Source organism: Bacillota bacterium (assembly GCA_012839765.1).
Classification (GTDB): domain Bacteria; phylum Bacillota; class Limnochordia; order DUMW01; family DUMW01; genus DUMW01.
On sequence record DUMW01000101.1, the window covers coordinates 1 to 52196 of the forward strand.

General features: G+C 55.3%; 44 protein-coding genes and 1 pseudogene. 43 read left to right on the plus strand and 2 right to left on the minus strand.

Going from position 1 to position 52196, the window contains the following annotated elements; all coding sequences use genetic code 11:
• Positions 1-404: 404 nt before the first annotated feature.
• From GXX57_10065 to GXX57_10080, 4 genes are all read left to right on the plus strand, one after another.
• The gene (locus GXX57_10065) at positions 405-1319 is read left to right on the plus strand and encodes a hypothetical protein (protein ID HHV44991.1); all 915 of its coding nucleotides are present in this window, start codon (positions 405-407) and stop codon (positions 1317-1319) included.
• A 26-nt stretch (positions 1320-1345) separates the two neighbouring features.
• Positions 1346-1990: a hypothetical protein gene (locus GXX57_10070; protein ID HHV44992.1), complete on the plus strand. Its 645-nt coding sequence runs from the start codon at positions 1346-1348 to the stop codon at positions 1988-1990.
• 567 nt (positions 1991-2557) lie between these two features.
• Positions 2558-3574, plus strand: a complete 1017-nt coding sequence (locus GXX57_10075) for a hypothetical protein (protein ID HHV44993.1) — start codon at positions 2558-2560, stop codon at positions 3572-3574.
• Positions 3575-3707: 133 nt separating this feature from the next.
• A complete protein-coding gene (locus tag GXX57_10080; protein HHV44994.1) occupies positions 3708-4988 on the plus strand; it encodes an FAD-dependent oxidoreductase in 1281 nt (426 codons plus the stop codon).
• A 189-nt stretch (positions 4989-5177) separates the two neighbouring features.
• Here GXX57_10080 and GXX57_10085 read toward each other — a convergent pair whose 3' ends face one another.
• Positions 5178-6311 carry a LacI family transcriptional regulator gene (locus tag GXX57_10085; GenBank protein HHV44995.1) on the minus strand — a complete coding sequence of 378 codons (1134 nt, stop codon included), beginning with the start codon at positions 6309-6311 and terminating at the stop codon, positions 5178-5180.
• 289 nt (positions 6312-6600) lie between these two features.
• Between GXX57_10085 and GXX57_10090 the strand changes: the two genes are divergently transcribed.
• The 28 genes from GXX57_10090 (at position 6601) to GXX57_10225 (ending at position 35495) form a co-directional block, all read left to right on the plus strand.
• On the plus strand, positions 6601-7308 hold the full coding sequence (locus tag GXX57_10090; protein HHV44996.1) for a hypothetical protein: 708 nt from the start codon (positions 6601-6603) through the stop codon (positions 7306-7308).
• 275 nt (positions 7309-7583) lie between these two features.
• Entirely contained in the window at positions 7584-8915 is a 1332-nt protein-coding gene (locus GXX57_10095) for an extracellular solute-binding protein (GenBank protein ID HHV44997.1), read from the plus strand.
• Positions 8916-9024: 109 nt separating this feature from the next.
• Positions 9025-12438 (plus strand): hypothetical protein, encoded by a 3414-nt coding sequence (locus tag GXX57_10100; protein HHV44998.1) that lies wholly within the window; start codon positions 9025-9027, stop codon positions 12436-12438.
• Between the two features lie 241 nt (positions 12439-12679).
• A complete protein-coding gene (locus GXX57_10105; protein HHV44999.1) occupies positions 12680-13189 on the plus strand; it encodes a hypothetical protein in 510 nt (169 codons plus the stop codon).
• Complete coding sequence (locus GXX57_10110; protein HHV45000.1) at positions 13186-14661, plus strand: AAA family ATPase; 1476 nt, start codon at positions 13186-13188, stop codon at positions 14659-14661. Before GXX57_10105 ends, GXX57_10110 begins: the two co-directional genes overlap by 4 nt.
• A 19-nt stretch (positions 14662-14680) precedes the next feature.
• Positions 14681-15913, plus strand: coding sequence for a competence/damage-inducible protein A (locus tag GXX57_10115; GenBank protein HHV45001.1), 1233 nt, complete (start codon positions 14681-14683; stop codon positions 15911-15913).
• A complete protein-coding gene (locus GXX57_10120) occupies positions 15910-17355 on the plus strand; it encodes a hypothetical protein (protein ID HHV45002.1) in 1446 nt (481 codons plus the stop codon). Before GXX57_10115 ends, GXX57_10120 begins: the two co-directional genes overlap by 4 nt.
• A gap of 101 nt (positions 17356-17456) precedes the next feature.
• A complete protein-coding gene (recA, locus tag GXX57_10125) occupies positions 17457-18488 on the plus strand; it encodes a recombinase RecA (GenBank protein ID HHV45003.1) in 1032 nt (343 codons plus the stop codon).
• On the plus strand, positions 18488-18952 hold the full coding sequence (locus tag GXX57_10130) for a regulatory protein RecX (protein HHV45004.1): 465 nt from the start codon (positions 18488-18490) through the stop codon (positions 18950-18952). Before recA ends, GXX57_10130 begins: the two co-directional genes overlap by 1 nt.
• A 72-nt stretch (positions 18953-19024) precedes the next feature.
• On the plus strand, positions 19025-20566 hold the full coding sequence (gene rny, locus GXX57_10135) for a ribonuclease Y (protein HHV45005.1): 1542 nt from the start codon (positions 19025-19027) through the stop codon (positions 20564-20566).
• A gap of 36 nt (positions 20567-20602) precedes the next feature.
• Positions 20603-21382 carry a TIGR00282 family metallophosphoesterase gene (locus GXX57_10140; protein HHV45006.1) on the plus strand — a complete coding sequence of 260 codons (780 nt, stop codon included), beginning with the start codon at positions 20603-20605 and terminating at the stop codon, positions 21380-21382.
• Positions 21383-21487: 105 nt separating this feature from the next.
• Positions 21488-21748, plus strand: a complete 261-nt coding sequence (locus tag GXX57_10145; GenBank protein HHV45007.1) for a stage V sporulation protein S — start codon at positions 21488-21490, stop codon at positions 21746-21748.
• Positions 21745-22707, plus strand: a complete 963-nt coding sequence (locus GXX57_10150) for a membrane dipeptidase (GenBank protein ID HHV45008.1) — start codon at positions 21745-21747, stop codon at positions 22705-22707. The genes GXX57_10145 and GXX57_10150 overlap by 4 nt, the downstream gene beginning before the upstream one ends.
• Before the next feature lie 71 nt (positions 22708-22778).
• Positions 22779-22988: a dodecin domain-containing protein gene (locus GXX57_10155; GenBank protein HHV45009.1), complete on the plus strand. Its 210-nt coding sequence runs from the start codon at positions 22779-22781 to the stop codon at positions 22986-22988.
• Positions 22989-23011: 23 nt separating this feature from the next.
• Complete coding sequence (locus GXX57_10160) at positions 23012-23344, plus strand: phage holin family protein (protein HHV45010.1); 333 nt, start codon at positions 23012-23014, stop codon at positions 23342-23344.
• A 137-nt stretch (positions 23345-23481) separates the two neighbouring features.
• A complete protein-coding gene (locus tag GXX57_10165; GenBank protein HHV45011.1) occupies positions 23482-24936 on the plus strand; it encodes a spore germination protein in 1455 nt (484 codons plus the stop codon).
• A 67-nt stretch (positions 24937-25003) separates the two neighbouring features.
• On the plus strand, positions 25004-26026 hold the full coding sequence (locus GXX57_10170) for a hypothetical protein (protein HHV45012.1): 1023 nt from the start codon (positions 25004-25006) through the stop codon (positions 26024-26026).
• On the plus strand, positions 26023-27123 hold the full coding sequence (locus GXX57_10175; GenBank protein HHV45013.1) for a CoA protein activase: 1101 nt from the start codon (positions 26023-26025) through the stop codon (positions 27121-27123). The genes GXX57_10170 and GXX57_10175 overlap by 4 nt, the downstream gene beginning before the upstream one ends.
• 68 nt (positions 27124-27191) lie before the next feature.
• Positions 27192-28163, plus strand: a complete 972-nt coding sequence (locus GXX57_10180; GenBank protein HHV45014.1) for a 2-hydroxyglutaryl-CoA dehydratase — start codon at positions 27192-27194, stop codon at positions 28161-28163.
• A gap of 75 nt (positions 28164-28238) precedes the next feature.
• A complete protein-coding gene (gene lysA / locus GXX57_10185; protein HHV45015.1) occupies positions 28239-29567 on the plus strand; it encodes a diaminopimelate decarboxylase in 1329 nt (442 codons plus the stop codon).
• Between the two features lie 15 nt (positions 29568-29582).
• Entirely contained in the window at positions 29583-30215 is a 633-nt protein-coding gene (locus GXX57_10190) for a site-2 protease family protein (GenBank protein HHV45016.1), read from the plus strand.
• 71 nt (positions 30216-30286) lie between these two features.
• Positions 30287-30745: an HDIG domain-containing protein gene (locus GXX57_10195; GenBank protein ID HHV45017.1), complete on the plus strand. Its 459-nt coding sequence runs from the start codon at positions 30287-30289 to the stop codon at positions 30743-30745.
• Between the two features lie 37 nt (positions 30746-30782).
• A complete protein-coding gene (gene trpS, locus GXX57_10200; protein ID HHV45018.1) occupies positions 30783-31775 on the plus strand; it encodes a tryptophan--tRNA ligase in 993 nt (330 codons plus the stop codon).
• A gap of 3 nt (positions 31776-31778) precedes the next feature.
• On the plus strand, positions 31779-32513 hold the full coding sequence (locus GXX57_10205) for a segregation/condensation protein A (GenBank protein HHV45019.1): 735 nt from the start codon (positions 31779-31781) through the stop codon (positions 32511-32513).
• Positions 32510-33010 carry an SMC-Scp complex subunit ScpB gene (gene scpB / locus GXX57_10210; GenBank protein ID HHV45020.1) on the plus strand — a complete coding sequence of 167 codons (501 nt, stop codon included), beginning with the start codon at positions 32510-32512 and terminating at the stop codon, positions 33008-33010. The genes GXX57_10205 and scpB overlap by 4 nt, the downstream gene beginning before the upstream one ends.
• A gap of 39 nt (positions 33011-33049) precedes the next feature.
• A complete protein-coding gene (locus tag GXX57_10215; protein ID HHV45021.1) occupies positions 33050-33748 on the plus strand; it encodes a hypothetical protein in 699 nt (232 codons plus the stop codon).
• Positions 33709-34137 (plus strand): sporulation protein YtfJ, encoded by a 429-nt coding sequence (gene ytfJ / locus GXX57_10220; GenBank protein HHV45022.1) that lies wholly within the window; start codon positions 33709-33711, stop codon positions 34135-34137. The genes GXX57_10215 and ytfJ overlap by 40 nt, the downstream gene beginning before the upstream one ends.
• An 83-nt stretch (positions 34138-34220) precedes the next feature.
• On the plus strand, positions 34221-35495 hold the full coding sequence (locus GXX57_10225; GenBank protein HHV45023.1) for an FAD-dependent oxidoreductase: 1275 nt from the start codon (positions 34221-34223) through the stop codon (positions 35493-35495).
• 1 nt (position 35496) lies between these two features.
• Here the strand turns inward: GXX57_10225 and yfcE are convergent, their stop codons facing one another.
• Entirely contained in the window at positions 35497-36051 is a 555-nt protein-coding gene (yfcE, locus tag GXX57_10230) for a phosphodiesterase (GenBank protein HHV45024.1), read from the minus strand.
• A 294-nt stretch (positions 36052-36345) separates the two neighbouring features.
• Here yfcE and GXX57_10235 point away from each other — a divergent pair, with 294 nt between their 5' ends.
• The 11 genes and pseudogenes from GXX57_10235 to GXX57_10285 all read left to right on the plus strand — a co-directional run bounded on the left by GXX57_10235 (position 36346) and on the right by GXX57_10285 (position 52034).
• Complete coding sequence (locus GXX57_10235; GenBank protein ID HHV45025.1) at positions 36346-37074, plus strand: rRNA pseudouridine synthase; 729 nt, start codon at positions 36346-36348, stop codon at positions 37072-37074.
• Positions 37075-37307: 233 nt separating this feature from the next.
• Positions 37308-39374 (plus strand): beta-galactosidase, encoded by a 2067-nt coding sequence (locus GXX57_10240; protein HHV45026.1) that lies wholly within the window; start codon positions 37308-37310, stop codon positions 39372-39374.
• 89 nt (positions 39375-39463) lie between these two features.
• Positions 39464-41068, plus strand: a complete 1605-nt coding sequence (locus GXX57_10245) for a DUF4091 domain-containing protein (GenBank protein ID HHV45027.1) — start codon at positions 39464-39466, stop codon at positions 41066-41068.
• A gap of 396 nt (positions 41069-41464) precedes the next feature.
• Complete coding sequence (locus tag GXX57_10250) at positions 41465-44272, plus strand: family 78 glycoside hydrolase catalytic domain (GenBank protein HHV45028.1); 2808 nt, start codon at positions 41465-41467, stop codon at positions 44270-44272.
• 321 nt (positions 44273-44593) lie between these two features.
• Positions 44594-44818 carry a hypothetical protein gene (locus tag GXX57_10255; GenBank protein HHV45029.1) on the plus strand — a complete coding sequence of 75 codons (225 nt, stop codon included), beginning with the start codon at positions 44594-44596 and terminating at the stop codon, positions 44816-44818.
• Between the two features lie 46 nt (positions 44819-44864).
• Positions 44865-45137 (plus strand): hypothetical protein, encoded by a 273-nt coding sequence (locus GXX57_10260; protein HHV45030.1) that lies wholly within the window; start codon positions 44865-44867, stop codon positions 45135-45137.
• A 234-nt stretch (positions 45138-45371) separates the two neighbouring features.
• A complete protein-coding gene (locus GXX57_10265) occupies positions 45372-46538 on the plus strand; it encodes an MFS transporter (protein HHV45031.1) in 1167 nt (388 codons plus the stop codon).
• A gap of 118 nt (positions 46539-46656) precedes the next feature.
• Positions 46657-47698: pseudogene (locus GXX57_10270) on the plus strand (Gfo/Idh/MocA family oxidoreductase).
• 217 nt (positions 47699-47915) lie between these two features.
• The gene (locus GXX57_10275; GenBank protein HHV45032.1) at positions 47916-48860 is read left to right on the plus strand and encodes a dihydrodipicolinate synthase family protein; all 945 of its coding nucleotides are present in this window, start codon (positions 47916-47918) and stop codon (positions 48858-48860) included.
• 682 nt (positions 48861-49542) lie between these two features.
• On the plus strand, positions 49543-50871 hold the full coding sequence (melA, locus tag GXX57_10280) for an alpha-galactosidase (GenBank protein HHV45033.1): 1329 nt from the start codon (positions 49543-49545) through the stop codon (positions 50869-50871).
• Positions 50872-51329: 458 nt separating this feature from the next.
• Positions 51330-52034, plus strand: a complete 705-nt coding sequence (locus GXX57_10285; GenBank protein ID HHV45034.1) for a FadR family transcriptional regulator — start codon at positions 51330-51332, stop codon at positions 52032-52034.
• The last annotated feature ends 162 nt before the right edge of the window (positions 52035-52196 follow it).

Below are 52196 nucleotides of genomic sequence, written 5' to 3' on the forward strand. Positions count from 1 at the left end.
TACTTGCCCCGGGCAATCGAGTCCTGGATCGTCCAACGGTTACGGTCATATTGGACATGCTCCAGTATATCTCCGTGGTTTACCTTCACCACGGGACTCATACGGAACGCTACTTGCCAACGAATACATCTCCTGAGATTTTGAAGTTGCTCAGATTGGCAGGATATGATGAGAGGATATACCTCGCAACAACCTAAGAAAAAATTCAACGGCTTCTGCGTGCAAGGGTGCGAAATACCGGTTCTAGACGTGAGATAAGCTTGAACGCTGGGACGACGGGTGTGCGAAGATAGGCAGAAAATAGTATTAGGAAGTCTTGTTAGACGCGAATTTCTGGCGAGGAGCCTTTCCGCCAGAGGTTCCCAGGAACTTACAAGCACAGAAAAAAGGGGAGGTAATGGAAAATGAAACGATGGATTTCAATCACGCTGTGTGGACTACTTCTTGCTTCTTTTGGTTGCCTGTTGAAAACGGGCCCGGAGGCCGTGCGTGTATCGGGCCAGGTTACCCGCAATGGAGAGCCGATGGCTGATGTGATTGTGAGTCTGCTGGGTACGGATATTTACACTGTAACCAATGAGAATGGACAGTACAGTCTGAATGTGTCCACGGTGGAACCGGGGGAATACACCGTGAAGGCGGCCTGGAAGGGTCACTATTGCCCCGTGACGCAGCAGATTACCGTGGAAAACACTTCCCTAACTGATGTTGACTTTCTCCTTGATGATGCTCCTTACCTCTATGCGGATTTTGACGACGAGGAAGTAGGGGACTTGCCCCTTATCACTGGGATCCGGTCCAAAAATAACCTTTTGCCCCAGATTGTAGATAACCCAGGGGATCGTCCCGGCAAGAGCGTACGCTTGACGAAGGCCGATGTTACCCAGGGTAATGCCGAGGACTTCTACTATGTACTGCCGGAGACCATCGAGGACAAGGTAACGGTGGAGACTTGGTTGTATGCTGAAGGAACTAGCCGGAGTATTGCCTTGGGGGTGGGCGATCAGAACGTCAGCGATCTTAGCGCGGTGAGCGTGTATCTTTATAGCAATGGAAAGATTTATTACTATGCCGGCGGATTCAAAGATACCGGTGCCACCTATGAAGCGGGCAAGTGGTTTCATCTCAAAGTGGTGGTCGATGTCCCTGCCCAGCAATACGACATCTATGTGGACGGCGAAAAGGTGACCGATGTTCCCGCTCCTTTCCGCAATGACAAACTGACCAAGCTAAACCGTGTGGGATTCTTTATGTACGTTGCGCCCGGCAATGAGCCTCAACCGGTTTATGTGGATTCCCTGCTGGTCTACCAAGAATAAGACTTCAACTGAGAGGGCGTAGGCTGATGAGAAGAATACTCTCCATGGTGTTGGTGCTGTTGGTGGTCCTGGGGGCTAACGTCTACGGGCAACAGGTTTTCTTCGATGTGGACTTCGACGACGAGCCCTTGGGGACAATGATGGTGATTGAGGGGGTGCGGGGTATCAAACACGATGCCCCAGAGATTGTGGAGACCCCTGGGCGTCCGGGTAAGAGTGTATATTTGCGGGGAGTACCCAATGGCTATGGCGATGATTTCTACTACGAACTGGCCGAGCCGGTGAAGGATCAGTTGACCGTGGAGGCTTGGCTATTGCCTACCGGCACGGTGCGCAGTGCCGCACTGTCGGTGTCGGACGTCCACAACATTGGTGATGGCGATGCGGTGAGCCTGTATATTCACAATAACGGCATTATCCGTTATTTTGCTAACGGTGCTTGGCATGAAGTCGCCACTTATATTCCCGGTGAATGGGTGCAGATTAAAGTGGTAATAGACGTGCCCAACAAGACCTACGACATTTACGTAGACGATATGGAACACAAGGTAGCCACGGCACCCTTCCGCAACCAGAACCGTACTGAGATGCTCAGGGTCGGGTTCTACATGTATGGTGTAGGAACTGAGCCATCACCGATCTATATCGATTCCTTCAAGGTTTATCGGTAGAACGGAGCGAAGGATGATTAAGGACGAGGAAATAACTTGTCTCAAGTAGAATCGAAACACCGCCCCCAAGGAAGCAAGGGGCGGTGTTCTTATTGGTGCGCCCGGTACGGGTACTGTCTAGAGAGTGAAAGTCCCGAAGGGTGAGCGGCACTGCGGCCGGGCTAGCAGGCCTCCGGAATGGGGTACCACAGACGGTGCCCATTATCCTCCGATTGAGGGACAGAATTAGCCTAGTCTCCGCAAGGGCGGGACCGGCCAGATGGCTTGAAGAGGTGGTGACCCAAAAAGGGGTGATCCTAGGAGGTCTTTCGTGATGGAAAGTGGAACCCTATGTGCAGAGAGGGACGGAAGCCTCGTGATCTGCTCTCTTCGGATATCACCTTTATGGAGCCCATTGGCTTCGGGTTACGGAGCGCTGTTTTGCCGTGCAGGGGTTGATGGGGTATAGACAGCAAGACAGGGGGAGCTGGGTTCTTTCCGGTCAAGTGTGTACCAGCCCTCGGCGGTGTAGGGAAGGGGCAATACCAATGTAAAGGGCAGAAGACAGTGACGGGGGATGCCAGTCGAATGATCACCAGTGCCAACTATCCGGGGGGAAACATCTGCTGTGTGGGGAAAAGTAGGGAGGAGATCTTGGTTAGTCAGGAACTGCGGGGAACCAGCAGATGGTGGTTTTACTGGAATATGCAATGGAAAAACCCCAGTGACGACCAGATTTCGGTGAAGTTCCGTTTCGCCAATGGTAAGGTGGTGGGGCCCTGGAGACCGGCCTTAGGCAAAGATGGCCGTACTTGGCGGTTCCTAGGGGGAACTGGGGAGATGTCAGAGGAATTTGAGTATACCTTTGCTCCCCGGGAGAAGGTCTATTTTGCCTATGCCTTTCCCTATCAACCCAGGGACTTTGAGCATTTTTGCCGTCAATACCCGGCTGTGGAGCGAAGGGTGCTGACCAGCAGTGAAGCAGGAAGGCCGGTGGATTTGTTAAGACTGGGCAATCCCCAGGCCGAGTACCATGTCTTCTTTACTGCCCGGGCCCATGCCTGTGAAGCCAGTGCCTCCTATGTCCTGGAGGGGACCATTGCTGCTTTACTTAAACAGCCTCGGGTCTTAGAACGGTATTGCTTCCACATTGTACCCTTCTTGGACATCGACGGGGTGGAAGCCGGCGACCAGGGTAAGGACCGGTCTCCCCATGATCACTATCTAGATTATATTCCTTCCCCGGTTTACCGGTCCACCGCGGCCCTGATGGATTATGCTGCGGCCTTCAAGGGTAAGACCGCGGTTTACATTGACTTCCACAGCCCCTACTTGATGAATCTGCATCCCTTCTTCGTCTTGAGGCGCCCCGCTGGGGAGGATCCCATCAGCCGATTGGCAACCATCCTGGAAGAGGTAACGGACCGGAACCTCCAGACGGGGGGGATTCGGTATGAAAAACGATATAACGCGGAACCGGCGGGCGAGCTAGGGGATTGGCGATACCCCGACACACCCACGGGTAGCAAGTTCTTCGCAGATTGTGGTGCGGTGCTCAGTACCACCTTTGAGATGCCCTACTATGGTCCTCCCAAGGTGGAGTAAACCCGGGAAAACCTGCGCTCCTTTGGTGGGGATCTAGGCGTTGCCCTGGGACGATATTTGCTGACCGAGGATTAGCAATGCATTGAGTCTGGGGGTCTTCCTGGAAAGCAAATGCTTGGTAAGGATGGTGGAGATGGAATACTTTGTGGAACCGGAACGAAAACTTCCTGTGGTGAGCAACGTGGACGTGTTGGTGGTTGGCGGTGGACCCGCCGGATTTGCCGCGGCGGTGAATGCGGCCCGGGAAGGCGCTGACACTTTACTCATTGAGCAGTTCGGCTCCGTTGGTGGCATGGCCACTACGGGACTGATGAGTCACTGGACTGGAAACACCAAAGGGGGCTTCTACGAAGAGATCCTAGATCGTTCTCAAGAGGGGCCCTACCGACAGATCATTAATCCGGAACGGCTGAAAACGGTGATGTTGGAGATGTTAATCGAAGCAGGGGTGAAGCTGCGTCTGTATACTGTGGCCTGTGCGCCGGTGATGGAAGACCATAGGATCCTGGGCGTGATTACCGAAAGCAAGTCAGGACGCGAAGTGCACCTGGGGAAGATCGTGGTGGACGCCTCAGGCGACGGGGATATCGCGGCCCGGGCGGGGGTCCCCTATACAAAGGGTAGGTCCGTTGATGGAAAGATGCAGCCGGCGACCTTAATGTTCAAGGTGAGTGGGGTGGATCTAAACCGGGCGGTGCTGCCGGCCAGTTTTGAAGAATCCTTCCCGGTACCCGCCGGTGACCTGCAGACCCTAGCCAAGGAGCATTTGCCGCCGCCCGCAGGACATGTCTTGTTATATCGCTCCACCTTGCCGGGGATTGTGACCTGCAATATGACCAATTGTGTGGATATCGACGGGACCAGTGCCGAAGACCTTACCCGCGCGGAGTTGGTCTGCCGCAGTCAGATTGAACCCATCACGGAATTCCTGCGGAAGTTTGTGCCCGGTTTTGAGAACTGTTATGTAATCAGTAGTGGTGCCATGATGGGCATCCGGGAAACCCGCCGTTTTGTGGGGGAGTATACCCTGACGGAACAGGACATCTTGGAAGCGAGAGTCTTTGACGATTGGGCGGTGACCAAGGCCCATTTCAACTTCGACGTACATAACGTGTCCGGCAGCGGCTTGGATCCCACGGGCATGCAGAAGGAATTTCCCCAACGGAACGGCTACACCATTCCCTACGGTTGCTTTGTGCCTAAAGGAGTGAACAACCTGTTTTTGGCGGGCCGAAACATTTCGGGCACCCACTTGGCCCATTCCAACTACCGGGTAATGCCCATCTGTGCTAACATGGGGCAGAGCGTGGGCATCGCCGCGGCCTTATGTGCCCGACTGGGGGTAACCCCCCGACAACTGGATGTTAGACGCTTGCAGGAGAGACTAAGGGAGTATGGGGTGTCCCCGGATTAGGCCGAGATCCCTTTTCTTCTGTTGCCGAAAGGCCTCTTGGGGGCGTATCGGTCATTTTCCGGTATGCCCCTGTGTTGAGAAGTCAAGCTGGACCTTCGGAAGAGGCATTTGAAATCCTTTATCCAGCGAAAAGGTGATATTTCGTCCGTGCCTTTTTGTTTGTAGCCCAAGAGACAACGGCTTTTTTCCTTATTTCTCTGCGATCCTTTCCCTTTGTAACTGCAGGGCTTCGACGAAGCTGGTGGGCATGACCACCCGGACCGGTTCTGTTTTTGGGTCCCGCAGTCTTTCCACGAGCCGCTGATAGGCGATCCGGCCCATGCGGGTCTTGGGTACCCGAAAGGTGGTTAGGAGAGCCGCCAGACTCTCATCGTTGAACTCATCACCAAACCCCACAATGTGCACTTCTTCGGGGACCTTGATGCCCTTTTCATTGGCGGCCCGCAGCGCTCCCATGGCGAGGGCATCGTAGGAGCACATAATGGCATCCACACCCTTTTCCAGCAGGAAAAGGCCGTGTTCATAGCCGGCCTGGGCTTGCATGGAACCTTCCCGAACGAGCTCCAGATCCACCGGCAGCCCCGTTTCAATCAGTCCCGACAAATATCCCGCTAGCTTCTCCGAATCAATGCGTGATTCCCTCGCACCACCGATGAAGCCGATGCGTTTATGGTTCTGCTGATGTAAGTACCGGACGCACTCCCGCATGGCACCCACGTTGTCGGCCATGACCGCATCGATGTGGGGGGCGATCTGGGTTCCGACGGTGATTACCGGTTTGTCCACCGCAAGGAGAAAGTCCCGGAGTACCACCGGGATCAGCCCCCCAAGGACGATATATCCCTGGAGATCCGCGCTGAGCAGACTAGGAGGCAGCTCATCGTTGGAGTAGTAGTGTTCGTAAGAATAGATGATGATATGGGCTGTGCACTGATCCATGTGGGCCAGCTCTTCAATGCCGGTGTAAACCTCGTGGTTGAAGGACCAGCTGATCCGGCGGTGTTCCGGGGGCCGGGGGAAACGCACCCTTTGGTTGGGGATCACCACGGCGATATGCCTGGGAATTTTCTCGTCAGTCGCGGCAGGCTGGATCTTACCCTGATAACCCAACTGCTGGGCTAAGGCGATGATCCTCTTGCGCGTCTGGGGGGCCACATCTTTCTTGCCCGACAGGGCACGGGAGACGGTGGCAGGTGAGACCTGAGCCGCTTTGGCAATGGTTCTGATGGTCACGGACATCCCTAACAACTCCCAACGAAACAGAATCTGTCTGATCCTTTGCCGGATATATCCTATTGTACCATATTCCGCAGCAAGATTCATCGATTTTGTTTCGGAATTTCCGAAACAAAATCGACATGTTTTCGGGGGGCGGTTTCGGGCCTTTTCAGGGCACCCAAAACTCGTTGATAACGTTATTTATCCTCAATTTGGTAAAGTGCTCCTTCTTAGGCAGGAATTCTTTCTGGGGTGTGGAAATAGATTAAGGAGAGATTTCTTGGAGATATTTTGCCGGAAATGCCGAAACTTGTTACGGTGTGTTGCGGAACCATCCGGGCCACCTCTTTGGCACCGGCAGTAGGACAAGAAGCTAGTTTGGGAGGTAAAGAGGATGCGAAAGAGACTGTGGATCGTGCACTGGATTGCTTTGGTGGTGTTTGGTGTGGTGGCGGTCAGTCAAGGCGCGGTGGTTTTGCTCTCTGACGATTTCGAGCGCTACCAGCCCGGCGAGGAGGTTGTGTGGGGCGAGATGCCGGTGCAGTTTCCCTTGGAAGGCCACTTTCCTGCGGTGGTGACCGAGGAGACATCTGCTTCCGGAGGGCAAAGTGTACTCCTAGACCATATTCCCAATGATCTGTCGGGGAATATCGGTGGATACCTGTACAAGCAGTTTGCGCCCCAAAAGCAGGTCACGGTCACCTTTTGGGTCTGGGTGTCGGGACCGGGAAGGGCTTTCACCCTGTCGATGGGTTCTATCCCCGCCGATGGAAACGTTGGCCCTGGTGGTGCCAAGACCGGTGTTAGCTTGTATTTCAACAATGGAAACGTCCAGGGTTACGCCAACGGCTGGCAGAACACGGGATATGCCTACCCCTTGTCCCGTTGGTTCCAAATGCGGGTAGAGGTCGACACGGCCCGGCAGAATTACCGTGTGTTTGTCCGGGAGTCCGCCACAGCGTCCTGGTTTGACGTGGGGACCATTCCCTTCCGGAATGCGGTGGAGGAAATCGAGTTTGTTACCTTTGCCAACTATCAAAGTCCTCCCCGCTCAGTAGTGTTTTACCTCGATGACGTGGTGATTACCAGCGGGGGGAACTAACGGCTGAATTGACACCCCAAGGACAGGTTTAAGTGGAGGGGAGAAAGGGGCCCTGTGGTCTTCGCGAAACCTTGGGCTGTTACCCACTAGGGCCACAGGTACTCCGCCGTCGGGGGCAAGCCCAATGCCTTGGCGGTCCTTTGGGCTATTGGTCTCGGCGGAATCCCGCTGCGATCAGTAATCCCATTTGGTTTTTGAGCTGCCAGGACCCTGAACAGGGCCCGTGGCAGTCGATGGGCACGAGATTAGATTTTTGTGAAGGGAGTAAATGACCGATGACGTGGAGAAAAAGAAATTCCTTGCTGTTTCTTTTGCCGGTGCTGCTTGTTCTGCTTTTGGGTTGGCAGTGTGCCGCGCAGGAGACTGTTACCCTGACTTTGTGGCACCATTGGGACGGACAGCGTACTGCCCTTTTGGACGAAGTGCTGCGTCGCTTTGAGGAAGCATATCCTTGGATCAAGGTGCAGGCGGAGTTGAAGCCTCATCCCACTATGGAGCAGTTGTTAATGGGGATCATGTCCGGGACGGGGCCCGATGTGGCCATGATGGAACACGGAGACAGCGTCTCTTTGGGCCTTACCGGGGGACTGCTTTCTATCGCCGATTTCGTGGAAAAAGAAGGGATCAATCTAAGTGAGATCTTCTACCCACCGGTGATCGATACCCTGCAGAACAACCCCTTGGTACCCGGCGGGGATTACTACTACCTACCCCTGGAGGCCACTGCCGGCTACTATCTCTACTACAACAAGGGACTCTTTGAACTGTCCGGTTTGGATCCCAACAATTCCCTTCCCACCACCTGGAGTGAATTGGAAGCGGTGGGGAGAAAACTGGTCTTCCAGAATCCCGACGGGACCTTGGCCCAGGTGGGAATCGACGTGGCAGCTCCCACCTACAACTGGATCTTTAATATGTGGCTGAATACCGCGGGGGGCTATCTGTACAGTGATGATCTGCGGACTGTGGTCCTCAATGACCCGGCCTCCCAGGGACTACTAACCTTGGAGTGGATGGTGGACTTCACCAATAACATCAACCAGGGCAATAGTAAACTGCGGCAGGTGGGGAATCCCTGGGCCCTGACCCGGTTCATGGAAGAGAAGGCGGCCATGTTAGCCGGCGGACCGTACAACTACTATTCTATTCGCCAACAAAGCCCTCAGATTGATTTGGGGATGGCACCGATTCCCTACCGGGATGGCCACGATTACCACCCCTACATTGGTCTTGGCTGGGGTTATGGTATCCTGGCGGCTACCCAGCATCCCGAGGAAGCCTGGCTGCTTTTGAAATGGCTCACCATGGAAGTGGACGGTGGCGGGTATCTGACCCTGCAACAGGGGCGGCCTGGAGCCACCATCGAGGTGAACTTGCAGCCCGAATACTTTGATGCCAATCCCTATTGGCACGTGATCCAGGATAGCTTCAACCGGTCCATCCAAGCTAAGCCCACCCCACCGTTGACCGGGGCACCGGCGGTGTTGTTGTCTATGGTACAAAAGGCCGTCAATTTTGAGATGACCCCCTATGAAGCCATCGAGTGGGCCACCCACGAGCTGCAGAAGCAGCTGGATGATTTCTGGACCGCTTCCACTGATTACTAGGCCCGAAAGGAAGGTTTTCGCCGGTGCGGTGAAAACCTTCCTTACTCTTTCCAGCAAAGGTTGGTGGCGTAGTTTCTTTGGGTAAAATGGCAACAAAGGAGAGGTACCGGTGAATTGTCAGTTGATGGTAGTTGTTGTGGCGATTAGCATATTGCTTTTGTATGCGGGAACTGCCCAGGGTCAGGTACTGTGGATTGAAGCCGAAGACTTTGAAATCACGGGAACTTGGACGGTACAATATGACACCGCGGCCTTCGGCGGCCAGATTATGCGGGGGCTTACCACGAAGAATCAGTCCGCGCAGAATATGTTTACCTATGTGTCCATCCCCGAGGAGGGGATCTGGCATCTGTGGGTTCGTACCCGGGATTACACCCAGGATCAAGGCTCTCGGTTCTTTTCCCTTAGTGTAGCCGGACAAGCAGCCCAGCGCCTCTTCGGCCGCCACGGCCAGGACGGCTGGGCCTGGGAATATGGGGGAAGTTTTTATCTGGAGGCCGGTCCTGCGCTGCTCAGTGTCAAGGACGACTCCCGGTATTATGCCCGGGTGGACAGCATCGTCCTTACCACCGATGAGAATTTTGTGCCACCCAATAACCAGAAAAGCGCTATGGCGGAACAATATCGGGTGGTGCCGCCGAAGCGGATCCTAGGGGATCAAGTGGTGCCTTTGGCGGAGATCGTAGGCACACCCCAGCAGGCGGAACTGCTTCACACCTTAGAAAACGATCGGGTCCGACTGGAGTTTTACCGGATGGTAAGCGACCGGCAACAGTGGATTTATACGAAGGTCCTGGTCAAGGTGGAAGGGGAGTGGGTGGATCCTGGCATTTCCCCGGCCACGGAGCAAGGTTACCTACTCTTGCAGGCCCCGGCGGTCACCTTCGGCCAAGATGGTTGTTTCCCTTACTGGGATGTGGAAAAACGGTTGACCCTAGAAGACCAGGTGTTCACCAGCCGGGAGCGGACCCGGAACGCCTTTGCGGCCGGTGGAGCCACTTGGATTCCGTGCCAAGACCTCAAGGTGCAAGATGAAAACACAGTGGTACTATCAAGGGAAGAGGGGGACTTTGCCTTCGAGGCCCAGTGGTCCCTGGGGCCCGCGGAGAACTTCCCACGGCTTACGTTAAGATTTCAACCCCAGCGCACCGGATACTATTCCCTGGCCTTTGTGGGTTTTGGCGAGTATCCCGTGGACCAGGTGGATTTCCTACTGTTGCCCTTCCTGTGGCACAGTCGCCGTTTGCCTGCAGAAAGTCTAATGTTGGTAGAATCCTTCACCCCCACCCCCATCAGCCTGGGGCAGGTTACCACTGGGCAGACTACGGTGAGCTATGGGGTGGTGGCGGATCCGGGGGAAATCCGCTTGCGGTGGCCGCGGCCTGTCAATTCTCGCTTTGGATTGACCATTCGGGGTCCCGCGGGCGGTGTCCTGCCGGTGCTTTTTGCCCCCATCATGGGTTCGCAAGAATCGCTGATGCAGGCGGGGACCGAATACGCCTTCACCCTGCAAGTGCTGGTCCAGCCCGGGGATTGGTTTGGGGCCTACCGGAAGGTGGTGGAGGAGGAGTTTGGTTTCCACGATTACCGCAGCAACTGGAGTTTTAGCCTGAATGATGCGATTTTCAACATGATCGATCTCATCATGGACGACCAGGCCAGCGGTTGGGACGCCAACCTGAAGGGACACTATAACATCGAGCACAAAGGCGGGGTGAGCCATGTGGCACCGGCTATGCCCTTGGCCTTGTACCGGCTTACCGGCGACCGGGATATCCTGGTGCGGCGGGCCATCCCCACCATTGAGTTCATGTTGTCCCGCAGTGGTGCCCACTTCACCTATGACCCCAGTGAACAGGGGGCCCTGATGCAGGATCAGTTTGGAGAGAACAAACACTTTGGGGCCTCCACCTATCATGCCCTGTGGGAGCTTACAGACCGGTTGACCCCGGCCCTGCAGGCCCGGATGTGGCAAGGCAGGGTAGTGCAGTCTAGCACCTACATCAACTCGGTCCCTAGGTTTGCGGAGGAACTGGCCGCTTGGCGGGCGACCCAGGATCCGGAGCTTTTGGCCCAGGTGTTGGAGGAGGCCTATCGGTATTACGCGGAAGAGGTGGCCAAGCCCCAGACCGAGGATCTGGGGGTCCAACCCTTCTTTGCCTCGCGGTTTGTGCCCCACTGGGTGGGATTCCTTGATCTTTATGAATTCGTCCAGGAGGACTTTGTTCTGGCGGGAGCCCTGGAGGGAGCCCGGTGGCTTTTGACGGGCCTTTGGACCCAACCGCCCTTTATGGATCAGGAGATTACGGTAAACCCCTATGAAGTGGTGGAGAAGAGCACCAAGACCATCTGGTGGTATGGTACCGAACGGTTCCGCCTGGGCGCGCCCATGGGGCTTCATGATGTACGGGTGGAGACGGTGCCCGCGTGGATCACTTCCCAAGCGGGGTTGGGCATTGAGCAGCCCATGACCTTCGCGGCCTCGGACCGGGTGGTCATGATGGCCAACTGGGCCGCGGATCTGATCCGTCTTACGGAGATCACCGGGGATGCGATCTACCGGACCTTCGCCCGCAACGCGGTCATTGGCCGCTTTGCTAATTACCCCGGCTACTACTTGAACAATTTCGTTACCATGCATATGTATCCCGAGTATCCCTACGAGGGGCCGGACTATACGTCTCTGTATTATCACCACATCTACTCCCATCTGGCCTACTCCCTAGATTTCCTCTTTGCGGAGGCCCACTACCGGAGCCAGGGTGAGATCTCCTTCCCCTGGGTACGGCAACAGGGGTATGTGTGGTTCAGCAATCGCTTCTACGGCCATCGCCCTGGGACCTTTTATGGTTTCGAGGAAGTGTGGCCCTGGCTGAATCGGGATGTGCTGACACTGGACGATTACGGTTTCAACTATGTCACCGCCCACAATGGGGATCACTTCTTTGTCTTTTTGATGAGCGAGGCCAAAGAAGCGCGGACGGTGCAACTTACCTTTGACAGGGAACTGCTGGGCTTGGAAAACCAGGCACTTGTGGTGAGCCTTTATGACCATGGTCGGGGACAGTGGCTAGAGCCCATCTCCTTGGACGACGCCACTTTGGAACTCACCGTCCCTGCCCAGGAACAGGTGGCCTTGGTGGTGTATGATACCAATATCCAGGTGGAGACCCACCGAACCTATACCGGGGAGCGGGAGGAGGCCGATACCCACTGGTTCCAGGCCACCTACGTCCCTCTAATAGGCAACATGGGCGCCGCCAGCATCCAGGTGTCTCCCGAGGAGTATTACGTATACGTCTACAGCACCGCGGAGCCGGTGGCTACCCAGAAGGTGATTGTCAGTTGGTATACGGAAGAAGGAAAGGTGTATCAGGAGGAGTCCACCACCTTCCCCTATGAATTCACCTTCCGGGTACCCAGTGACCAGGTCTTCAACTTCCAAGTTCAGGTCATCGACAAACTGAACCGCCGTCATCAAAGTTCCTGGCAAAGTCTGAAGGGAACCGCGGTGGTGCAGTGATGCGCACAGGGTCTGGCGGGTTGCCAGACCCTGTTTAGATAATCTTAAGCCCGCGGGTACCATCCCGGTGGAGAGGCCACCGTGGCCAGTAATACCCCAGCGCGGGTCACGGTGGATTAGGGTCCCAAGGAGAGGAGTGTGGTTCGACCTGTTTGCCTAACGGTCCTTTCTTTTGGCACAAAGTACATGTACCGTTTCTATCGCCGGCCATGTTACAATATGACAAGCCGGAGGGTTGCTTATGAACTTCAGGGAATTAAAAATCAGAATTATCATATTAGTCGCTGTAATATCCCTCGGGGTACTCTTTGGGGCCAGGTTTGCCTATGAGCATCTGTTCCTGGGCTCCCTAAAGGAGGCCTTTTTGTCCATCGACGGGGTGGCGGATCTAAAGGTCGAGCGCGGCCAGCAGACCAATCTGGTGGTCACCCTGGAACGGGTGGAGCGGTTGGAGACTACCTATGGGGCGATCCGGGCCTTAGCGGAGGAACGGCTGGGAAACCACTGGACTGTTGAACTGGTGGACCAGCGCAATGGGGAACTGGTGGAGCGGTACCATCAGCTCCATTACGCTCTGTGGCAGGCCATCAGTACAGGGGATTTCGTGGAGATGGCGGACCGGGTGGAGGCGGTGACCCAAGGTCTGGATGCCCGCATCACCGTCGACAGGGACTTTATCTATGTGGAGCTGGAAACTGAGGATGGGTATTTGTACGAGATTATGCCAAGACAAGGGGGGCAGGCATCATGAAAAGGGAGATCCTAATCGGCATCGGTATTGCCTTGGTGATCTTTGCCCTCGTCTCTGGTTGGGACATCACCCCCCTGTTAGGGATCGGGGTGCTCCTTTTTATTCTGAAATACTTCCTGGACACCAAAGGAGGTCAATACCAGACCGTGGGAGTGGCTACCCAGGGTGAGGTGCGCTCCCAAATTGGTTTCGATGATATCGGTGGCCAAGAGGTGGCCAAACGGGAGTTTATGGAGGCCTTGGATTTGGTGAAGGATGCCTCCCATTGTCGCCAATTGGGGATCCGGCCCCTCAAAGGGATCCTGCTTTATGGGCCTCCGGGGACTGGGAAGACGCTACTGGCTAAGGCCGCCGCTACCTACACCAACGCGGCCTACTTAGCGGCCTCGGGCTCTGAATTTGTGGAAATGTACGCGGGGGTAGGCGCCAAACGGGTGCGCAGTCTCTTTCAGCGGGCCAGGGAGTTGGCCCGGCAGCAAGCCAAAAAGTGTGCCATCATCTTCATTGATGAGATCGAAGTGCTGGGCGGAAAAAGAGGAAGACACACCAGCCATCTAGAATATGATCAGACATTGAACCAGCTGTTGGTGGAGATGGATGGGATCAAGACCGATGAGGAGATCTCGATCCTGGTGGTGGCCGCCACCAACCGGGTGGATTTGGTGGATGACGCCTTGCTCCGCCCGGGACGCTTTGATCGGCTGGTCAGTGTGGAACTGCCGGACAAAGCCGGCCGGTTGCATATTCTCAAGATCCATACCAGGGGGAAGCCTTTGGATGCGGAAGTGGACCTGGAGACGGTGGCCAAGGAGACCTTCGGCTTTTCCGGAGCCCACCTGGAAAGCCTGGTGAATGAGGCGGCCATTAACGCCATGCGGCAAAGGCGCGATGTGATCCGGATGGAGGATTTCCTCGAGGCCATCGATAAGGTGATGATGGGGGAAAAGCTTGACCGGACACCGACTAAGGCGGAGAAGGAACGGGTGGCGGTCCACGAGGTGGGCCATGCCTTGATCAGCGAGATCACAAATCCCGGTTACGTCGCCCGGGTAACTATCGTTCCCCGGGGCCGTGCCCTGGGTTACGTTCGGCAAAGCCCCAGCGCCGATCAGTATTTGTACACCCGCAAGGAGCTGGAGGATCAGATCGCGGTGGCCCTGGGCGGTGCCGTAGCCGAGGAAGTGGTGCTAGGCAGTCGCTCCACCGGTGCTAGCAATGATTTTCAACAGGCGGTGAAGTTGGCCAAGCGGATGATCGCGTCCGGCATGTCGGAGCTGGGGGTTGTGGATATGAAAGAGGTGCCTGGAGTGCTCTTGCATCGGACTGTCAGTTCTCTTATCCAACAGCGGGAGGCATGGGTGCAGAGGACTATCGCCGCCTATAGGAGGAAAATAGAGCAGGTGGCGGCCTATCTGCTGCAGGAAGAAAGTGTGGACGGAACGCAATTCAGGAGTCTTGTGGGACTCAGCTAAGACACAGGGAGGTACGTCCTTGAACGCGGAAATTGTGACCATCGGCACAGAACTGCTCCTGGGGGAGATTGTGAATACCAATGCCCAGTATTTGTCCGCGCGCCTTGCGGAACTGGGCATTAATGTCTATTATCACACCACTGTGGGGGATAACCTTCCCCGTATGGTGGATACCTTGGCCCGGGCCGCGGCCCGGACAGACTTGGTGGTGATTACCGGCGGACTGGGGCCCACCGAGGATGATCTTACGCGCCAGGCGGTGGCCCAGGTGACAGGGCTTTCCTTGAAGCGGTCCGACGTGGCGGTGGCCCATGTGGAAAACTATCTCGCCCAGACCGGGCGCCGGCCCACCCCCAACAACTACCGACAGACCGAGTTTCCAGAGGGTAGCATCCTGCTGGATAATCCCCGGGGTACCGCGTTGGGCTTCCTGCTTTCGGCGAAGAACACCACCTTCTTGTGTATGCCCGGGGTGCCCCAAGAGTTGTATGTGGTCTTTGACGCAGCCCTGCCGCATCTTAGGCAACGGCTGCTCAGTGGGGAGACAGGGGTGATCGAGTCGGTGGTTCTAAAAGTCTGCGGGATCGGGGAGTCGGCGCTGGAGGAGAAACTCCGGGATCTTAGCCAAGGGACCAATCCGACCTTAGCTTTGTATGCCAAGCTAGGGGAAGTGCGGGTTCGTATTACTGCCAAGGCCCCGGATGCTGCCGCCGCCCAGGCCCTCATTGCCCCGGTGGCCCAAGAGGTAAGGAACAGACTTGGCACCATGGTCTATGGCAGTGGTGATGATCAGCTGGAGACGGTGGTGGCCCGGCTGCTTCTCGCCCGACACGAGACCTTGGCGGTGGCCGAATCCCTCACCGGTGGACTGGTGGGCCATCGCCTCACCAATGTGCCGGGCAGTTCCGGTTTCTTGCAGGCCAGTCTGGTGACCTACTCCAACGCTGCCAAGCACCAGCTGCTGGGGGTGCCCTGGGAGATCCTGTCCACGGTGGGCCCCGTCAGTGCCGAAACGGCCCAGGCCATGGCCCAAGGTGTCCGGGAACGGTTGCAGACCCAATGGGGTCTGGGGGTGACCGGGATTGCGGGTCCCGGTAGCGACGAGACGGGTAAACCGGTGGGATTGGTTTATGTGGCCCTGGCCGGTAAGACGATGGTGGTGGAGGAACATCATTTCAGCGGGGAGCGGGAACAGATCAAGTACCGGAGCAGCCAGGCAGCTTTGGACCTGTTAAGGAGGCATCTACTGTGATCGGGACCTCCCAAAGCTTGTTCCCACAAAACCGTCGCTGGCAGGCGGTGTTGTGTGCGATTGTCGGGGCTTTGCTGTTGTTGCACTGGTACGGAGGGACGATGGTAACCATCAGTCCCGTGAAGATACTTATTCAGCCCCGGCTAGCCCTGCAGGGCACCACTCACCTAATGCTTCCGCCAGTGGGGGAGATCTCCGCCCACACCCATTGGGTGCCCCTGCGTCTTAACATCTATCTGCGCCACGTGGATCTGACCTTTCTGGAGGAGCTTTGGTACAGTGGCCAATTTACCGAGGAGGACCTTTTTGCCCTCCTCAAAGGTATGCGCCTGAGTCTGATCTTGCTTATTCTGCACCTGATAGGCATTGGGTCCTTGGGCGCGGTGTTGGGGCTTTTGGTGGTAGGTTTCCGTACCCCTAGGGAGATTAAGATGGGCATCCTGGTGGGGATCCTCACTCCGGTCCTCTTATTGGGAGGGGTATACCTGACCTATGATGTGGGGGCCTTTAACAACCCCAAGTATGCGGGTGTCATCCAATGGGCCCCCTGGATGCTGGACTTCATCCAGGAGAACGTAAGCAAAATGGGGGAGTTTTCTTCCCAGTTACAGATGGTGGCGGGCAACCTGGTCTCCTTTCTGGATCGCTTGGAGGAACTGCGGGGGTTGAGTGTCCCCGCGGGGGAAGTGACGGTGTTACATGTTTCGGATCTGCATAACAACCCCGCGGCCTTGGATTTTGTCCTTCAGATCGTGGATAGTTTTCATGTGGATGTTATAGTTGATACGGGGGACCTGACGGATCTCGGTACCCCCCTGGAAGCAGAATTGGTGGGGAAGATCGGGGAGTTTCCTGTGCCTTACGTTTTTGTGCCGGGAAATCACGAGACTCCCCAGATTACCAATCGGCTGAAGGCCATGTCCAACGTCATCGTCCTGGAAGATGCTGCGGTGGAGGTGGCGGGGCTTTGGATCTACGGGGTGAATGACCCCGTCGCGACGGTTTCTTCCCCCGAACCTTGGACCCTTGATGCACTCCAAGGGCTTATCCCGGCGATTGAGGCGGAACTGGCGGCCTTGCCCCGGCTGGATATCTTAGCCGTACACCATGATTGGTTGGCGAAACATGTAGAGACGACGGCCCAGGTGGTCCTCTGCGGCCATAGCCATGTATCCGATGTGGCCAAGGTGGAGGGGAGAATTGTGGTAAATGCTGGTACCACCGGCGCGGCCGGTGTCCGGGGCTTTTTGGTGGAGGGGTCGGTGCCCTATACGGTGGCGCTGCTTCATTTCTCCTCCGATGAAACTGGAAATTTGGTCCTTTGGGCCATTGACAGCGTCGAAGTGGACGTGGTGGCCGGCGGGTTTTCCCTCCAGCGCAACCTGGTGCAGACGTTGGAGGATGCTGCGGAAAGAGGGATAGGCCGGTTATTGTCGAATTAGAAAAATGTAACCCTTTCGATGCCAGGGAAAGCCTTGGGATGACAAGGACGGTTGGCTCTGTCACTGGTGGGTAGAAAGGTTAGAGGAGTTGAATCGCTAGTATGTCTGAAGAACGTAGGAAGGTTTTGGAAAAAACCGTCGGAAACATAGAAAAGCAGTTTGGTAAAGGCTCGATTATGTTTCTCGGCGAAGCAGCCACAAAGCCGAATCCGGAATATATCATTCCCAGCGGCTCCTTGGCCCTGGATGTGGCCCTAGGTGTGGGCGGCATCCCCCGGGGGCGGGTGGTGGAGGTATATGGTCCTGAGTCTTCGGGAAAGACCACCCTTACCCTGCACATTATGGCTGAAGCCCAGAAAAGGGGCGGAATCGCCGCGTTTATCGATGCGGAGCATGCCCTGGATCCCCTCTATGCCCAAAGTCTAGGGGTCAATCTGGATGAGCTTTTGGTCTCCCAGCCCGATTCCGGGGAACAGGCTTTGGAGATCACCGAAGCCTTGGTGCGCAGCGGTGCTGTGGATGTGGTGGTGATCGACTCAGTGGCCGCGATGGTGCCCCGGGCGGAGCTGGAGGGCGAAATGGGCGACTCCCACGTTGGTCTGCAGGCCCGGCTGATGTCCCAGGCCCTGCGGAAACTGTCCGGCTCCATCAACAAGTCGAAGACCGCCGTGATCTTCACCAACCAGATCCGGGAGAAGGTGGGGGTGATGTTCGGTAACCCCGAAGTGACGCCGGGGGGCCGGGCCCTGAAGTTCTACGCCTCCATCCGTTTGGAGATTCGCAAGGTGGATAATATCAAGCAGGGGACGGATATTGTCGGTAGCCGGGTGCGGATCCGCGTGGTGAAGAACAAGGTGGCACCTCCCTTTAAGACCGCGGAGATCGATATCATGTATGGTACGGGGATCTCCAAGGAGGGGGACATCTTGGATATGGCGGTGGAGCTGAACCTGGTGGAAAAAAGCGGCGCATGGTATTCCTACGAAGGCACGAGGCTGGGGCAAGGGAGGGAGAATGCCAAGGACTTCCTCAAGGGGAATCCGGCCTTGAGCCTGGAATTGGAAAACAAGGTGCGGCTTGCCCATGGGTTGCCTGTCTTGGAAGGCGGCAGTACCGAACCGGCTGAAGGATGATGGAGGATCATTTAAGAAAGGCGAAGCAACTAGCCCTGAAGTTGCTTGCCAGACGGGAACACAGTGTGCAGGAAATGAAGGCCTATCTACAGCGACGGAGCTTTACTCAGGAGGTCATCGAGGAGACGATCCAGTGGTTGCTGGAACTGGACTATCTCAATGACCGGCGTTTTGCCGAGGAGTTCATCCGTTTTCGTATTCTGCGTAGTGGGTACGGACCTCGCAAGATCCAGTGGGAACTAACCGCCAAGGGCGTGGAGTCGGAATTGGTGGAGCAGTTGCTCGGAGAGCTTTACCCGCCGGAAGAGGAGGAACGCCAAGGGATGGAGGTGGCGGCCCGCTGGATGCAGAGGCGGACAAAACCCTATGATCCTGCCCAGTTGTACCGCTACTTGGTGGGGCGGGGGTTTTCTCCGGGTCTTGCCCGACGAATTGCTGTATGTGGGACTCACGAAGATTCTTGACACTGTTTTCCTCCCTAAGCTACAATGTTTCAGTATCGTGGTGCGATGTGACGTGATTTTGAACGAGTGGAGGTGGTTGGGATTACTTCCGTACTGTTTCTCATTATTGGATTAGTCCTTGGCGCGTTGGGCGGTGCCGCCCTGCGCGAGTATTTATACAGGAAAAGAATCGGCGCTGTAGAACAGACAGCCCGTGAAATACTGGAGAATGCGGCGAAGGAAGCCCAAGCGAAAAAACGGGAATTGTTGTTGGAAGCCAAAGAAGAGATCCACCGTGCCCGGGCGGAACTCAACGAAGAAGAACGGCAAAGAAGACAGGAGCTGCAGAACTTGGAAAGGCGCCTGGTCCAGCGGGAAGAGGCTTTGGACCGGCGCACTGACGCCATCGGCCGACAGGAAGAGAGTCTGCAGCATAAGTTAAGGAAACTGGAGCAAAAGGAACGGGAGTTGGAGGAGACCATCGTGGCCCAGAGAACCGAGCTGGAGCGAATCGCGGGTCTCACCACAGAACAGGCCAAAGAGATGCTGCTTAGCACCCTGGAAGAGGAGCTGGTGCAGGAGCGGGCAACCCTCATCCGGGAGTCGGAGGCCTTAATCCGGGAGGAAGCGGAAAAACGAGCCCGGGAGATTATTGGTCTTGCGATTCAACGGTGTGCGGCCGATCATACCGCGGAGACCACCGTCTCGGTGGTGAGTCTGCCCAACGACGAGATGAAGGGCCGGATCATCGGGCGTGAGGGCCGGAATATTCGGACCCTGGAGACCTTGACGGGTATCGATCTCATTATCGATGATACGCCGGAAGCGGTCATCATCTCCGGCTTCGATCCCATCCGGCGGGAGATCGCCCGGATTGGCCTGGAAAAACTGGTGGCCGACGGACGGATCCACCCGGCACGGATCGAAGAGATGATCGAAAAGGCCCGCCAGGAGGTGGAGCAATCCATCAAGGAGGCGGGGGAACGGGCCGCCATGGAAGTGGGTATTCGAGGTCTGCATCCGGAACTGATCAAGCTTTTGGGACGGCTCCACTACCGGACCAGCTACGGACAGAACGTCCTACGCCACTCCGTCGAGGTGGCCCAGTTGGCAGGCCTCATGGCGGTGGAGTTAGGATTAGATGGGCGGCTTGCCCGCCGGGCAGGTCTGCTGCATGATATTGGTAAGGCCGTGGACCATGAGACCGAGGGGACCCACGTGGAGCTGGGTGTCCAGTTGTTGCGGCGGTATAAGGAATCGGAGGATGTGATCCACGCGGTGGCCTGCCACCACGGAGACCAGGAGGCCAGTTCCGTGGAAGCGGTGTTGGTGGCGGCTGCGGACAGCATTTCCGCCTCCCGCCCCGGTGCGCGGCGGGAGACCTTGGAGGCCTACATCCGCCGTCTGCAGAAACTGGAAGAGATCGCGGATTCCTTCGTCGGTGTGGATAAGGCCTATGCCATCTCCGCCGGGCGCGAGGTCCGGATCATGGTGAAACCGGAGAAGATCTCCGATGATGAAACGGTTATTATGGTGCGGGAGATCGCCAAGAAGATCGAGTCGGAACTGGAATATCCCGGCCAGATCAAGGTTACGGTAATCAGGGAAACCAGGGCTGTGGATTATGCAAAATAAGTGGGAAGAATGGTGGTTTGCTAGGTGAGAAGTACGGTGCATCTACTCCTTGTGGGTGATATCGTCGGCAAGACAGGTCGCAAGGCGGTAGAGAGGTTCCTGCCGGAGCTTCGGGAGAAAGAGGAGATCGACTTTGTCATTGCCAACGGTGAGAATGCTGCGGGCGGTCGGGGTGTGACCCAGGAGGTGGCCCAGGAGCTTTTCGCACTGGGGGTGGATGTGCTTACCAGTGGCAATCACGTATGGGATAAACGAGATGCTTACACTTTCATTGAAGAAGAGCCCCGCCTGTTGCGCCCGGCCAATTACCCGCCGGGCGTGCCGGGGGTGGGGCTCGGTTTATATACCCTGGGGGATCATTCCATTGCGGTGATTAACCTCTTGGGTCGGGTGTTCATGCAGGATGTGGATTGTCCCTTCCGGAAAGCGGACGAGCTCTTAGCCCAGGTGGCTAGCCAAACCAAGATTGTGGTGGTGGATTTCCACTGTGAAGCCACCGCCGAAAAACAAGCCCTAGGCTGGTTCCTGGACGGTCGGGCCAGTGTCGTCTTTGGCACCCACACCCATGTCCAGACCAACGACGCCCGCATCCTTCCCCAGGGGACCGCATACATCACCGATGTGGGGATGTGCGGGGCCCGGGACGGGGTCCTGGGCTTTACCCGGGAGCCTATCTTACATAAGTTCCAAACCAGCCTGCCGGCCCGGTTTGAAGTGGCCAAGGGCGTTTTTCTGTTTTCTGCTTTGTTGGTCAAGGTGGATCCCGCCACGGGACGGGCTGAAAGTGTCACCACCGTATCCCTTTTCGATGCCTGACTTCACTCACCTTTCATAGGGGTTCCACATACTATGGTACTTGACAGGGGTACTTATGTTGCCAATCAGGTACCAGCATCGGAAAAACTTCTTGGGGGGAGAAGAGTGGAGATTCTGAAGGTGTCGACCAAGTCCAATCCTAACTCCGTAGCGGGAGCTTTGGCCAGTGTGTTACGGCAGAATCGTTGTGCAGAGATGCAAGCCATTGGCGCGGGAGCCATCAACCAGGCGGTTAAGGCTGTGGCCATCGCCCGGGGATTCATGGCCCCCAGTGGCGTAGATCTAGTTTGCATTCCAGCCTTTATGGATGTGCTCATCGACGGACAAGAACGTACAGGGATCCGGCTTATCGTGGAGACCAGGTGACAAGAATGTATTCCTTCTTAGTGGCAGACTTTCACACCGATGTCCTGTCCGCCTCCTTAGAACAGGATCGGTTGCTCACCGAGGAGGGGGCGGTGGGACAGGTGGATTTACCGAGGATGGAGCGCGGGGGAGTAGGGCTTGCGGTCTTTGCTCTATTCCCCTTTTCCGGTCCGCACCGGGATCCTTGGGCCAACGTCCGGCAGCAGCTTTTGTTGGCTCGGAGCCTTGCGGCAGCCCGATGGATCCGGCTGCTTCGGAAAAAAAGACATTTGTTGGCCGTCAGCCGTACCTACAGGCCTAAGGTGGTTCTCTCCTTGGAAGGGGCCTGCCCCTTGGCCCCGGAGGGGAGATATCAAAGGGAACGGCTCGCCCTTTTGGCCCGTTGGGGTGTACGGCTGGTGAACCTTACTTGGAACTATAACAACCCTTTCGCTAGCGCCGCAGTGGAACAGGACCAGTATGGCCTTACCCCCCTGGGACGGGCCTTGCTTGCCGATATGAATCACCATCGCATGTTGTTGGATGTGTCTCACCTCGCAGAGAGAAGTTTTTGGGAGGCGATAGAGCAGACCCGGCTGCCTCCAGTGGCGTCCCATTCCAATGCCAAGAGCCTCTGTGACCACCCGCGCAATTTGTCCACCTCCCAGATCAAGGCCATTGCCCAACGCAAAGGGGTCATTGGCGTCAATTTCTGTCCCGCCTTTTTGTCTTCCACTCGTCAGGCCACCATCGACGACGTGATTCGGCACATAGACTATTTATTGGAAGTGGTCGGGGAGGAGGCGGTGGCCATTGGTACCGACTTCGACGGGATCAGCAGGACCCCCGTGGGCCTGGCCGATGTGGCAATGCTTCCTCAGTTGATTCAGCGTCTTAGGGCAAGGGGATATGCCCCTGCGGTCTTAGAGAAGCTCCTCTGGCGGAACGTCTGGCGGGTCCTCGGCCTCACCTTTGCATGAAATTCCATGTCCCGACGCATAATAGATGCATCCCGTGGAAAAATGATGATGGGTAAAGGAGTATGAGGGCTATGGGTGTTGCAAAGGTGATTGAGATCATTGGACAGTCAAAAAACGGCTGGGAAGATGCCGCTAGGCAGGCAGTGAAGGTGGCCAGTACCACCATCCGGCACATATCCGGTGTGGAGCTGAAGAACTTCACCGCCGATGTGGATGACGACGGTAATATTACCAATTACCGTGTGGATCTCCATTTAGTGTTCAGGGTGGAAGATGAGTAGAGACTAATGTGGAGGTGAGACAAATGGACTGGATAGGCGCTTTGGTAAGATTTGTGGTCAGTGCCGTCGTGTTGATGGTACTTAGTTTCATCCTGCCGGGCTTTCGGACCATAGGTTTTCTCAACGCTCTGCTGGCGGCCTTGGTCATCGCAGGGATCGGCTGGATCATTGAGTCGATCTTCGGCAGACAGGTGTCTCCCTATGGCCGTGGGATCGTGGGATTCATCGTTTCGGCCCTGGTGATCTGGGCCACCCAGTTTGTTGTCCCCAATATGTCGATCTCCATTATTGCGGCATTGGTGGCCGCCTTCATCATTGGGGTCGTGGATCTGTTTGTACCCACAGCCCTCCGGTAGTGAAAATGCCAAGAAGAAAAGCAGGTGCCTTAAGCACCTGCTTTTCTTTTTGGCTAAACCTGTGCTTTCCTGCATAAGTTTGGTGGAATGGAACAGACTACCTAAGAGTAAACGGGTTTGTGGGAGGAAGTGAAGGAATGGACCTTAGCCGCAATCTAGAGGAAAACCTGGAGGTCTTTCGGCGGGAGTTGGCCATTGACACCAACTACGACGTGATCCTACGGCACTTGGTCGTTGGTGGGAAAAAGGCAGCCATGATCTTCATTGACGGACTCATCAATGAAGAGGTAATCAGTCAGGTGATGCGCACCCTGATGGAGGTGAACCGGGAGGACATCCTGCCCAATATTCTCCAGTCGGTGGTGGAGCGGCATCTGCCCTTCTCCGAGGTCTCCACCGTTACCACCGAATTGGAGGGTATCGAACAGATCCTATGCGGTTCGGTCCTTTTGCTCATCGACACCCTGCGGGAAGGGATAATTATCGATGCCCGGCAGTATCCCATCCGCTCCATCGACGAGCCCGACGTGGAGCGGGTAACGCGGGGCGCCCGGGACGGGTTTGTGGAGACCATCGTGTTCAACACCTCCTTGATTCGCCGTCGGGTGCGGGATGCGGGCTTGCGCCTTGAGGCGGTAAATGCGGGGAAACGATCCCGCACCGATATCGTGATCGCATATATTGAGGATTTGGCCCCCAAGGAAGTGGTGGACCAAGTCAAACAAAGGCTCAAAAGGGTGGACACCGACGGCCTACCCATGGGCTCCAAAAGCCTGGAGGAGTATCTGACGGGGGTCAGCCTCAATCCTTTACCCAAGGTTCGCTTTTCAGAACGGCCCGATGTGGTGGCGGCCCATTTGTACGAAGGACACGTGATCATCCTGGTGGATACGACCCCTGCGGCCATGATTGTGCCTGCTACTGCCTGGCAGTTTACCCAACATGCGGAGGAATACTTCCAGCATCCCCTGGTGGGGTCCTGGCTCCGTTGGGTACGTTTTGGGGGGTTGATCATTGCTTTGCTCTTGACTCCCCTCTGGCTGGCCTTGGTGAAGGATCTCAGCCTGCTTCCCGAAAGCTGGAGTATCCTAGGACCAAAGGAATCCAGCACGGTGCCCCTTTTCCTACAGTTTCTGTTTTTGGAGCTGGGTTTTGATCTTATTCGCATGGCTTTTATCCACACCCCCAACGCCCTGGCCAGTTCCCTGGGTATCGTGGGGGCGGTCCTGTTGGGGCAACTGGCGGTGGAGGTGGGCCTTTTTGTGCCAGAGACTATCCTCTATACCGCGGTGGTGGCGATTGGATCCTTTGCCCTTCCCAGCCTGGAGTTTGCCTTGGCCATCCGGATGTTTCGACTCCTTCTTTTGGTCTTAGCTGGATTTTTTGGGCTGGGGGGCTTGGCGGCGGGGTTCGTCTTTGTGTGTCTGGTCTTCCTGTTCACCAAATCCTTCGGCACACCCTATCTGTGGCCCCTGGTGCCCTTCAATGGCCCGGCCTTTTTGCGCCTACTATTCCGCACACCGGTACCGGAGGTGCGGGCGCGGCCCATGTCCCAAAGGGACGAGTCCGATCGGTTTTCCGGCGATGAATAGCCATAACTTGGCAGGATTTGTTCTGAAGGGGAAGAATACTGTAATGTTGGAAGGAGCGAGCCTGTAGATGATTGTGGGAATTCCCCGGGCCCTTGGTTATTACGATTATTGGCCTTTGTGGAAGACGTTTTTTGCGGAACTGGGGGTGGCCACCAAGCTTTCCCCGAAGACCACCAAGAAGATGCTTGATTTCGGTACCCAGCATGCGGCCGATGGCACCTGTCTGCCGGTGAAAGTGTGCTATGGGCATGTGGCCCACTTGGTGGCCCAGGGTGTGGATTACGTTTTCCTTCCCCGGATGGTCAGTGTGGATGTCCGGGAGTATATTTGTCCTAAGTTCATGGGTTTGCCCGATCTCCAGCAAAGCATGTTTCCCGACGTTCCGTTCCTCAGTCCCCGCATCGATGCCAAACAGAACATTGGATTCGCCGAGGCCCTCACCGTTGTGGGGCAAAGGTTAGGCCAGGGTCGGCGGAAGGTTCGCCGGGCCGTGGAGCAAGCTTTGCGGACCCAGGAGTTGTATGAGCAGGCCACGGATTTGGGAACTAGTCCCTATGATGCTCTGCGGATGTGGGAAAACGGTCGGGTTAGTCTCTATCGGGAGCTGTCCCAGGTGACCAGCGGTTCCTTAAACCTTTTGGAGGAGCTGGCCTCCGCCCGGGAGGAACGATCCAGTTTACTCCTCGGTTTGCTTGGGCACCCCTATTTGCTTTATGACGATCATTTGAGTATGGGCGTGATTCCGCACCTGAAGGCCATGGGTGTTACCATCTGGACCACCGATATGCTGCCCGGGGGCACTGTGCACCAGCTGGCCCAGCAGTGGACGAAACCGGTGTTTTGGACCTCGGCCAAACGGAACATGGGGGCCGCCCGGTACTATGCCCAGGCTGGGTTCGACGGGGTGATCTACCTTTCCGCCTTCCCCTGCGGCACCGATTCCATGGTGCTTAGCCTAATCGAAGAAGTGGTGCGTAAGGCCGGTATCCCCTTCATGACTTTGACCGTCGATGAACACACGGGTGAGGCGGGGATGCTGACCCGTTTGGAGGCCTTTGTGGATATGATTCGTTGGAGGGTGCGGCAATGAAGATTACCTTTCCCCACATGGGTACATTGCATATCCCCGGAGCCTGCCTCTTTCGGGAACTGGGCCATGAGGTGGTGGTGGCCCCCCAACAGACCAAGCGCACCTTGGACCTGGGGACCAAGTACAGTCCCGAGTGGGCCTGTTTGCCCCTGAAGCTCACCGTGGGTAACTACATCGAGGCCTTGGAAAAGGGAGCCGACACCATTGTGATGGCCGGTGGGACAGGACCATGTCGTTTCGGGTACTATGCCGAGGTCCAGCGCCAAATCTTGTCAGAATTGGGTTATAACTATACAATGATAGTTGTGGAGCCGCCGGATCAGGGGCTTCCGGAGCTTTTGGGCCGGCTGAGCGCACTAAAAGGGGACAAGGGCCCCAAAGAACTCTGGCGTGCTATGCGCTTGGCCTGGGAGAAGTTCAAAGCCTGTGATCGACTGGAACAGCAGGCCAACTGGTCCCGGGCGGTGGAAAAGACGCCTCGTGCGGTGAGCCGCTGTCTGGAGCGGGCTTTAACGGCAGTGGACCGGGCGGCGACAGTGCCGCAGGTGAAGCAGGCGGTGGCCGATGGCCTTGGGGCGATACGGGCTTGCGAGATCCCGGGGGCGAAGCCAAAGTACCGTATCGGTTTCGTCGGGGAGATATACACGGTTCTTGAGCCCTTTGTGAACATGCAGATCGAAGAGAAACTGGGGATGTTGGGGGCCTACGTGGACCGCACCATCTATCTGAGTCAATGGATCCGCCAACACGTCTTTTTGTCCTTCCGCAACAAGGCCTATCACCGGCGTTTGAGCAGGGAAAGTGCTCCCTATTTGAACCACTTTGTTGGGGGCCATGGACTGGAGTCGGTGGCCCATACTCTGCGAATGGCCCGGGCTGGGTATGACGGAGTGGTGCATATTCTACCCTTCACCTGCATGCCTGAAGTGGTGGCCCAGAGTGTGCTCCAGAAGATCAGCCGCCAGATGAACTTCCCGGTGTTGACGCTGGTGGTGGACGAACATACCGGTGAGGCGGGCTTTGATACCCGGCTGGAGGCCTTTGTGGATCTCATCCAGCGGCGGAAGAGCAATTCGTTTATATCCACTGTCCAGTGAGTAGAGTGTAAATCAGATGTAAGGGGGGAGGGCGCTTCCTGAACAAGAAGGGAGAGCGCCTGTGTGTTATGCGGAAAGGTTATCTAGGGATCGATGTGGGTTCCGTCAGTACTAATCTGGTGGTGGTGGACGAACAGTTTACGGTGCTTGAGAGCCTGTACCTACGGACCCAAGGCAAGCCCATCGAGATCTTGCAAAAGGGGTTACGCCAGTTGGCGGAGCATCTGGATGGAGTGGAGATCGCCGCGGTGGGTTCCACGGGCAGTGGCCGACAGCTGGCGGGCGTGATGGTCGGGGCCGATGTGGTGAAAAACGAGATTACCGCCCACGCGGTGGCCGCATCCATTGTGGTGCCCGACGTACGGACGGTGCTGGAGATCGGGGGACAGGACTCCAAGATCATCATCCTCCGGGATGGGGTTGTGGTGGACTTCGCCATGAATACAGTTTGTGCTGCCGGTACCGGTTCCTTCTTGGATCAGCAGGCGGCCCGGCTGGGGGTACCCATCGAGGAGTTCGGATCCTTGGCTCTGAAGGCCACGAACCCGGTGCGGATCGCGGGCCGATGTACGGTCTTTGCGGAATCGGATATGATCCACAAGCAGCAGATGGGACATCCCGTGGAGGACATTGTCGCGGGGTTATGTGAGGCCATGGTGCGCAACTACCTGAACAATGTGGGCAAAGGAAAAGAGATCCTTCCCCCCGTGGTCTTCCAGGGTGGGGTAGCGGCCAACGTGGGCATCAAAGAGGCCTTCGCCAAGGCCCTGGGCACGGAGATCGTGGTTCCCCCCTATTTTGGTGTGATGGGGGCCATTGGCGCGGCGGTCCTCGCTAAGGAAGAGGTGGAGCATCGGAAACAGAAGACTTCCTTTGCGGGCTTTGAGATCACCCATGCCACCTATGGGGCCACCAGCTTCGAATGCGAAGACTGTCCAAACCATTGTGAGATTGTGAATATTATGCGGGACGGCGTGGTTGTGGCCCGCTGGGGTTCCCGCTGTGGTAAATACAGCACGACCCAATCCCAGGCCAGTTAATCCTTTGCAAAGCTCTCAGACTGTGATAAACTGTGGGTATTAATTGAGTTTAGGCGGTGGAAGTTGATGCGAGAGCTGTTGCGGGATAACATGGAGATCAATCACCAGGGGCATTTGGTGATTAGCGGTTGTGACGTGACCAAACTGGCCGCAATTTACGGCACGCCGTTATATATCCTGGATGAAGTGCTCATCCGCCGGGCTTGTCGGGAATATGTCACCTCCTTCGCCGCGCTGTTTGAGGAAAGCCAGGTGCTTTATGCGGGCAAGGCTTTTTTGACCACAGGTATGTGTCAGATCATCAACGAAGAGGGCTTGGGGTTGGATGTGGTTTCCGGCGGAGAGCTGTATACGGCGTTGGCCAGCGGGTTTCCCAAAGAAAAGATCTTTTTCCACGGGAATAACAAGTCCCCGGAGGAAATAGACTTTGCTTTAGAAGCGGACATCGGTTGTTTTGTGGTAGATAATCTTTGGGAACTGGAGCTTTTGAACCAGAAGGCCAAGGCCCACCAAAGGCGGGCCCGGGTGCTTTTGCGCATTACCCCGGGGGTGGAGGCCCATACCCATGTCTATGTGCAGACCGGCCAGCTGGATTCCAAGTTCGGCTTTGGGCTGGCCAAGGGAGTAGCCATGGAAGCGGTGAAAAGGGCCTTAGCCGCGGAATTTATTGATTGGTTGGGCCTACACTGCCACATCGGTTCCCAGATCCTCGATCTTGAGTGCTACAGTGTGGCGGTGGACCTGATGTTCGATTTTATGGCGCAGATTAAGGAGGAGACGGGCCGGGAAGTGCGTATCCTGGATCTAGGGGGCGGGTTGGGGATCCGCTATACCAAGGAGGATCAGCCGAAAACCCCCCGGCAGTGGGCCCAGCACCTGGCCCAGAGCGTCCAGGAGGCGGCAAGGAAGTACCGGTTGGGGATTCCGAAGATCTGTGTGGAGCCGGGACGTTCCATCGTGGGACCCGCGGGAAGCACCCTGTACACCATCGGTTCCATCAAACACATCCCAGGGATTCGCACCTATGTGGCGGTGGATGGGGGGATGAGCGACAATCCGCGGGTGGCTTTGTACGATGCGAAATATGAAGGGATCGTGGCCAACAAGGCCCACCAGCCCTGCACCCAGGTGGTTTCGGTGGCGGGCAAGTGTTGTGAATCGGGGGATATGCTCATCTGGGATCTGCCGGTGCCGGAGGTGACTGCGGGGGATCTGTTGGCGGTCTTTGCCACCGGAGCCTACAACTTTTCCATGGCTAGCAATTACAACCGGCTCTTGCGTCCGCCGGTGGTGCTGGTGAACAATGGGACCCATCGGTTGTTGGTACGGGGTCAGACCTACGAGGATTTGATTGACGACGATCTGGATTTATCCGATTCTGGGGAATGTTCAAGAGTATCTTAGCGAACGGAGTTAGCCATGTTGAATAGTATAGTTCAGCTGCTACTTCAGGTGTTGGCCGTTCTTTTTGCCATCAGTGTCCATGAGTATGCCCACGGGTTTGTCTCTTACAAGTTGGGAGATCCTACGCCCCGCCTGGAGGGCAGGCTGTCCCTGAATCCCCTGGTCCACTTGGATCCCATTGGGACTTTAATGCTGGTGATTTTCCGCTTTGGCTGGGCGAAACCAGTGCTGGTGAACCCGAGGTACTATGAGAATCCCCGGTTGGGGACGGTCTATGTGAGTTTGGCGGGGCCTGCGGCCAATGTGCTTACGGCTTATCTTTTCGCCCTGGCCCGTTGGTTGCTGTTTTATTTCCTCGGCTCCTTCGGGTTGTTGCCTAGGGTGGACTTTTTCGTGTTGGCCCTGTTGCATTTCTTTTTCAGTATAAACATCGTCATTAACCTGGGCCTGGCCGCCTTCAATCTCCTGCCGGTACCTCCCTTGGACGGTTCTAAAATCCTAGCCGGCGTGTTGCCCTATCGGTATCGGCGGGTGTTGTATAGCCTCGAGCAATATGGGCCGGTGATCCTGGTGCTGCTTTTGGTGACGGGGATTGCCGGACGTATCGCCTTGCCCTTGGCTAGGCTTTTGGGATATTTCATTCTGTAATCATGTGGACCAGGATAAAACAAGTACTGCGCTACCTTTTCCGCCGGATGGGACCGGAGGAGAAGGCCTTGGTGCAAAGATTCTTAGACGAGCAGGAACAGGTCCTCTTTTGGACTATGGGCGAAGGGGATCAGCTGCATTGTGTGTCGGTGGCCCGGGAGATCTTCAAGGAAGACTTGTCCCTGGAGGAAAAGACCCTTTTGGTGAAGGCCGCCTTGCTGCACGATGTGGGCAAGGCTGTGGGCGCCCTTTCGCTTTTGGATCGGATTTTGTATACTATAGTGGATAGGCTGGTGCCTTTTTATTTGACTGATCTGCAAGCACCAACAAGGGCCCGCTCCTTTCTTGAACGTAGGAGACAAGCCCTGGTGATCTTGCACCAACACGCCCAGCTAGGTGCCCGCATGGTGGAGAAGATCGGCTGTGCGCCAGAGGTGGTGGCCCTTGTGGAGGCCCATCATCGGAATTCCAGTGAAGGACGGGATTGGCAGTTGCTGCGGCTTTTGCAAAGGGCAGATCAGCGCAATTGAGATAGGAGGAGGTTTTGCGCCTTGGGCGCAGGATACTATGGCTGGAGAGAAGAAAGGCAGAATCCTCAGTGGGATGCGGCCCACTGGCAAGTTGCATTTGGGTAATCTGTTCGGTGCTTTGGACAACTGGGTCAAGCTCCAGGAGGAATATGAGTGTTTTTTCATGGTGGCCGACTGGCACGCCTTGACTACCGGTTATGAAGATACTTCGGAGTTGCGGAACAATACCCTGGAACTGGTCATCGATTGGCTCAGTGCCGGCTTGGATCCGACCAAGGCGGTGATCTTTCGCCAGTCCGATGTGAAGGAACACGCAGAGCTTTATCTATTACTTTCCATGATTACCCCCCTCGGCTGGCTGGAGCGGTGTCCCACCTATAAGGAACAGTTGAAGGAGCTTTCGGGACGGGATATTACCACCCACGGTTTTTTGGGGTATCCGGTGCTGATGGCGGCGGACATCCTGGTGTATAAATCCGACACGGTGCCCGTGGGAGAGGACCAACTGCCTCACCTGGAACTGGCCAGGGAAATGGTACGGCGGTTCAATTACTTGTACAAACCGGTCTTCCCCGAACCCCAGCATAAGCTGAATCGGGTGACCCTGCTTCCTGGTACCGACGGGCGGAAGATGAGTAAAAGCTATGGTAACGAGATCAGGATCTCCGATGATGAGCAGACCCTGCGGAAGAAGGTAGCCCAGATGGTCACAGACCCCGCCCGGGTGCGGCGTACAGACCCGGGGAATCCGGAGGTCTGTTCAGTGTTTACTATGCACAAAGCCTTTGGGGACAATGCCCTGTTGACGGAGATCGACCAGAAATGTCGCACGGCGGAGATTGGCTGTGTGGACTGCAAGCGGCGCCTGGCGGATAATATGGTGGCTTATCTGCGTCCTATGTGGGAGCGGCGCTCAGCCCTGGAGCAGGATCCCCAGCAACTAAAGAACATCCTGCAGGAGGGGGCGGTTCGGGCCCGGGAAGTGGCCAGCCGGACCCTGGCAGAAGTGCGGGAGGCCATGGGTCTTTAGACGATGGCTTACCAGGTTAAGCTGCCCATTTTCGAGGGGCCACTGGATCTACTGTTGACCTTGGTGGAGGAGGAAAAGTTGCCCATCACCGAGGTGGCCTTAAGCCAAGTGGCTGACCAGTATCTGGATTATGTGGCGGCATTGCCGGAAATCGATCTTAAGTATTGCACCCAGTTTCTCACCTACGCGGTGACCCTTTTTCAGCTGAAGGTAGCGGCTTTGCTTCCTCCACCGTTGGTGGATGAAGAGGAGGCCTTGGTTGATCCCGAAGAGGAACAGCAGCTTCTGGTGGCCCGGCTCATCGAGTACCGGATGTTTAAGCGGTTGGCCCAGGAATTGCGCAAGCACGCGGCCACCGTAGCCGGGACCTTCAGCCGACCCTACGCCACCGTCCCCCGGGCAAAGCCCAAACCCTTGGAGGGTATCGGAGTGGAGCGGCTGGTGGCCGCCTATGTACAGGTGATCCGGGCCCAGGAAGAAAGGGAAGAGGTCTTGCGCCCGGTCCGGGGCAAGTTGGATCTGGGCCGGCGCATTGTGGAGATCTACCGGCGGTTGCGCAAAGTGAAACGCACCTCCTTTTTCCAGCTGGCCGGCGGTGGCCAGGAGCCTCTGGAGAAGCTGGGAGTGTTCCTGGCGTTACTGGAGCTTACCGATCGGGGACGGATCCGCTTGGAACAGCCGGAACCCTTCGCGGACATTGAGGTATCATTAGTCGTTCCTACGGAGGAAGGTCAGTGAAGGAGAAACTGAAAGGGGCCTTGGAGGCGGTTTTGTTTGCCGCCAAGGCTCCGGTTAATTTGGATTGTCTAGCCCGTCTTTTACACCTTTCCCCCGCCGAGGTGGAGGGGTTGCTCGGGGAACTGAAGGAAGAACTTGCCAGTCCCACCCGGGGGGTAGCTCTATTTTATCATGCTGGAGGATATCAGTTGCGGACCAAAGGGGAGTTCGAGGAAATGTTGGCGGAACTAGGCCGCCAGGTGGAATCGCGCTTGAGTGACGCCGCCCTCGAGACTTTGGGGATTATCGCCTACAAGCAACCCATTACCCGTAGTGAGATCGAAGAGATCCGGGGTGTGCGGGCCGATGCTGCCATCAAGACCCTACTGGAGCGGGGGTTGATAGAGGAAGTGGGACGCAAGCAGACCATCGGTCGACCTGTGTTGTATGGTACCACGGAGCTATTCTTGGAGAGCTTTGGTCTGGAAAGTCTAGAATCTCTGCCCAAGGTGGAGTAATTGAGTGACAATTTGGATAGAATAGGCTAGGGTGAGATCGTGACCGTTGTTCTGATCCTTAGCCTTTTTTTCTTGCTTCTTAGTCCCGTCTTCGTCCGGGTATCGGTGCTGCTGGAAAACGACCGGGCCGATGTGGTGGTCTCCCAGCGGCTGTTTTTTCTGGTGAATATCCGTTGGCAACGAAGCTTTCATCCTCAGCAATTGCTGCAATGGGCCCTGGAACGTAGTGGTGCCGAGGTGGCCGACAGGCTCCAGGAACTACGTGCGTTGTTCCAGGAGCGCTGGATGCGGATTGCCACCCATCGCACATTGCTTGGCCTCGGGTACATGCTGATAACCGGGCAGCCTCCCCACAGGGAGGCACCTTCGCACCAGATTCGGCGGATGGCCGGGCACCTTCTGCAAAACACCTTGGGAAAACTACGGGCCTTTCGCCTCAAGACGGTGGTCGGCAGAGACGATGCCGCATCCAGTGCCACCACCTACGGAATCCTTGCCGCCTGCGGTGGCTGGTTACAAGGTTACCTGGTGCACCACAGTTCTGTTCAAAACCTGGAGATTGTTATTCTTCCTCACTTCGACGGTCCGCGGCTTCTTGTGGACCTAGACTGCATATTTCGCTTCATTCCCGGCCATATTATACTAGTAGCACTGGGTAATCTGGTACAAGCACTGTTTCGGAAAGGGGCCAGTTGGCTATGGACGGAAATTCACAGCACCCCATCGAAGGCATCATGAAGACCGCCATGGAGAATATTAAGACGATGGTGGATGTCAACACCATCCTGGGGGATCCGGTGGAGACCGCCGATGGGTCCGTGATTATCCCCGTCTCCCGGGTCAGCTTTGGCTTTGCCGCCGGGGGCAGTGAGTTTACCTCGGAAAACCAAAGAAACGCCACCCAAAACAACAAGGAATCCTACCCCTTTGGGGGCGGCAGCGGTGCCGGTATTTCTCTTCATCCGGTGGCCTTCCTGGTGCTGAGCGGTGGCCAGGTGCGGTTGCTGCCCATCAGCAAGGAAGCCATCTTGGACCGGGTCTTGGATCTGGTGCCCCAGGTCATGGACCAGCTGACCAGCAAGGGGAACAACAATTCCACCTCCACTTTATTGCGGAACAAACCCTAGCTTGCCCGTGGGCCGTAAGTACCATCCTTTCCTTCGGGGCATAAAATGGATTGACGCCTTAGGGGAGGGATTGCATGCGGCGGATGGTACAAAGGCCCCATGTGGTGGTGATTGGTGGAGGTTTTGCCGGTTGTGCCGCGGCGGTGGCGGCACGCACGAGCGGTGTGCAGGTAACCCTACTGGAACGGACTAACCTGCTTTTGGGCAGTGGCCTAGTGGGCGGCATCATCAAGAACAACGGGCGGTTGACGGCCTGGGAGGAACTGCGGTACTTAGGAGCCCATGGCTTTCTTCAGGTGATCGAAAGCTGTCTTCTTCACTGCAATATTGATTTTCCCGGTCACCGGCACGCAAGTTTGTACGATGTGGATTCCATTGAACCGGAAGTCCGGACATATCTAAAGGAGATTGGGGTGGAACTGCGGCTGGAAAGCCGGGTGGTGGATGCCATCGTCGCTGGCCGTAGGGTAGTCTCGGTGGTCCTAGAGGATGGGGAGATCATTGAAGGAGAAGCCTTCATTGAGGCTACCGGTTCCGCAGGTCCCATGGGCAATTGCCTGCGGCACGGTGCCGGTTGTGTAATGTGCATCTTCCGGTGTCCTGCCTTTGGGGGGAGGGTGAGCATCAGTGCCAAGGCGGGGGTGCAGGATATTATCGGGGATTTCAGTGGAATGTCCGGTTCTTGTGAGATCCCCAAGGGAAACCTTGGCCGCTGGCTGGTGGATCGTCTGGAGAGTAACGGCTATCTTGTGATCCCCATTCCTAAATACATCGCCCACGGGGATGTCTTGGATGTGAAAGCCTGTCAGCAATATGCCCTGCCGGAATATGCCCACAATTTGATTCTCCTCGATACAGGAAAAGTAAAGGTGATGACCCCCTATTTCCCCCTGGAACTGATCCGACAACTACCAGGGTTTCAAAGGGTGAAGTATGCGGATCCCTACGCGGGTGGACGGGGCAATTCAGTGCGCCTTAGTGTGATTACCCCCCATGAGCTGACCCTGCGGGTTACCGGGCTGGAAAACTTCTATGCCGCAGGGGAGAAGCTGGGACCTTTGGTGGGGCATACGGAGGCTTTGGTTACAGGTTTCTTGGCCGGCCACAATGGTGCCCGGACTGCCCTGGATCTTCCGCCCATTGTCCTGCCAGAGGAACTTGCCTGCGGAGATTTCGTCAAAGAGTCCCAGCAAACGGTGCTCAAAGAGAACCCGGGGAAAGTGCGGTTTACCTTCTCCGGCAGCACATACTTTGCCCGGATGCAGGAGCTGGGGTTGTACACTACCCATCTCGGGGAGATTGAAGCCCGGGTAAACCGCACGGGACTGACCGGGATCTTTGCCAAACGGTTACTATAGATTACAGTTTAAGCTCCATCAGAGTCGCTCCGGAATCCAGAGCGATAAGCTTTACCATCCCCTCGGTGATCAATCCCACCGTGGGACGGGGATCGTCGCCCTTGGGTAGGGAGGGGCTACCTGGATTGAAGAAGATGGTGTTATTTGTCTTTTCCATCACTGGCACATGGGTATGACCTGACACCCATAGCCGGACCCGGTATTTTTCCGCCAAGATCAAGGCCTCGTCCGGTGCATAGCGATGACCATGGGTCAAAAGGATCCGGCCCCAGGGTGCTTCCAATAGGGCGAAGGGGGCCTGCATGGGGATATCGATCACCATCTGGTCCACATCGCTGTCGCAATTCCCTTGGACGATGACCAGGGGGATGGGACAAGCATTCAAAGCCTCTGCCAATTGGACTGTGCCATAGCCGGCGGGTAGGGGATTCCGCGCCCCGTGGTACAGCACATCTCCTGCATGCAGAATCATATCTACTTCCTGAAATACAGAGTTTAAAGCCTTTTCCCAAGCTTCCACACTGCCGTGGGTATCGCTGATTATTCCGATCCGCATTGTTGTGTCTCTCCTTCTACTTAGTGTTTGGTCACAGTGTACCGTTGATCCGTCACCGCCGTCAAGTAATTCCAGGGCTTCGCGGGCGCTTATTGATGGGAGGATCCACCGAACAAGTCTGCTTTCCAGATGACGCATTGCCGAATCTTGATAAGGGTTCAAAGCGGCGACGGGCACACTGACACGGAGGTAGGGCTACTCCCGTGTTTTTGCTAGGGGGAACATGGTACTTCTGTGAAGGCCCTATGGATATTGTCCAGGACTTTCGGTAGAATAAACCTGGGAGGAAGTACCATGGAAGTACGCGTGCAAAAGATTCTAGCGCAAGCGGGCTATGGTTCTCGGCGGGCTTGCGAGGAATTGATTGTCCAAGGACGGGTTCGGGTCAATGGTGCAGTGGTGCAACTGGGGGCCAAGGCGGATCCGGAAAGGGATCGCGTCACAGTGGATGGTGAGCCCGTGCGCCTGGTAGCGGATTTCCGCTACTTAATGCTGCACAAACCCGCTGGTTACTTAACCGCAGTGAGGGATCCCCATAAACCAACCATTATGGATCTGTTGCCGGAGATGTCAGTGCGAGTTTTTCCGGTGGGTCGGCTGGATTTCGATACCGAAGGTCTTCTGGTGCTCACCAACGACGGGGAGTTGGCTCACCTGTTGTTGCATCCTCGCTACGGTGTAAAGAAGACCTACCTTGCAGAGGTGGAAGGGGTGCCGTCGGCCAAGACTTTGGCGCGGCTGCGTAAAGGGGTCAGACTAGTTGATGGATGGACATCCCCCGCCGAGGTGGAACTGATCAGCCACAGCAAGACCACCAGCATCCTCAGGATGACCCTGCGGGAGGGTCGCAAGCGGCAGGTGAAACGGATGTGCCGCCAGGTGGGGCATCCGGTGCTTTACTTGAAGCGGATCAGCTTCGGACCCCTGGAGTTGGGGGATTTAGGGCTTGGTCAGTGGCGGGACCTTACCCCCCAAGAGGTGAACCAGCTATTGCGGTTGAAGGAGAAGAATCAAGGACGCTAGTGCCCTGGGGAAGCCCTGAACCAGGGGGCGGGGGGGGTCCTGGGGTGATCCCCTGCCTTCGGTGCACAAAGTAGACAATTGTATGGGGTAAGATTGGATCAATAATGCAATCCCAATGGCCTTTCCTTGATGGTTCGCTTTAGCCCCCTTGCTTTTTTCGGCCATGGGTCGGTGATCAAGACCGAGGACACGTCCAGTTATACTGGAAAGCAAACTGGTAGGAGGTAAACCCAATGAAGAAAATACGGTATGGTCCCATTAATCCCAAATTGCCGGTCCTGTGGCACGGTGCTGACTATAACCCCGATCAATGGCTTTATGATTCCAAGGTGCTCGAGGAAGATGTGCGGCTAATGAAGCTTGCGGGTTGTAACGTGATGTCGGTGGGGATCTTCGCTTGGGCTGCCTTAGAACCGGCGGAGGGTGAGTACAACTTTGCCTGGCTGGATAGGATTATTGACCGCCTGTATGAAAACGGGGTCTATACGATCTTGGCCACTCCCAGTGGGGCGAGGCCCGCGTGGATGTCTAAAAAGTATCCTGAGGTTTTACGGGTGGGGCCCAACCGGGTACGGATCCTCCATGGGGAACGACACAATCATTGTCCTACCTCGCCCGTTTACCGGGAGAAGGTCCGGCAGATCAACTGGCTGTTGGCGGAGCGGTATGGAAAACATCCGGGCCTTGTACTGTGGCATGTCTCCAACGAGTACGGCGGCGAATGCCATTGTGACCTTTGTCAGGAAGCCTTTCGGGCTTGGCTGAAGGAACGATATGATCACGATTTGGACAAACTGAACTTCGCCTGGTGGAACGCCTTCTGGAGTCATACCTTTACCGATTGGTCCCAGATTGAATCTCCAGCTCCCCACGGTGAACGGATGACCCATGGTTTGGTCTTGGACTGGAAACGGTTTGTGACCCATCAGACCATAGACTTTTTCAAAAACGAAATTGCTCCATTGAGAGAGCTGACCCCGGACATACCGGTGACCACAAACTTCATGGGTACATATCCCGGCCTCGATTACTGGTCCTTCGCCAAGGAAGTGGACGTGGTTTCCTGGGACAGCTATCCCCGCTGGCACGGAAGGGATGAGGATTGGGTCACTGGACTGAAAACGGCCTTTGTCCATGATCTGAATCGCTGTCTTAAGGGTGGCAAACCCTTCATGCTTATGGAAAGTACGCCTAGTCTTACCAATTGGCAGGGGGTGGCCAAAACGAAACGGCCGGGGATGCATTTACTTTCTTCGTTACAGGCTGTGGCCCACGGTTCGGATACGGTCCAGTATTTCCAATGGCGTAAGAGCCGAGGCAGTAGTGAGAAGTTCCACGGTGCGGTGGTGGATCATTGTGGCCATGAAAATACCCGGGTCTTTGGGGACGTGGCCCAGGTGGGTGAGGCTTTAAAGAAGTTGTCCCCGGTACTGGGTACCACTGTACGACCCGATGTGGCCGTCATCTATGATACGGAAAACCGCTGGGCAATTACCGAGGCCCAGGGTTTCAATATGGAGCATAAAGCATATGAGTGGACCTGCCAGCAGCATTACGGGGCCTTTTGGCAGCTGGGCATTCCCGTGGATGTGATCAACATGGATTGCGATTTTTCCGGTTACAAGCTCCTCGTTGCCCCCATGCTGTATATGGTTCGTCCCGGCGTAGCCGAGCGTATCGAGGAATTCGTGGCCCAGGGAGGCGTTTTTGTGGCCACTTACGCCTCCGGTATGGTGGATGAAAGTGACCTGTGTTTCCTCGGTGGTTTTCCTGGACCCTTACGCCGGGTGCTGGGCATTTGGTCCGAAGAGATTGATTCCCTCTATCCGGAGGATGTGAATTATCTGACTATGGTACCGGGGAACAGCCTGGGCCTTGAGGGAGATTACGAGATACGAATCTTCTGTGAGCTTATCCATGCGGAAACCTGTGAGGTTCTCGCAACGTACAGGGAAGACTTCTACGCCGGCAGGCCCGCCCTCACTAAGAATAACTTTGGCAAGGGCTCTGCCTACTATATGGCCTGTCGTTGTGAGGAACGTTTCCTATGGTATTTCTATCGCAGTCTTGTTCAGGAGATTAATCTCCTCCGGGCTTTGGATGTGGAATTACCCCATGGGGTAACCGCGCAACTTCGTTCCGACGGGACTCATGATTACATTTTCCTGATGAACTTCACACCTAAGACTCAGGCAGTGGACCTGGGGACGGACTCCTATGTGGATTTGCTTACGGAAAGGGCTGTCACCGGAACCGTCGCCTTGGACGGTTATGGTGTACTGGTGCTTACCAAGGCCTAAGCCGATAGACCAGTGCTTAGCTGGGAAGGAATTAATGGCACAGGCCCGAACATTGTAGACAAGAGATCAGATTCCCGGGAGGGATTTTCATGATTAGTTGTTGGATCGCCAGTTCCTTTGAGCGGGTGTATAGAAACTCGTACCCGAAACCTAATCGCTACTGCCGGCTTGACTTGGGGCAAGGTGATCGGGGTTCTTTCCAAGCCTGTATCAGGAACGGTACCCTGACCAGTCGGACGGTGGATGTGGAGTGCAGTTCTGACGTGTTGGATGTTAAGGTGCGGCGGGTGGGATACGTGCCGGTGCCCCATCTGAACACCGAAACCCCATTGGACCAGTTGGACGGGTTGGGACAGATTCCAGGGTTTGTTCCTGACCCCCTGTTTTGGGATTTAACCGGTTCCCTGGAACCGGAGGAAACCCGGAGCTTTTGGGTGACGGTGAAAACACCCAGGGATTGCTCTCCCGGTGTGTATTCCCTTGTTTTCCGCTTTCGGCTGGACGACGGGGAAGAATATACCGTAGAGGCTTGCGTCGTTGTACATCCGGTGACCTTGGAAAAACGAAAGGATTTCCCGGTTACCCACTGGTTCTACACCGACGCCCTATGTGATTGGTATGGTGTCAATCCCTTCGATGAGGGCTTCTGGCGCATCGTAAAACCCTATATTGAAGACTTGGTGGAACACGGTACCAACGTCTTACACACCCCTCTGTTTACTCCCCCCACCGACGGGGTAAAGCGTCCAACCCAGCTTTTGGCTATCCGCCGGGATGGGGACAGGTATGAGTTTGACTGGTCCCAGGTGAAAAGATGGGTGGATTTGGCTCGGACGTGTGGTGTGGAGTATTTCGAATGGCCCCATCTGTTCTCCCAGTGGGGTGTGACCAATGCCATCCGCATCTACGAAAACTATGACGGACAATACGAGGACCGTTTACTCTGGCCTCCGGAAACCGGGGCGGATTCTGAAGTGTACAGAAACTTCCTGTCCCAATTCCTGCCGGCCTTCAAAGCCTTCCTCGATGCCGAGGGCTTAGTGGATAGTTCCTTCTTCCATTTGTCCGATGAGCCCCACGGGGAAGAGCATCTGGCTAATTACCGCAAGGCTAGGGCCATTTTGAAGGAGCTTGCCCCTTGGATGAAGGTGATGGATGCGGTAAGTGAGGTGGCCTTTGCAGAATCGGGCCTTACGGATATGCCCGTTGCCAGTATCCTGACGTCCCTGGAGTTTTACCACAGGGGCATTCCCCGTTGGGATTACTTCTGCTGTGTCCCCCGGGGGAATTTCCTCAACCGGCTGGTGGATACACCCTTGGCCAAGATTCGGGGTGCCGGTTGGTTATTCTACCGGTTTGAGTCCCGGGGTTTTCTCCATTGGGGCTACAACTACTGGTACAAGCGGGCCACCACCCAGTTGATTGATCCCTATACGGTTCTGTCCGCCCATGCTTGGCCAAACTGGCCCTATGGGGACACTTTCGTGGTTTATCCCGGCAGTGACGGACCCATCAGCTCCCTTCGGTGGGAAGTCTTTGGGGAATCCCTGAATGACTATGCTTTGCTCCAGACTCTGGGTATTCCCGTAGACAGTCCGCAACTGCGTGGTTTCAAGGGTTACGATGATTACCCCAAAGATGGGCAGTGGTACCAGCAGACTCGAGCTGTTCTGTTGGCCACTGCAAGCAAGTAGGCTCAAAGGCTCCTTCAGGACGGGTATTGTTTCCCGTCCTGAAGGTTTAGCTGGGTATTCCCTTTCCTGTGCAGGTGAGCATGCCATCGGTTTTCCGGTTTCTTATCCTTCCGGCTCCTTCCCGTAGCATGATTGCATAATTGTCTCCGACAATGGGTCAACCTTGGTCTACCGGAAGTTGGGGCCGCCCAAGGGCGATTTGTACTCCCGGGGTGTGCTCCGGGCGGTAAGCAATCGGGAGGAACCCGGGACAGGGTGTGTCGAAGTACGGTGTAGGTTGTCTTGCTTGTCTGGAAACGTGAAAGCGCTTGGTGGGATCGTACCATTGTCCGATTCTATCCGATGGAGTGAGTACCAGTGAGGATCTTAAAAAGTCCGTAAAGGGGAGTTGATGTTATGGAGTGGACGGCCCAGTGGATCTGGACCCAAGAAAAACTGGCCCCTGTTAACAATTTTGTGCGGTTTCGTCGGGTGTTTGAGGCGCAGAAAAGGGCCCTATGTCATATCACCGCCCGCAGTAGGTATGCGTTGTATATCAACGGGGAATACCTGGGACAGGGGCCAGTTCGGTCCTGGCCCAACCATTTGCGCTATGATACATATGATCTCAGTCCCTACCTACGGGAAGGGAAAAACTGTATTGCGGTGTTGGTCTACGACCCGGTGTTCGGGAACTTTCAATACTTGCCGCAACCGCCGGGGCTGTTGGCCCAGATCGAGACCGAGCAGGGGGTGATCGGGACCGATAGTACCTGGAAGGTGTCCGTGGAGCCAGCGATGGTTCCCGTTACCCCGCGTATTAGTTGTCAGCAGGCCTTTGAAGAGCAATATGATGCCCGGAAAGAGGAACCTTGGAAGTGTGTCAACTATGAGGATTCCCACTGGCCCCAGGCCCATGGGGTGGGGCCTGTGACTTCGGATATAACCTTAAAGCCGAGGGATATTCCCTTCTTAACCCTGGATCCGGTGCTGCCGCAGCGGATTGTGAAGGTGGAAGCTGTAACATCGGCACCCTACATTTGGAACATCTTTCCCAAACCCTATGTGGCACCCGGGGATTATTCCACCAACAATTTGCTCTGTCATGCCTACATCTTCACCCAGATCTGGAGCCCGGAAGAGACCGAGGCGGAGTTCATCCGGCCCAAAGGTGACTTTCAAGACTTTAAACTCAATGGCCAGCTGATGTCCGATGTCCGGGTGAAGCTCCGTCAGGGTTGGAACCAGTTGCTGATCCCCTATGAGGGAATGCGGCACGGGGTGGAGCTTTGCTTGGTGGTGAGAACCGAAAGCAGACTGCGTTTTGCCTGTCGTGGGGACGCGGGCGGTAGTCCCTGGGCAGTGATTGGCCCCTTCCCCTTGACCCAACGGCAACAGCAGAGGGCTGCGAACCACATGGACGAATCCTTGATCCTCTGCCGGCCGCTAGTGGCAGCGGCCACCGCGGAGGCCGCTGTCCGGGTGTGGGAGCAGCAGGATCTGGAGTGGGCCTTGGAGCAACCCTTCTTCAGAGAGGTGGCTGCCGAGGATCTGCCCGAGGTGAACGTCTTTGCCCAGTCCTATACCGATAAGGTCCACGATGAGGAGGTGAGGATCGAGGCGGTGGAAGCGCTGCTCAGCGACAACCATCAATGGACTACTGTCTATCCGGTCCCGGGGAAGGATGTACGGATCCTGTTGGATTATGGGGACGAAGTGGTGGGCTTCCAGCGGCTGGAGGTGGAGGCACCCGAAGGGACCATTCTAGATTTTCACAACTTCGAGTTTATCCAGCCTGATGGTCGATACAACTTTGCCGAGGGGATGAATAACAGTTTTCGGTATATCTGCCGGGGAGGAAGGCAAAGCTATCAGACCTTTGTGCGGAGAGGTTTTCGGTACAGTTATGTTACCATCCGAGATTTCCACCAGCCGGTGCGGTTCCGGAAGCTTGAAGTATTGCATAACACCTATCCTCAACGGAATACGGGTAGTTTCCAGTGTTCCGATGCCCTGCTGAACCGGATCTGGCAGGTGGGGGCGCGGACCTTGGAACTGTGCAGTGAGGACACCTACGTGGACTGCCCCACCTATGAGCAGGTTCTTTGGGTAGGGGATGCTCGAAACGAAGCTCTGATCGATTGGGTGATTAACGGTGATCCCAGGCTTTGGTACCGGTGCTTGGAATTGGCGGGTCAAAGCTTGGAACGTTCGAAGATTGTTGAATCCCACGTTCCCAGTGCCTGGCAGAATATCTTACCCGCCTGGAGCCTGCTGTGGATGCGTTCCTGCTGGGAGTATTATCTTTTTACCAAGGACAGGGCGGGTTCAGAAAAACTGCTTCAGTTTGTGAAAGAGAACGTGGCTGGGCTGCGAAGCTACCTGAACCGGCAACATCTTTTGGATATTCGGGCGTGGAACCTTTTTGACTGGGCCCCTATGGATACCCCTACCCGGGGAGTGGTGACCCACCAAAACTGTTTGGCGGTGGTTGCTTTGCGGGAAGCCGCCACCTTTGCTGCATCCCTTGGGGAACCGGATACAGCCCGCGACTTTGAGGTGTTTGCCCAGGGACTTGATGAGGCCATCAACCGCTATTTATGGAACGAGACCAAAGGAGCCTACACCGATTGCCTGCGGCCGGACGGGAGTATGAGTCCGGTGTATAGCCAGCAGACCCAAACCGTCGCCTATCTTTCCGGTGTAGCCAAGGGAGAACGGGCGGAGAGCTGTCGGAGGATCATCTACGACCCGCCCGAGGATTTTGTTCGATCCGGTAGTCCCTTCTTTCAGTTCTTCCTACTGGAGGCTTTGAAACAGGACCAACGGGATCAGGAGTTTATCGATATCATCCGTCGTGACTGGGGCTTTATGATCGAGATGGGGGCCACCACCTTCTGGGAGATGTGGCACCGGGACAAACCCCGCATGACCCGCAGTCATTGCCATGCCTGGTCAGCTGCGCCCACCTATTTCCTTAGCACCCATGTGTTGGGCGTCCGACCGATCCAACCAGGTTTTGATAAGGTGGTGATCGAACCCCACCCGGGGGATCTGAAGTGGTGCCGGGGCACGATGCCCACGCTTTTAGGTCCCATTACGGTGTACTGGTATCGGGACCAGGAGGTCCTTCGGGTGGAGGTGTCGGCGCCCGAGGAGGTGCAAGTGGAGTTCAACTGTCCCCAGGGAACAGTGAGAATTCTAAACGGTCTGATCATCGATTAAACCGGTTTTTCATGCCCCCCGAACCCAAGTGCAGACCCCCTTTTGCACACTGGTTCGGGGGTATTTTTGTGCCCGGGATTCCTATCTCAGGGAAAGATAGGTCTAAAGGGTCATTACAATGGCCCGGCCTAACTCATAGATTGAAGCATAAGCACTAAGCTTTTGAACCACTCCGCAGCTAAAACAAGTGAGGTGAACAATGTGGGTTTCAGATGTGCTTGCCCATGTCCCGTAGATAGAGGTGCTTACAGCACTTTGGTTGCTGACCACCTGAGGCACCTGCGGTTTTGCAGTCGCTTTGCCTGTTGTCCTAGCCCGCCTGTGACACCAGCTCCTGCTCCTGTTCAGACCAATGAACAAACCAATGTCCAAGTCTGTGTTCCCGTGAACTTCCTCGGGATTGGTATCACCGCAGGCCTTGATGGAATCCTTGCCGGGTCTCAGAACTTGCAGTTAGATGCCCAACAGAGGACTGGAGTTGTGAAAACCCCCCTAGGTGACGTGCACGTGACCTTGGTCCCAAAGACCGGCGGTGCCGCCAGCTAAGGGTAAGTTAAGAAAATAAGAAAATTTGATTAAGAGGTGAATGAATATGGCGATTATCCCTGAGAACACCACTGGGCCGGTGCAGACCAATGAGCAGACCAACGTCCAGGTGTGTGTGCCCATTAATACTCTGGAGATCAGTGCCGACGTTAGTCTTGGCGGATTGCTTGATGGTGCCGCGGTAGCTGGTTCCGCCCAAGGAGTGGGAGTGGCTGCGGGTAATGCGATTACTCCAAACTCCATCTCGGTGCGCATCGACACCAGTTCTCCGGAAAAGGTGAGTGTAACCATTAACGGCGAGCCAGTGCCAGTTCAGTAGGTTAGCCTAGGATGGTCAGGGCCTGCCTGTGGCGGGTCCTGACCAATTTGATAATCTGGCAGGGGAGCTATTGGCGCGAGGACAAATATGTCATATAATATTATCATAATTTGGAGACAGTACAGACGTCCATATGCTAGAAGGACGAGTTGAAGCGGTGGTGTGTTCTCTTCTAGCGAGATTTGCCCACACTTGTGGAATTGAAGGATAGGCAAAACATGGAGGATAGACCTAGTGGAAACTACCACATTTCCTCCCGCAATCTCGTTGATGCTTCTTATTGCTACCCTTGAAGGATTGGTTCTTGGTTTTTATGGAACCTGTGTGGATGAACTGGGCGCTTTTTTCCTGGTGGATGAGGTAAAACTAGGGAGCTTGGCCTCCCTCTACTATGGGGCGGCCATCCCAGGAGTCCTCTTGGCCTTGCAAGTGGTCAGTCGTTTCGGTATGGGGCGGACGTTGAGTGTCGCATTGGTTTTCCAATCCCTCAGTCTTTTGCTGTTCAGCAGCTCCCGCTCTTTCCCACTGGCCGGAGCCCTTTATGCCATGGTTGGCCTTGCCTATGGGTTGCTCATCAATAGTCCCGTTGGGTACATGAACTATACAGATGGTGAGCAGGGAGCAAAGCACTTGAACTGGTTCTATGGGGCCTTTGCCTTGGGGTTGTTGCTAGGTCCCCTACTTAGTGGAACCCTTCTGTTGTGGAACTATGGCTGGCAGGTTCCCTATCGGATGGTGGCCCTATGTGCAGTGGTGCTGTTTTTGTGTTTACGCATGGTCCAATGGCGTCCTGTCCCTTTGGCCCAGGCGTCTTTACCATGGAAAGATCTTTCCGGTGCATACTGGTGCTTGGTCTTGTCCTTTGCTGCCTATTCGGTTACCGAAGCCGCGCTAAGCATCTGGATTGGAAAATTCATGTCCCTTGTTTATGGGACGAAGCACAGTCACTACGCCCTTACGGTGTTTTGGACAGGTATGATTTTGGGACGTTTCCTAATTAGGTTCCTTGCACATCGAGTCTCCCTTAAACGTTACATCCTACTGTCCTGCGCTGTTGCTACGGTGTTGCTGTTTTCCCTGGGCCTGTGGTCAACCTTTTTCGCGGCGACGGCAATTGTGGGACTGGTGGCCCTGGTTCTTTCCGGAGTCGGTCCCGGTTTTATCAGTCTTTTGGGCGTAGCGGGCTCGGGCCAGGCCACGGCCTTGGCCATCAGTCTTGCCACCGTGGCGGTGGCTGTCGGTATGCCAGCAGTGGCCTATTTTGCGGGCTTGGTTGGTTTCCGGAATGTGTTGGGGGTAGCCGCCATACCCTTGATGGTTCCTCTATACGTCCTGTTGATACCAACCTCGCTGAAAGCACGGGGCTTTGATCGTTCTGCAGCAACCCCGAAAGATAGCTAAAGTCGGTAATTAATAATAGACTTCACTATTCTACTAGTTAATTCCGCAGAAAAGTGCTAGTATGATTGTATAGGATAATCTCTTTCAAGGATAACCGTTGGAGATGGAGGGCCTGATAATGAAGCCTTTTCGTGTCCTTGTGGTGGGCTGTGGGCAAATGTGCCATGCCTGGGTCAAGTACGCTAAGAACAGTTCCCATTGTGAGATTGTGGGCTTGGTGGATATCCACTTGGAGAAGGCGGAAAATGTCCGTATCCGTTACGGTCTAGACTGTCCCACTGATTCTGACTTTGGGCGTCTTTTGGAAAAGACGAAGGCCAATCTCGTATTCGACATCACGCCCCCCGAGTGCCATCGGGATGTGGTGGTCACTGCCCTTCGTGCTGGCTGTGATGTCTTCGGGGAAAAGCCCATGGCAGCAACGATGGAGCAGGGCCGGGAGATGGTGAAAGTGGCGGGGGAGACCAACCGGACCTACGCGGTTATGCAAAACCGGCGGTACGTGAACAACCTTCGCTCTTTGAAGAGCTTCCTTGATGCGGGGACCATCGGCCAACCTACTTTTGTCGCAGCAGATTTCTTTCTAGGGCCTTATTATGGAGGGTTTTCGTAAGACGATGGCCAGCCCCTTGCTCTTGGATATGGCCATACATACCTTTGATCAGGCCCGGTTTCTCATCGGGGGTGATCCCATTTCGGTTCGGTGCCATGAGTTTAATCCCCAGGGTTCCTGGTACGAAGGCAATGCCGCCGCGACTTGTACCTTTGAATTTGACAATGGTGTGGTGTTTTCTTACCGCGGATGTTGGTGTGCCAAGGGATTCCCCACCTCTTGGGAGTCTAGTTGGCGGGTGGTTTGCACCCGGGGTACCGTCCTATGGGATGGGAAAGGTTCACCTCAGGCCCAAGTGGCCATTCCCTTCGATCAACCGGTGGATCTCACTACCGAGGTTGCTCCGGTGGAAGTGCCGGCCACATCCGCCGGACGGGAAGGTCATGAAGGGTGCCTTGATGCCTTGTTTGCTTCCTTACGGTCAGGACGCACACCGGAGACCGATTGCAGGGATAATATTAAGAGTCTGGCGATGGTGTTTGGGGCCATCGAAAGTGCCCGGTCGGGTCAGGTGGTTGACCTGCGGGCCTTAGGTGTGGGGACATAGTCCTTCGGGGAGGTTTCCGGAACGGAAGCCCCGGAATTCCTCCCCCCCCGATCCTCATTAGAGGAGATAGCACCACCAAGGACGCTAAACAAATATTGCCATCACCTATTTTGTATGATAATATGTAAATAGTAATAATTGGTTAGACGGGTGAGCGGATCCCCAGGGTTTTCTATGATCTTCACCGTCAAATCTTACGGAAGGGACAGGGAGCGTTATGGCTAAGAGTGAGAGAACTTGCCCCGGTGGGATTATCCCCGCACTGGTGACGCCTTGCACTAAGGATCATGAAGTGGACTACGACGGTTTCAAAAGGCTGGTCCGGTTTTTAGTTGAACGGGGAGTACATGGTCTGTTTGTGCTCAGCTCAACGGGGGAGTACCCAGTTGTTGATGCGCGGCATGCCCCTGAGCTTTCCAAAGCGGCCGCGGAGGCTTGTCGGCAAGTGGGGCGCCCGGTGCCGATCTACTGTGCAGCAAGTGCCGCATCCCAAAAGGGAGTTGTGGCCAATATTGAGCGGCTGGCCGATGCACCGGTGGATTTCGTAGTAGTCACGCCACCGTACTTTTTTCGGTATACCCAGGCTGAATTGATCCATTTCTACACCTCGATCGCCGATGTTAGTCCCTTGCCGGTGGTGGTTTATAATATTCCGCTCCGGGCCGGCAGTGGACTTACGGTGAACACCCTAGCCACCTTAAGTGAACATGAAAACATTGTGGGCTGTAAAGATACCACCGGGGATATGCATCGTTTTATGGAGTTGATTGAGGCTGTTGAAGGACGGGATTTCGTCCTCTTGCAGGGAAGTGAACCGTTGGTGGCTCCCAGCCTTCTCTTCGGCGGACATGGTGCCGTGGCGGCCTTGGCCAACATTGCCCCCAAGTTGTTTGTAGACCTTCATACCGCCTGTGCGCAAGGAGAGCTGCCCCTGGTAAAAAAGCTACAGTCCCAGCTACTTGCTGTCTTTCGTATGCTAAACCTAATACCTTACACAGAGTCCATCAACAATCTGCTCTATGCCATTAAAGTAGTCATGAAACACCTGGGGATCTGTGATTGGTACCCCAGTCAAATGCATATTGCCTCGGAAGAGACCCTTAGGGAGTTCTCGGACCGGATAATTGACTACCTAACCGAAGAAGGTATCCTCCTGGACTAGTTCGGTGTCTCCATCATCCACATGCGCCCACCTTGGCGTAAGTGGATGATGGAATCGATCTGTAGAAAGTTGTCTCCTACAAGGACAGCTAGGGCGCTGCGTCCCTAAGACTAGGTGGGTGCCTCTTGGTGTTGAGAGTCTGTTGCCCTTTTGGAGGGAGGCATCCCTAGAAGCCTTGCTACACCTAGGACTTGTCCATATACAGACTCCCAGTTGTTCCCACCTAGAAGCTAAGGTATTGATTTTGTTTGGCAAGGAAACCCCAGGTCTTTTCCTTGCCAGTTCACGGGTATACTCGATGGAGCCATGTCCAAAGGCTCTTAAGGGGAATGATGAAATGGTATATCAGTTGCTGTGTCGGTTTCCTTTTACTTTCCTTCGTATTTGAAAAACAGAATCACCCCGGGTGATGCTGGGTGCACTAGCGAAGGAAGGCCGGTGGCCCTTGTGTCTTGGCAGAAAGAGGGCGCTGTGGAAAGAATTAGCGAATGATTTGAGAAAAATGGTGGATGTTAGCCAAAAAAACGAAGGAGATTTTGCTTCTACCCAGAAGAAATACCTAGAATTGGGGCAAGGAGATCTTGGTAGGCTATCCCGTACCAGAAGAATTGCGGGACTGAATATTGGCCTGCCATTGTGGATATGTAACATCCTAAGATGTCAAGGAGGCTGTGAGTAGTAGATGAAGTCGGATCAAGTAAGAGTAAAGATCACTATGCTGGGAGCTGGGAGTGGCTTCACCCAGCCGTTGATGGTTGACACCCTGAATATCCCCTCCATTGATGGGGGAGAGATTGCGTTGGTAGATATTGACGAAGAACGACTGGACCTTGCCTATCAGATGGTCAAGAAAATAGTTGAAATGATGGGCAAGGAGGAAAAGTGGACGGTCACCGCCTGGAAGGATTGGCGAGATGCCCTTGCTGGCAGTGATTACTTAATCAACTGCATCGAGGTATCCGGGACCAAGGCTGTGAAGTATGACTACGAGATTCCCCTTAAGTACGGTGTGGATCAGTGTATCGGGGATACTCTGGGACCAGGGGGCTTGATGAAGGCGCTGCGGACCATCCCGGTCTGGGTGGATCTGCTTAAAGATGCCGAGGAGCTGTGTCCTGACGCGCTGATCTTGAACTATACGAATCCGATGAGCATGATGTGTCTAGCGGCCCATCGGGTCAGTTCTATGCAGGTGGTCGGGTTGTGCCATAGTGTCCAGGGGACCAGTCACTTGCTTGCCAAATATGCCGGTGTTCCCTACGAGGAAATGAAGTGGAAATGCGCCGGGGTCAACCACTTGGCCTGGTTTATCGAGCTATCCCACAACGGTAAAGACTTGTACCCGGTGTTGATGGAACAAGCACGGGATGAAAACAGTGAGTTTTATCAGGGGGATCCGGTCCGGTGCGACGTAATGCTCCATTTTGGCGCGTTCGTGACCGAATCTAGCGGACACTTAAGTGAGTATCTGCCGTACTACCGCAAGCGGAAAGATTTGCTGGAAAAGTATACCAAGAGTGGTTACCGCGGAGAAAGTGGATTCTATGCGCGGAATTGGCCCAATTGGCGGAAGCAAACGGATGAGTATCGGCGCAAGGTGATCCGGGGTGAAACGGAGATCAAGCTGGAGCGTTCCTGGGAGTATGCCAGCTGGATTATCGAAGCGCATGTTACAAACAAACCCTTTGTCATCCATGGGAATGTTATCAATTACGGCTTGATCGATAATCTACCACAAGGCGAGTGTGTGGAAGTCCCAGTGATGATTGATCGTAATGGTTTCAATCCCTGCCGGGTTGGCAAGTTGCCACCACAAATGGCCGCGATCTGTCGCTCCACTATGGGCATGATTGACTTGGGCGTAACAGCGGCCCTCGAATCGGATCGGGAAGCAGCGTTCCACTCACTGCTTCTGGATCCTCTAACCGCGGCTGTTTGTTCCCCGGCAGAAATCAAGCAGATGACCAATGAGTTGATTGATTCACAGCTCGATCTGCTACGGGGTTTCTAGAAGACCATGATTGCTAGTGGTGCTCCCTGGAACCGTTGTCTTACCCGGGGACGGAATTCGGATTAGCTAAGTGTCCCTGGCAGTTCGGGTTGTTGGATTTTCAAGATGGAGAGATTGGGAAGGGAAAACCCAACTCTCCATCTTTTTCGAGACGGCGAGGTTTTGGGGTATGTGGGGGGTGAAATCGAGTATAGAATATGATTTGCCGCCGTGGTGGCAGATGAACAGTGGGCCCATGGAGATGGGATTGACAAAGGGCTGCCCTTCTATATTGACAGTGAACTGTACACGATGGAGTAGTTCGACCGGAGTGTTAATACCGGGGATGCTTGGTGTCTCCATTTTTTCAAGGGCCACATTGCTTCCACTACCATTGTCCCTTGGCAAATTGTGTGATAATATTGCATTAGAACCCTGAAGAGCTGACTCTGTGCGAAGGATCCTGAGGAGGATGATGAATGGTGAAGCTTGGGGAGATCCAACGTCGTCCTGCAAGTGAGCAGGTGGAAGAGGCGATCAAACGGTATATCCTGGAGAATAATTTGAAACCCGGGGATACGTTGCCTACGGAAACTGAAATGGCAGAAATGCTAGGGACGAGCCGGACGACGGTGCGGGAGGCTCTGCGGGTCCTGCAATTCCTTGGTGTGATCAAGACAAAGCAGCGTATTGGTCCAATTATTGCCGACACCAATGTTAACGTTCTGGAAGATTACTTTGTATTCAGCTTACAGTTTGGGGAACCCAACAAAGAAGAGTTTATGGAAGCCCGCTGGCTGATTGAAATCAATGTATTGCCATTGGTGATGGAGAGAGCCACAGAAAGTGATTACGATCTCATGGAACAGATTGTGAAGGACGCGGAAGAAGGTCCCCGCACAGCCGGATTCCAAATTCAGAATGACTGCGAGTTCCACAACTCGCTTATCGCGGCAACGAAGAACCGTGCCCTGACAGTGTTCACCGAAGTGCTTCAGAAGTTCTTTGAGACGGTATGGTCAAGTTACGATCCAGAGGAGACCATCAAGGATACTGACCGGGTAAACAGGGAACATCGGCAAATCATCGAAGCTCTGCGGCGTAAGGACTTGGAAAACGCCACTCAGATAATGAAACGTCATCTGCACGCGTACCAGAACAAACTGATCAATGGCGTAGAATAGGTCTTGGCAGCACCGGATCCGACATAGTCTATGTAAGTATGAGTCAAAAGTTTGTGGGGATTGGCAAGGCCTGGAAAAAATAGAAGACCGCGGGTCCATTGAAAGATGAGGGCATAGAGAAGGAATCGAGAGACTCCGTCTCCAATATATGGAGATAGCCAA

Bases quoted from the DNA above. Each gene is read 5' to 3' on its own strand.
- GXX57_10065 (HHV44991.1), top strand. From the start codon at position 405: ATGAAACGATGGATTTCAATCACGCTGTGTGGACTACTTCTTGCTTCT.
- GXX57_10070 (HHV44992.1), top strand. From the start codon at position 1,346: ATGAGAAGAATACTCTCCATGGTGTTGGTGCTGTTGGTGGTCCTGGGG.
- GXX57_10075 (HHV44993.1), top strand. From the start codon at position 2,558: ATGATCACCAGTGCCAACTATCCGGGGGGAAACATCTGCTGTGTGGGG.
- GXX57_10080 (HHV44994.1), top strand. From the start codon at position 3,708: ATGGAATACTTTGTGGAACCGGAACGAAAACTTCCTGTGGTGAGCAAC.
- GXX57_10085 (HHV44995.1), bottom strand. From the start codon at position 6,311: ATGAATCTTGCTGCGGAATATGGTACAATAGGATATATCCGGCAAAGG.
- GXX57_10090 (HHV44996.1), top strand. From the start codon at position 6,601: ATGCGAAAGAGACTGTGGATCGTGCACTGGATTGCTTTGGTGGTGTTT.
- GXX57_10095 (HHV44997.1), top strand. From the start codon at position 7,584: ATGACGTGGAGAAAAAGAAATTCCTTGCTGTTTCTTTTGCCGGTGCTG.
- GXX57_10105 (HHV44999.1), top strand. From the start codon at position 12,680: ATGAACTTCAGGGAATTAAAAATCAGAATTATCATATTAGTCGCTGTA.
- GXX57_10110 (HHV45000.1), top strand. From the start codon at position 13,186: ATGAAAAGGGAGATCCTAATCGGCATCGGTATTGCCTTGGTGATCTTT.
- recA (HHV45003.1), top strand. From the start codon at position 17,457: ATGTCTGAAGAACGTAGGAAGGTTTTGGAAAAAACCGTCGGAAACATA.
- GXX57_10130 (HHV45004.1), top strand. From the start codon at position 18,488: ATGGAGGATCATTTAAGAAAGGCGAAGCAACTAGCCCTGAAGTTGCTT.
- GXX57_10155 (HHV45009.1), top strand. From the start codon at position 22,779: ATGGGTGTTGCAAAGGTGATTGAGATCATTGGACAGTCAAAAAACGGC.
- GXX57_10160 (HHV45010.1), top strand. From the start codon at position 23,012: ATGGACTGGATAGGCGCTTTGGTAAGATTTGTGGTCAGTGCCGTCGTG.
- GXX57_10165 (HHV45011.1), top strand. From the start codon at position 23,482: ATGGACCTTAGCCGCAATCTAGAGGAAAACCTGGAGGTCTTTCGGCGG.
- GXX57_10170 (HHV45012.1), top strand. From the start codon at position 25,004: ATGATTGTGGGAATTCCCCGGGCCCTTGGTTATTACGATTATTGGCCT.
- GXX57_10175 (HHV45013.1), top strand. From the start codon at position 26,023: ATGAAGATTACCTTTCCCCACATGGGTACATTGCATATCCCCGGAGCC.
- GXX57_10180 (HHV45014.1), top strand. From the start codon at position 27,192: ATGCGGAAAGGTTATCTAGGGATCGATGTGGGTTCCGTCAGTACTAAT.
- GXX57_10190 (HHV45016.1), top strand. From the start codon at position 29,583: ATGTTGAATAGTATAGTTCAGCTGCTACTTCAGGTGTTGGCCGTTCTT.
- trpS (HHV45018.1), top strand. From the start codon at position 30,783: ATGGCTGGAGAGAAGAAAGGCAGAATCCTCAGTGGGATGCGGCCCACT.
- GXX57_10205 (HHV45019.1), top strand. From the start codon at position 31,779: ATGGCTTACCAGGTTAAGCTGCCCATTTTCGAGGGGCCACTGGATCTA.
- ytfJ (HHV45022.1), top strand. From the start codon at position 33,709: ATGGACGGAAATTCACAGCACCCCATCGAAGGCATCATGAAGACCGCC.
- GXX57_10225 (HHV45023.1), top strand. From the start codon at position 34,221: ATGGTACAAAGGCCCCATGTGGTGGTGATTGGTGGAGGTTTTGCCGGT.
- yfcE (HHV45024.1), bottom strand. From the start codon at position 36,051: ATGCGGATCGGAATAATCAGCGATACCCACGGCAGTGTGGAAGCTTGG.
- GXX57_10235 (HHV45025.1), top strand. From the start codon at position 36,346: ATGGAAGTACGCGTGCAAAAGATTCTAGCGCAAGCGGGCTATGGTTCT.
- GXX57_10240 (HHV45026.1), top strand. From the start codon at position 37,308: ATGAAGAAAATACGGTATGGTCCCATTAATCCCAAATTGCCGGTCCTG.
- GXX57_10245 (HHV45027.1), top strand. From the start codon at position 39,464: ATGATTAGTTGTTGGATCGCCAGTTCCTTTGAGCGGGTGTATAGAAAC.
- GXX57_10250 (HHV45028.1), top strand. From the start codon at position 41,465: ATGGAGTGGACGGCCCAGTGGATCTGGACCCAAGAAAAACTGGCCCCT.
- GXX57_10260 (HHV45030.1), top strand. From the start codon at position 44,865: ATGGCGATTATCCCTGAGAACACCACTGGGCCGGTGCAGACCAATGAG.
- GXX57_10275 (HHV45032.1), top strand. From the start codon at position 47,916: ATGGCTAAGAGTGAGAGAACTTGCCCCGGTGGGATTATCCCCGCACTG.
- melA (HHV45033.1), top strand. From the start codon at position 49,543: ATGAAGTCGGATCAAGTAAGAGTAAAGATCACTATGCTGGGAGCTGGG.
- GXX57_10285 (HHV45034.1), top strand. From the start codon at position 51,330: ATGGTGAAGCTTGGGGAGATCCAACGTCGTCCTGCAAGTGAGCAGGTG.